The 47,800-nt window shown below is 59.9% G+C and carries 47 protein-coding genes and 1 pseudogene (1 of these 48 only partly in view); 28 read left to right on the forward strand and 20 right to left on the reverse strand.

All coding sequences use genetic code 11. The features are described from left to right. The 5 genes from kdpA to NHU87_RS16225 form a co-directional block, all read left to right on the forward strand. Nucleotides 1-1,437 carry the 3' portion of a potassium-transporting ATPase subunit KdpA gene (gene kdpA / locus NHU87_RS16205; RefSeq protein WP_253550546.1) on the forward strand. The gene continues 258 nt to the left of window position 1, outside the view, so only the last 1,437 of its 1,695 coding nucleotides appear in the window; its start codon lies beyond the left edge, outside the window; its stop codon occupies nt 1,435-1,437. 10 nt (nt 1,438-1,447) lie between these two features. Further along, nucleotides 1,448-3,505, forward strand: a complete 2,058-nt coding sequence (kdpB, locus tag NHU87_RS16210; RefSeq protein WP_253550549.1) for a potassium-transporting ATPase subunit KdpB — start codon at nt 1,448-1,450, stop codon at nt 3,503-3,505. A 153-nt stretch (nt 3,506-3,658) separates the two neighbouring features. After that, nucleotides 3,659-4,204 (forward strand): potassium-transporting ATPase subunit KdpC, encoded by a 546-nt coding sequence (kdpC, locus tag NHU87_RS16215; protein WP_253550552.1) that lies wholly within the window; start codon nt 3,659-3,661, stop codon nt 4,202-4,204. Nucleotides 4,205-4,360: 156 nt separating this feature from the next. Next, the gene (locus NHU87_RS16220; protein ID WP_253550555.1) at nt 4,361-7,012 is read left to right on the forward strand and encodes a sensor histidine kinase; all 2,652 of its coding nucleotides are present in this window, start codon (nt 4,361-4,363) and stop codon (nt 7,010-7,012) included. A 48-nt stretch (nt 7,013-7,060) separates the two neighbouring features. Next, complete coding sequence (locus NHU87_RS16225; RefSeq protein WP_253550558.1) at nt 7,061-7,750, forward strand: response regulator; 690 nt, start codon at nt 7,061-7,063, stop codon at nt 7,748-7,750. 119 nt (nt 7,751-7,869) lie between these two features. Here the strand turns inward: NHU87_RS16225 and NHU87_RS16230 are convergent, their stop codons facing one another. Further along, entirely contained in the window at nt 7,870-8,910 is a 1,041-nt protein-coding gene (locus tag NHU87_RS16230; RefSeq protein WP_095634722.1) for a patatin-like phospholipase family protein, read from the reverse strand. A gap of 219 nt (nt 8,911-9,129) precedes the next feature. On the opposite strand from NHU87_RS16230, the gene NHU87_RS16235 reads away from it, so the two are divergent. The 3 genes from NHU87_RS16235 to NHU87_RS16245 all read left to right on the forward strand — a co-directional run bounded on the left by NHU87_RS16235 (nt 9,130) and on the right by NHU87_RS16245 (nt 11,264). Further along, the gene (locus tag NHU87_RS16235; RefSeq protein ID WP_095055823.1) at nt 9,130-9,408 is read left to right on the forward strand and encodes a hypothetical protein; all 279 of its coding nucleotides are present in this window, start codon (nt 9,130-9,132) and stop codon (nt 9,406-9,408) included. A 46-nt stretch (nt 9,409-9,454) separates the two neighbouring features. Next, on the forward strand, nt 9,455-10,222 hold the full coding sequence (locus tag NHU87_RS16240; RefSeq protein WP_253550561.1) for a CHAD domain-containing protein: 768 nt from the start codon (nt 9,455-9,457) through the stop codon (nt 10,220-10,222). Nucleotides 10,223-10,466: 244 nt separating this feature from the next. After that, on the forward strand, nt 10,467-11,264 hold the full coding sequence (locus tag NHU87_RS16245) for an acyl-CoA thioesterase (protein ID WP_253550564.1): 798 nt from the start codon (nt 10,467-10,469) through the stop codon (nt 11,262-11,264). Between the two features lie 18 nt (nt 11,265-11,282). Here NHU87_RS16245 and NHU87_RS16250 read toward each other — a convergent pair. The 3 genes and pseudogenes from NHU87_RS16250 to NHU87_RS16260 all read right to left on the reverse strand — a co-directional run. Next, nucleotides 11,283-11,507, reverse strand: a pseudogene (locus NHU87_RS16250) (terminase); the annotation flags it as partial. 201 nt (nt 11,508-11,708) lie between these two features. Beyond that, on the reverse strand, nt 11,709-13,190 hold the full coding sequence (locus tag NHU87_RS16255; protein ID WP_253550566.1) for a methyl-accepting chemotaxis protein: 1,482 nt from the start codon (nt 13,188-13,190) through the stop codon (nt 11,709-11,711). 206 nt (nt 13,191-13,396) lie between these two features. After that, on the reverse strand, nt 13,397-14,206 hold the full coding sequence (locus tag NHU87_RS16260) for a TatD family hydrolase (RefSeq protein WP_253550569.1): 810 nt from the start codon (nt 14,204-14,206) through the stop codon (nt 13,397-13,399). Nucleotides 14,207-14,443: 237 nt separating this feature from the next. Between NHU87_RS16260 and NHU87_RS16265 the strand changes: the two genes are divergently transcribed. From NHU87_RS16265 to NHU87_RS16275, 3 genes are all read left to right on the forward strand, one after another. Next, the gene (locus NHU87_RS16265) at nt 14,444-15,865 is read left to right on the forward strand and encodes a transglycosylase SLT domain-containing protein (RefSeq protein WP_253550572.1); all 1,422 of its coding nucleotides are present in this window, start codon (nt 14,444-14,446) and stop codon (nt 15,863-15,865) included. Between the two features lie 103 nt (nt 15,866-15,968). Beyond that, nucleotides 15,969-16,403, forward strand: coding sequence for a DoxX family protein (locus NHU87_RS16270; protein ID WP_253550574.1), 435 nt, complete (start codon nt 15,969-15,971; stop codon nt 16,401-16,403). Between the two features lie 261 nt (nt 16,404-16,664). Next, on the forward strand, nt 16,665-16,973 hold the full coding sequence (locus NHU87_RS16275; RefSeq protein ID WP_253550576.1) for a class I SAM-dependent methyltransferase: 309 nt from the start codon (nt 16,665-16,667) through the stop codon (nt 16,971-16,973). A 33-nt stretch (nt 16,974-17,006) separates the two neighbouring features. Here NHU87_RS16275 and greB read toward each other — a convergent pair whose 3' ends face one another. Genes greB through NHU87_RS16290 form a run of 3 tightly spaced genes read right to left on the reverse strand, consistent with a single transcriptional unit; the run spans nt 17,007 to nt 20,734 of the window. Beyond that, the gene (gene greB / locus NHU87_RS16280) at nt 17,007-17,504 is read right to left on the reverse strand and encodes a transcription elongation factor GreB (protein ID WP_129436988.1); all 498 of its coding nucleotides are present in this window, start codon (nt 17,502-17,504) and stop codon (nt 17,007-17,009) included. Between the two features lie 42 nt (nt 17,505-17,546). Further along, entirely contained in the window at nt 17,547-20,051 is a 2,505-nt protein-coding gene (locus tag NHU87_RS16285) for an ABC transporter permease (RefSeq protein WP_253550578.1), read from the reverse strand. Continuing rightward, nucleotides 20,051-20,734: an ABC transporter ATP-binding protein gene (locus NHU87_RS16290; RefSeq protein WP_007899869.1), complete on the reverse strand. Its 684-nt coding sequence runs from the start codon at nt 20,732-20,734 to the stop codon at nt 20,051-20,053. The genes NHU87_RS16285 and NHU87_RS16290 overlap by 1 nt, the downstream gene beginning before the upstream one ends. A 10-nt stretch (nt 20,735-20,744) precedes the next feature. On the opposite strand from NHU87_RS16290, the gene NHU87_RS16295 reads away from it, so the two are divergent. From NHU87_RS16295 to NHU87_RS16305, 3 genes are all read left to right on the forward strand, one after another. Next, the gene (locus NHU87_RS16295; RefSeq protein ID WP_253550580.1) at nt 20,745-21,350 is read left to right on the forward strand and encodes an arylesterase; all 606 of its coding nucleotides are present in this window, start codon (nt 20,745-20,747) and stop codon (nt 21,348-21,350) included. A 56-nt stretch (nt 21,351-21,406) separates the two neighbouring features. Continuing rightward, nucleotides 21,407-21,700, forward strand: coding sequence for a hypothetical protein (locus tag NHU87_RS16300; RefSeq protein ID WP_008075246.1), 294 nt, complete (start codon nt 21,407-21,409; stop codon nt 21,698-21,700). A gap of 958 nt (nt 21,701-22,658) precedes the next feature. Next, nucleotides 22,659-23,630 carry a L,D-transpeptidase family protein gene (locus tag NHU87_RS16305; protein WP_253550582.1) on the forward strand — a complete coding sequence of 324 codons (972 nt, stop codon included), beginning with the start codon at nt 22,659-22,661 and terminating at the stop codon, nt 23,628-23,630. Nucleotides 23,631-23,753: 123 nt separating this feature from the next. Here the strand turns inward: NHU87_RS16305 and oprI are convergent, their stop codons facing one another. Continuing rightward, nucleotides 23,754-24,005, reverse strand: a complete 252-nt coding sequence (gene oprI, locus NHU87_RS16310) for an outer membrane lipoprotei OprI (protein ID WP_003172710.1) — start codon at nt 24,003-24,005, stop codon at nt 23,754-23,756. A 631-nt stretch (nt 24,006-24,636) separates the two neighbouring features. Between oprI and NHU87_RS16315 the strand changes: the two genes are divergently transcribed. Further along, on the forward strand, nt 24,637-24,918 hold the full coding sequence (locus NHU87_RS16315) for a GNAT family N-acetyltransferase (protein ID WP_030132333.1): 282 nt from the start codon (nt 24,637-24,639) through the stop codon (nt 24,916-24,918). Between the two features lie 69 nt (nt 24,919-24,987). Here NHU87_RS16315 and NHU87_RS16320 read toward each other — a convergent pair whose 3' ends face one another. Both NHU87_RS16320 and NHU87_RS16325 read right to left on the reverse strand, forming a co-directional pair. Continuing rightward, nucleotides 24,988-26,064: a 3-deoxy-7-phosphoheptulonate synthase gene (locus tag NHU87_RS16320; RefSeq protein ID WP_253550585.1), complete on the reverse strand. Its 1,077-nt coding sequence runs from the start codon at nt 26,062-26,064 to the stop codon at nt 24,988-24,990. A gap of 143 nt (nt 26,065-26,207) precedes the next feature. Next, complete coding sequence (locus tag NHU87_RS16325) at nt 26,208-26,636, reverse strand: PilZ domain-containing protein (RefSeq protein ID WP_253550599.1); 429 nt, start codon at nt 26,634-26,636, stop codon at nt 26,208-26,210. Between NHU87_RS16325 and NHU87_RS16330 the strand changes: the two genes are divergently transcribed. The 5 genes from NHU87_RS16330 to cysB all read left to right on the forward strand — a co-directional run bounded on the left by NHU87_RS16330 (nt 26,635) and on the right by cysB (nt 30,849). Continuing rightward, nucleotides 26,635-27,021, forward strand: coding sequence for a thioredoxin family protein (locus tag NHU87_RS16330; RefSeq protein ID WP_253550602.1), 387 nt, complete (start codon nt 26,635-26,637; stop codon nt 27,019-27,021). The two genes, NHU87_RS16325 and NHU87_RS16330, sit on opposite strands and share 2 nt — an antisense overlap. Next, entirely contained in the window at nt 27,018-27,974 is a 957-nt protein-coding gene (locus NHU87_RS16335) for a putative 2-dehydropantoate 2-reductase (RefSeq protein ID WP_253550605.1), read from the forward strand. Before NHU87_RS16330 ends, NHU87_RS16335 begins: the two co-directional genes overlap by 4 nt. Nucleotides 27,975-28,255: 281 nt before the next feature. After that, nucleotides 28,256-29,161: a 5'-nucleotidase gene (locus NHU87_RS16340; protein WP_253550608.1), complete on the forward strand. Its 906-nt coding sequence runs from the start codon at nt 28,256-28,258 to the stop codon at nt 29,159-29,161. A gap of 97 nt (nt 29,162-29,258) precedes the next feature. Continuing rightward, nucleotides 29,259-29,762 carry a universal stress protein gene (locus NHU87_RS16345; RefSeq protein WP_253550611.1) on the forward strand — a complete coding sequence of 168 codons (504 nt, stop codon included), beginning with the start codon at nt 29,259-29,261 and terminating at the stop codon, nt 29,760-29,762. Nucleotides 29,763-29,874: 112 nt separating this feature from the next. Next, nucleotides 29,875-30,849 (forward strand): HTH-type transcriptional regulator CysB, encoded by a 975-nt coding sequence (gene cysB, locus NHU87_RS16350; protein WP_007899921.1) that lies wholly within the window; start codon nt 29,875-29,877, stop codon nt 30,847-30,849. Between the two features lie 3 nt (nt 30,850-30,852). Here cysB and NHU87_RS16355 read toward each other — a convergent pair whose 3' ends face one another. Beyond that, nucleotides 30,853-31,335, reverse strand: a complete 483-nt coding sequence (locus tag NHU87_RS16355) for a GreA/GreB family elongation factor (protein WP_253550614.1) — start codon at nt 31,333-31,335, stop codon at nt 30,853-30,855. A gap of 14 nt (nt 31,336-31,349) precedes the next feature. Continuing rightward, nucleotides 31,350-31,757 carry a hypothetical protein gene (locus NHU87_RS16360; RefSeq protein WP_253550616.1) on the reverse strand — a complete coding sequence of 136 codons (408 nt, stop codon included), beginning with the start codon at nt 31,755-31,757 and terminating at the stop codon, nt 31,350-31,352. Nucleotides 31,758-31,881: 124 nt separating this feature from the next. Between NHU87_RS16360 and earP the strand changes: the two genes are divergently transcribed. Continuing rightward, complete coding sequence (gene earP / locus NHU87_RS16365) at nt 31,882-33,024, forward strand: elongation factor P maturation arginine rhamnosyltransferase EarP (protein ID WP_253550619.1); 1,143 nt, start codon at nt 31,882-31,884, stop codon at nt 33,022-33,024. 48 nt (nt 33,025-33,072) lie between these two features. Beyond that, the gene (locus NHU87_RS16370) at nt 33,073-33,642 is read left to right on the forward strand and encodes an elongation factor P (RefSeq protein WP_223483792.1); all 570 of its coding nucleotides are present in this window, start codon (nt 33,073-33,075) and stop codon (nt 33,640-33,642) included. Nucleotides 33,643-33,827: 185 nt separating this feature from the next. Here NHU87_RS16370 and NHU87_RS16375 read toward each other — a convergent pair whose 3' ends face one another. The 4 genes from NHU87_RS16375 to NHU87_RS16390 form a co-directional block, all read right to left on the reverse strand. After that, nucleotides 33,828-34,841, reverse strand: coding sequence for an alpha/beta hydrolase (locus tag NHU87_RS16375; protein ID WP_253550621.1), 1,014 nt, complete (start codon nt 34,839-34,841; stop codon nt 33,828-33,830). Nucleotides 34,842-34,873: 32 nt separating this feature from the next. Further along, nucleotides 34,874-35,293 (reverse strand): organic hydroperoxide resistance protein, encoded by a 420-nt coding sequence (locus NHU87_RS16380; protein ID WP_253550624.1) that lies wholly within the window; start codon nt 35,291-35,293, stop codon nt 34,874-34,876. Nucleotides 35,294-35,623: 330 nt separating this feature from the next. Beyond that, nucleotides 35,624-36,085: a MarR family winged helix-turn-helix transcriptional regulator gene (locus NHU87_RS16385; protein ID WP_253550627.1), complete on the reverse strand. Its 462-nt coding sequence runs from the start codon at nt 36,083-36,085 to the stop codon at nt 35,624-35,626. Nucleotides 36,086-36,154: 69 nt separating this feature from the next. Further along, nucleotides 36,155-37,111, reverse strand: a complete 957-nt coding sequence (locus NHU87_RS16390; RefSeq protein WP_253550630.1) for a LysR family transcriptional regulator — start codon at nt 37,109-37,111, stop codon at nt 36,155-36,157. Between the two features lie 109 nt (nt 37,112-37,220). On the opposite strand from NHU87_RS16390, the gene NHU87_RS16395 reads away from it, so the two are divergent. Beyond that, nucleotides 37,221-37,970 carry a sulfite exporter TauE/SafE family protein gene (locus NHU87_RS16395; RefSeq protein ID WP_253550633.1) on the forward strand — a complete coding sequence of 250 codons (750 nt, stop codon included), beginning with the start codon at nt 37,221-37,223 and terminating at the stop codon, nt 37,968-37,970. On the opposite strand, the gene NHU87_RS16400 is transcribed toward NHU87_RS16395, so the two are convergent. After that, the gene (locus NHU87_RS16400; RefSeq protein ID WP_253550636.1) at nt 37,960-38,814 is read right to left on the reverse strand and encodes a LysR substrate-binding domain-containing protein; all 855 of its coding nucleotides are present in this window, start codon (nt 38,812-38,814) and stop codon (nt 37,960-37,962) included. The two genes, NHU87_RS16395 and NHU87_RS16400, sit on opposite strands and share 11 nt — an antisense overlap. Before the next feature lie 96 nt (nt 38,815-38,910). On the opposite strand from NHU87_RS16400, the gene NHU87_RS16405 reads away from it, so the two are divergent. Beyond that, nucleotides 38,911-39,126 carry a DUF1127 domain-containing protein gene (locus tag NHU87_RS16405; RefSeq protein WP_032835366.1) on the forward strand — a complete coding sequence of 72 codons (216 nt, stop codon included), beginning with the start codon at nt 38,911-38,913 and terminating at the stop codon, nt 39,124-39,126. A gap of 64 nt (nt 39,127-39,190) precedes the next feature. Then, complete coding sequence (locus tag NHU87_RS16410) at nt 39,191-40,420, forward strand: winged helix-turn-helix domain-containing protein (protein ID WP_253550639.1); 1,230 nt, start codon at nt 39,191-39,193, stop codon at nt 40,418-40,420. A 131-nt stretch (nt 40,421-40,551) separates the two neighbouring features. Here NHU87_RS16410 and NHU87_RS16415 read toward each other — a convergent pair whose 3' ends face one another. After that, a complete protein-coding gene (locus NHU87_RS16415; RefSeq protein ID WP_253550642.1) occupies nt 40,552-41,898 on the reverse strand; it encodes a class II 3-deoxy-7-phosphoheptulonate synthase in 1,347 nt (448 codons plus the stop codon). 163 nt (nt 41,899-42,061) lie between these two features. On the opposite strand from NHU87_RS16415, the gene NHU87_RS16420 reads away from it, so the two are divergent. Further along, complete coding sequence (locus NHU87_RS16420; protein WP_253550646.1) at nt 42,062-42,817, forward strand: spermidine synthase; 756 nt, start codon at nt 42,062-42,064, stop codon at nt 42,815-42,817. Nucleotides 42,818-42,932: 115 nt separating this feature from the next. Here NHU87_RS16420 and NHU87_RS16425 read toward each other — a convergent pair whose 3' ends face one another. Next, nucleotides 42,933-43,724: a crotonase/enoyl-CoA hydratase family protein gene (locus NHU87_RS16425; protein ID WP_253550649.1), complete on the reverse strand. Its 792-nt coding sequence runs from the start codon at nt 43,722-43,724 to the stop codon at nt 42,933-42,935. A gap of 432 nt (nt 43,725-44,156) precedes the next feature. On the opposite strand from NHU87_RS16425, the gene NHU87_RS16430 reads away from it, so the two are divergent. Further along, nucleotides 44,157-45,830: a DEAD/DEAH box helicase gene (locus NHU87_RS16430; protein WP_007943712.1), complete on the forward strand. Its 1,674-nt coding sequence runs from the start codon at nt 44,157-44,159 to the stop codon at nt 45,828-45,830. Nucleotides 45,831-46,013: 183 nt separating this feature from the next. Here NHU87_RS16430 and NHU87_RS16435 read toward each other — a convergent pair whose 3' ends face one another. After that, nucleotides 46,014-46,781 carry a DODA-type extradiol aromatic ring-opening family dioxygenase gene (locus NHU87_RS16435; protein ID WP_253550651.1) on the reverse strand — a complete coding sequence of 256 codons (768 nt, stop codon included), beginning with the start codon at nt 46,779-46,781 and terminating at the stop codon, nt 46,014-46,016. A gap of 103 nt (nt 46,782-46,884) precedes the next feature. On the opposite strand from NHU87_RS16435, the gene NHU87_RS16440 reads away from it, so the two are divergent. Then, nucleotides 46,885-47,541 (forward strand): thiopurine S-methyltransferase, encoded by a 657-nt coding sequence (locus tag NHU87_RS16440; RefSeq protein WP_253550654.1) that lies wholly within the window; start codon nt 46,885-46,887, stop codon nt 47,539-47,541. The last annotated feature ends 259 nt before the right edge of the window (nt 47,542-47,800 follow it).

The following is a 47,800-nucleotide window of genomic DNA, read 5'->3' on the forward strand; positions in this document are numbered from 1 at the left end:
TTTCAGGACTACTTGCCGCTGAATCCGCAAAACCTTCCGGGTCAGGAGTGGACGCAAGCGTTCAACACCGCCGTCAGCTTCATGACCAATACCAACTGGCAGTCCTACAGCGGCGAAGCGACCCTCAGCTATCTCAGTCAAATGGTCGGCCTCACCGTGCAGAACTTCGTCAGCGCCGCCACCGGGCTTGCTGTGTTGGTCGCGCTGTGTCGCGGCATCGGTCGCAAGTCGACCAAGACCCTGGGCAACTTCTGGGTCGACATGACCCGCGCTACCCTCTATGGCCTGCTGCCGTTGTGCCTGCTGCTGGCGCTGTTTCTGGTCTGGCAGGGCGTGCCACAAACTTTCGCTCATTACGTGAACGCCGTGACCATGCAGGGCGTCGATCAGGTGATTCCGCTCGGCCCGGCCGCCAGCCAGATTGCGATCAAACAACTGGGTACCAACGGCGGTGGCTTCTTCGGCGTCAACTCGGCGCACCCGTTCGAGAACCCGACCGCGTGGAGCAACCTGTTCGAAGTCGCCTCAATCATTCTGATTCCGGTGGCGCTGGTGTTCACCTTCGGCCATTACGTGAAAGACCTGCGTCAGAGCCGCGCGATCATCGCCTGCATGCTGGCGCTGTTTTTGATCGGCGGCGCGACGTCGCTGTGGGCTGAATACCAACCCAACCCAACTCTGACCAATGTTGCCGTCGAACAGACCGCGCCGCTGGAAGGCAAGGAAGCACGATTCGGTACCACCGCCACGGTGCTGTGGTCGGTGACTACCACGGCGGCGTCGAACGGTTCGGTCAACGGCATGCACGACAGCCTCAACCCGCTGAGCGGCATGGTCGCGATGATCAACATGATGGTCGGCGAAGTGATCTTCGGCGGCGTCGGCGCCGGGCTCTATGGCATGTTGCTCAACGTGCTGATCGCAGTGTTCCTCGCCGGGCTGATGATCGGCCGCACCCCGGAATACCTCGGCAAGAAACTGCAAGCCCGGGAAGTCCAGCTGCTGGTGGTGACCTTGCTGGTGATGCCGGTCGGCGTGCTGGTGCTCGGCGCGATTGCCGCCAGCCTGCCAGGCCCGGTCGCGGCGGTGAGCAACCCCGGTGCTCACGGTTTCAGCCAGTTGCTGTATGCCTACACCTCGGCCAGTGCCAACAACGGTTCGGCGTTTGCTGGATTCGGGGCGAATACCGCGTTCCACAATCTGATGCTGGGGCTGGGCATGTTGATCGGGCGTTTCGGTTACATCCTCCCGGTTCTGGCCCTGGCCGGCAGCCTGGCGATGAAGAAAACCGCCCCGATTGGCCAGAACAGCTTCCCGACCCATGGCCCGCTGTTCGTGACCTTGCTGACCGTGACCATTTTGCTGGTGGGTGGCCTGACGTTCCTGCCGACGTTAGCGCTAGGTCCGATTGCTGAACACTTGAGCTTGGGCTTCTGAGGAATCAATGATGAATATGCCCGCAACTAAAGCCGCCGTCGTCAAGGCGCCGGAACAACCGAAAACCGCGATCTCGGCCCTCTGGCGCCCGGCGCTGGTGCAAGCTTTCGTCAAGCTCGACCCACGGCAATTGCAGCGTGCACCAGTGATGCTGGTGGTGGAACTGACCGCGATTCTGACCACTGTGCTGTGCTTCATTCCCGACAACGCCGTGCCGACTTTCGTCGCCGCGCAAATCGCGTTGTGGCTGTGGTTCACCGTGTTGTTCGCCAACTTCGCCGAAGCGCTGGCCGAAGGTCGCGGCAAGGCCCGTGCCGACAGCCTCAAGGCCGGCAGCGAAGGCTTGAGTGCCCGGCGCAAAACCGCCAATGGCAGCTTTCAAGTGGTGCCGGCTACCAGCCTGCGCAAAGGTGATGTGGTGCGCGTCGCAGCGGGGGAGATGATCCCCGGTGACGGCGAGGTGATCGAAGGTATCGCGGCGGTCAACGAAGCGGCGATTACCGGTGAATCAGCGCCGGTGATTCGCGAGTCTGGCGGCGATCGCTCGGCTGTCACCGGCAACACCCGACTGGTTTCTGATTGGCTGTTGGTGCGCATCACCGCCCACCCCGGCGAGTCGACCCTCGACCGCATGATCGCGCTGGTCGAAGGCGCCAAACGCCAGAAAACCCCGAACGAAGTGGCGCTGGATATTCTGCTGATCGGCTTGACCCTGATCTTCCTGCTGGTGGTGGTGACCCTGCAACCGTTCGCCCACTTCGCCAATGGCAGCCTGCCGCTGGTGTTTCTGGTGGCGTTATTGGTCACGCTGATTCCGACCACTATCGGCGGCTTGTTGTCGGCGATCGGTATCGCCGGGATGGATCGTCTGGTGCGCCTGAATGTGATTGCCAAATCCGGTCGCGCCGTGGAGGCGGCGGGGGACGTTCACGTCCTGCTGCTGGACAAAACCGGCACCATCACCTTCGGCAACCGTCGCTGCTCCGCGATCTATGCCGCACCTGGCGTCACCGCCAAAGAGCTGGCCGAAGGCGCGTTGTTCGCCTCCTTGGCCGATGACACCGCTGAAGGCAAATCCATCGTCGAGTACCTGCGCGGTCTTCACCCGCAACCCGAGCCGTCCGCCGAGGTGCTGACCGCTGTGCCGTTCAGCGCTGAAACCCGCTTGTCTGGTGTCGACTATCAAGGCCGGGTCTATCGCAAAGGGGCGGTGGATTCGCTACTGACCTTCGTCGGCCTGAAACGCGCTGATCTGGCCGCGCCTCTGTCCCGTGAAATCGACAAGATCGCTCAGAGTGGCGGCACGCCGTTGCTGGTCTGCGTTGACGGCAAATTGCTCGGTGTCATCCACCTCAAGGACGTAGTCAAACCTGGCATCCGCGAGCGTTTCGCCGAACTGCGCAAGCTGGGGATTCGCACGGTCATGGTGACCGGCGACAACCCGCTGACCGCTGCTGCGATTGCCGCTGAAGCGGGCGTGGATGACGTGCTGGCTGAAGCTACGCCGGAGAAGAAACTGGCGCGCATTCGTCATGAGCAGAACGACGGTCGGCTGGTCGCCATGTGCGGCGACGGTGCCAACGACGCCCCGGCCCTGGCCCAGGCGGACGTGGGCATGGCGATGAACGATGGTACGCAAGCGGCGCGTGAGGCGGCGAACATGGTCGATCTCGATAGCGACCCGACCAAGCTGTTGGACGTGGTGCAGATCGGCAAGGAATTACTGGTGACCCGCGGTGCGCTGACGACCTTTTCCATCGCCAACGACGTGGCCAAATACTTCGCGATCCTGCCGGCGCTGTTCGCCTCGATTTACCCGCAACTCGGCGTGCTGAACATCATGCATTTGAGCAGTCCGCAGAGCGCGATTCTGTCGGCGATTGTGTTCAACGCGTTGATCATCGTGGTGCTGATTCCGCTGGCGCTGCGTGGTGTGCGGGTGCAGGCGGTGAGTGCGGCGGCGTTGCTGCGGCGCAATCTGCTGATCTATGGACTGGGCGGGATTCTGGTGCCGTTCGTGGGCATCAAGGCGATCGACATGCTGCTGACGGCGTTGCATCTGGTTTGATCTGGCATGGCGGTGTGTCAGGCATGCCGCCATCGCGGGCAAGCCCGCTCCCACAAAGGCACCGCGTTCCCCTGTGGGAGCGGGCTTGCCCGCGATGAATACACCACGCTGCGTCTGAATGAATGCGGTATCTCTGAATCCGAGGATTGTGAAATGTCCACACTGATACGTCCGGCCCTGAGCCTGCTGTTGCTGATGACTCTGATTACCGGCGTTGCTTACCCCTTGGTGGTCACCGGCGTCGCCCAGGTCGCCTTCCCGAACCAGGCCAATGGCAGCCTGGTGCGCGACACCGATGGCAAGGTCCGCGGCTCGTCGCTGATTGCCCAGGATTTCGTCGGCGATGCCTGGTTCCACCCACGGCCATCGGCCGGTGCCTTTGCCACCGTGTCGAGCAGTGCCAGCAACTTCTCGCCCAGCAATCCGGCGCTGGCCACTCGGGTTATCGACGAGGCCAATAAATTGCAGGTACCCGGCCAGGGGCCGGTGCCACTGGCCATGCTGACCACTTCCGGCAGCGGCCTCGATCCGCACTTGCCACCGGCGGCGATTGCCTATCAACTGGCGCGTGTCGCGGCAGCGCGCAATCTGCCGGTGTCTACGCTTGAGCAACTGATGGACGCGCACATCGAGCAGCCGTTGGTGGGGCCGCCGGTAGTGAATGTGTTGGCGTTGAATAGGGCGCTGGAAAAACTGTAGATCGGTGGCGCGGCCAATCGCGGGCAAGCCCGCTCCCACAGGAGGCGATGGTGGACAGAATTTGTGACCACCACCGATCCCTGTGGGAGCGGGCTTGCCCGCGAAGAGGCCCTGACAGTCACTGCATCACCATCAGAATGAGAGAGAACTTCAAGCATGAGCAACTCCGGCCGCGCCGACGCGCTGTTAGCAGACCTGCCCCGCGATGGCCGTGGCCGGCTCAAGGTGTTCCTGGGCGCAGCACCGGGAGTGGGCAAGACCTACGCCATGCTGCAAGCCGCCCACACTCAGCTGCGCCAAGGCGTGAAAGTTATGGCCGGGGTGGTCGAAACCCACGGTCGTGCCGAAACCGAAGCGTTACTGGCTGGCTTGCCGCAGCAGCCGTTGGTGCGCTCGGAATACCGCGGGGTGATGCTCGAAGAAATGGACCTCGACGGTCTGTTGGCCGCCAAACCGAAATTGGTGCTGGTGGACGAACTGGCCCACAGCAATGCCCCCGGCAGTCGTCACGCCAAACGCTGGCAAGACATCCAGGAACTGCTGGCCGCCGGCATCGACGTGTTCACCACGGTCAACGTGCAGCATCTGGAAAGTCTCAACGATCAGGTGCGCGGCATCACCGGCGTACAGGTCCGCGAAACCCTGCCGGATTGGGTGCTGCAAGAAGCCTACGAATTGCTGCTGATCGACCTGCCGCCTCGCGAGTTGCTGGAGCGTCTGCGCGACGGCAAAGTCTATGTGCCCGAGCAGGCGCGGGCGGCCATCGATGCGTTCTTCACTCAGACCAACCTTACTGCCCTGCGCGAGCTGGCGATGCAAACCGCAGCCGCTCAGGTCGATAACGATCTGGCCCAGGGTTATCGCCAATTGGGGCACACCGCGCCAGCCGTGCGCGGTCGTTTGTTGGTGGGTGTCGATGGCGATGCTCAGGCCGAGCGTCTGGTGCGTCACGCCAGTCGCGTCGCCCAGCGCCGGCATCTGCCGTGGAGCCTGGTGCATGTGGACAACGGCCGTGTGCGCGACGAGCAGTCGCGTCTGCGCCTGCAAAGCGCTCAGCAACTGGCCGAACGCCTCGGGGGCGAAGTGGTGTTGCTGCGTGCCGGTGAGGTGGCGAAAACGTTGATCCAGCACGCCGCTGAACGACGCGCCAGCCTGGTGCTGGTGGGCCAGTCACGCCAGCGTTTACGTCGACGGTTGTTCGGAGGCGGTCTGGCGTCGCGTTTACTGCGCGATGCTCGCGGGCTGGAAATCAACGTGCTCGACAGCGATCAGGAACAGCATCAGCCGCGCCAACGCTCGGCGCAGTCGCTGGTCTGGTTCGACTACGCATTGGCGCTGGTGGCGACAGTGCTTGCCAGTGCCTTGGCCTGGGCAGTGTCGAGCCTCTTGCCGCTGCCCAACATTTCGCTGGTGTTCCTCGCGGCAGTGTTGCTGGTGGCGGTGCGCAGCAGCCTCGGCCCGGCGCTGGCCTGTGCGGCGCTGTCGTTTCTGACCTATGACTTTCTGTTCATTCCACCGACGTTCTCCTTCAGCATCCAGCGCGAAGAAGACGTGCTGACCTTGCTGTTCTTCCTGCTGATGGCGGCCCTCACCGGTAACCTTGCGGCCCGGCAACGACGGCAATTGCAGGCCTTGCGCGACACTCAGGAAGAGACCACTGAACTGCTCGATCTCTCGCGCAAACTTACCGCCGCCACCGACCGTCAGGCGGTGGTCAGCGCTGCGGCCCAGCACCTCAACGGCTGGACCGACCTGAAACTGTGTTTGCTTAATCGCGATGGCCAGAGCGGCTGGAAAGTTGAAACCGGTGGGCCGCTGGAATTCTCCGAGGCCGAGCGCGCTGCCGCCGATTGGGCCTGGCAACATGATCAACCGGCCGGTGCGGGCACCGGCACCTTGCCGTTCGGGCGCTGGTGGTGGTGGCCGTTGTCGGTGGACGATGGGCCGCTGGCGCTGCTCGGTGTGTGTGCCAAAGAAGGTCAGACCCTGAGCGGCCAGCGGCGACGCTTACTGACTGCGCTGAGCCAACCGCTGGCCCAGGCGCTGGCGCGCGCGCAACTGGCCGATGACCTTGAGGCGGCGCGCTTGCATGGCGAAACCGAGCAACTGCGCAGCGCGCTGCTGGCCTCGGTGTCCCACGATTTGCGCACGCCGCTGACGTCCATGCGCGGCAGCATCGACAGCCTGTTGGCGCTGGGAGAGGCGATCCCGTTGGAGGACCGCCGTGAACTGCTCGAAGGCACCCGCGATGAAGCCGAACGGCTGGATCGCTACATTCAAAACCTGCTGGACATGACTCGTCTCGGTCACGGCGCCCTGAAGCTGGCGCGGGACTGGGTGTCACCGGCAGACATCGTCGGCAGCTCGCTCAATCGTCTGCGCGCGGTGCTGGCGTCGCTGCAGGTCATTACCGAAGTGCCGGCCGAACTGCCGCTGCTCTATGTGCATGCCGCGTTGATCGAACAAGCACTGGTCAACGTGCTGGAAAACGCCGCGCGTTTTTCACCGCCTCGCGGGCGTCTTGAATTGCGTGCCGGGGCGACTGACAGCGAGCTGTTTTTTTCGGTGAGCGATGAGGGGCCGGGAATTCCGGAGGAGGAGCGGGCGAAGATTTTCGACATGTTCTACACCGCCGCTCGTGGCGATCGCGGCGGGCAGGGCACCGGGCTGGGGCTGGCGATCTGTCAGGGCATGGTCGGTGCCCATGGCGGGCGGATCAGCGTCGCCGACGGCATCGAAGGGCGCGGCACCTGCATCACCCTGCATTTGCCGTTGCAGACTCAGCCGGGTTTGGACAGTGAAGCCTGATCGCGCCTGCGTTACTCTCTTGCTACCTCTTTGTGTTGATGTGAATTCATGAGCCAGACCGCGACCATTTTGGTCATCGATGACGAACCGCAGATTCGAAAATTCCTGCGCATCAGCCTCGTTTCCCAAGGCTACAAAGTACTGGAGGCCGGCACCGGCACGGAAGGCCTGGCCCAGGCCGCGTTAAGCAAGCCCGACTTGCTGGTGCTCGACCTTGGCCTGCCGGACATGGACGGCCAGCAGGTGCTGCGCGAGTTCCGCGAGTGGTCGACGGTGCCGGTATTGGTGCTTTCGGTGCGCGCCAGCGAAGGGCAGAAAGTCCAAGCCCTGGATGGTGGCGCCAACGACTACGTGACCAAGCCGTTCGGCATTCAGGAGTTTCTGGCCCGAGTGCGCGCCTTGCTGCGTCAGGCGCCGACGGGTGAGGCCCAGGAAGCGGCGCTCAGCTTCGGTCCGCTCACTGTCGACCTGGCTTATCGCCGGGTGCTATTGGACGGCGCCGAAGTGGCGCTGACGCGCAAGGAATATGCGGTGCTGGCGCAACTGGCACGGCATCCGGGGCGGGTCATCACCCAGCAGCAATTGCTCAAGGACATCTGGGGGCCGACCCACACCGAGGACAGCCACTATCTGCGGATAGTGGTCGGGCATTTGCGGCAGAAACTGGCGGATGATCCGACTCAGCCACGGTTCATCGTCACCGAAGCGGGGGTGGGGTATCGGTTGCTTGATGCCTGATCGTTCCCACGCTCTGCGTGGGAATGCCGCCATGGACGCTCTGCGTCCGCTTTTAAAGTCGTGACCCGGAGCGTCACAGGATGCATTCCCACGCAGAGCGTGGGAACGATCGTCAGGCCTCAAGACTCCCGCTCATTCTCATACCGATCCAGCGTATCCCGCGCAATCTCACGCCCCAGCGCGATCAATTCCGGTGCCTTGTAAAACTCGAAAAACCGACACACTCGCTTGGGCACGTTGATCAGGATATCCGGCGGATACCCGGCAATCTTGTACTGCGCCAATGACGTCTGCATCACCTCGAAACTCTGGTTGATCAGGTCCAGCAAGGACGCTGGCCCGACGTTGTCGATGATGAACGACCCGGTGGCGGATTTCGGTGCGCCGTTGCTTTCCGGGGCCGCCGCTGGTTGCTGGCCTTCGGGCTCGGCGGATTCGATCCACGGATTGATGTCGGCCGCTTCGGCCATCAACGCTTCCTTCTCCAGCAGCAGCAATTGTTCGGCCTGTTTGCGGCGGAAGGGCAATTTCGAACCCAGCGAGTTGATCAGGCTGTCAAAGCGGGTCTTGAACGCGGCCGGGCGCTGGATCACCGGCAGTTGATAGTGACGCTGGTTGGTGGAGTTGAGGTTGACCGCGATGATCAGGTCGCAATGGCTCGACACCACCGGCACGATCGGCAGCGGGTTGAGGATGCCACCGTCCACCAGCATTCGATTGCCCTGCATCACCGGCGTGAACAGGCTGGGGATCGCCGCCGAGGCACGCATGGCCTGGTGCAGGCAGCCTTCCTGGAACCAGATTTCCTGCTGGTTGGTCAGGTCCGTGGCCACGGCCGTGTAGGGGATTCGCAGGTCTTCGATGTTGATTTCGCCGACGATCTTGCGGATCTGCCCGAAGACCTTTTCCCCGCGAATCGCGCCCAGGCGAAAACTGACGTCCACCAGACGCAACACGTCGAGGTAATCCAGGCTCTCGATCCAGTCGCGATAATCCTTGAGTTTACCGGCGGCATAGATCCCGCCGACCACCGCGCCCATGGAGCAACCGGCGATGCAGGCGATGTCGTAGCCGCGCCGTTCGATCTCTTCAATGACGCCGATATGGGCGTAGCCCCGGGCGCCACCCGAGCCCAACACCAGTGCGACACGCTTTTTCATGAAACGACCTCTCTGACAAGGTTCAACAATGCACCTATCGAGGGGCAGGCTTCAATCGCTATGGTCGTTCGACGGGGCGATAGCGTCGTTTTTTGACACTCAATAAAGGCGAATGGGTATTCTCGCGAGCGCTATAGTTTCCACTGCGGGTCCAAGGCACTTTTCACGCGCCAGGCCGTCTTAGCTGCACGACTGTTTATTATCTTTGAGGTGTGAGTGATGAAAGCCTGGATCTGTGTGCCGTTGATTGCCCTGGCACTCGCCGGTTGTGCTGGTAAAACCGCTTACCGTGACAGCTGCGGGAGCCAGCTCGACGCCGCTTGGCGTGAACTGGATCTGGCCAAGGTCGAGGGCTTTGCCGGGACCGTCAGCTACTCCAAGGCGCTGTCGTTGCTGACCGGTGCCAAAACCCAGCAACAATTCGAAGCGTATGAGGGTTGTACCAAGAAGGCCGAGAAGGCGCGCTTCTACATTCGTGAATCCCGCGCCGGCCGTTGAATCATGATGGCGCTCACTTGGGGCAATTCGATTCAGGGAGCAAGCGATGTCTGCCTTGGTTGATCGGTTGGTGGCTCATGTTCTGAGCGTGGACGTTCGCCTGCTCGCCTGTCAGGCACGCTTGAGTGCGCGCACCGACTCTGAAGCGCTGCACGATCTACGCACGACCGTGCGGCGTTTGCGCAGCCTGCTGCGACCCTTGCGCGGTTTGCCTGGGGTCGAGCAACTGGAAGCGGCGGCATCCCGGGTCGGTGACCTGACCACACCGTTGCGCGATCGCGAAGTGCTGGCGGCGTACCTGCTTAAACACGATCAACCCGAGGCCGCGCACCGGCGCATGGCGCGGATGGCCGAGGCTTATCCCATCGTGGCGGCGAGCCCGGAGGTCGCGCAAATGCTGATGATCCTCGACGCCTTTCCGCGTTTCCTGCGGGCTTCCCAGCGTCAGGGCTTGCTCAAGGGCTTGCGCAAACGCATCGAAAAACGCCTGGGCAAACAATGGAAGAAACTCGACCAGGCCCTGCATGACCCCGCCCATGACCGCCATCGCCTGCGCCTGCTGATCAAGCGTGTGCGCTACGGCATCGAAGCCTATCCCGAACTGGATCGTTTGCCGGAAGCGGCCTTGCCCAATCTGAAATCGGCGCAGTCTGCTTTGGGCGACTGGCACGACAGCTGGCAGTGGCTGGACCGCGCCAAAGAAGAGCCCGATTTGCAGCCCTGTGTCGCGGTCTGGAAAACCACCTTGGCCAAGGCTGAAGAGAACGCCGACCGCGTCCTCGACAAACTCAGCGCCGCCTGTTTCAAATCCTGAACACACCACGGATCAAATGTGGGAGCGAGCCTGCTCGCGATGAGGCCGTAACATTCAACATTCATGTTGGCTGTCAGGCCGCCATTGCGAGCAAGCTCGCTCCCACAGGGGACGTGTTGAACAAGAAACGAGTGTTCAGCCAGACGCGGCTCATCTGCCAGTGATTTTGGCCGGAATAAGCGCTGTATCGGTTTTGCGGGCTGGTTAAGATCATTCCATCCATTTTTCCGTCTCTGGGGTTCCCATGCACTTTTCCGATCTGCTCGACGCTGTCCGCAGCCACCCGCAAGAGTTGTCTATTCCGGCCGAATGGGGTCAGGGGCGAGCCAGTTTTGGTGGGCTGATAGCCGCCTTGCAATACGAAGCCATGCGCGCAAAAGTTCCGGCGGATCGTCCGGTGCGTTCGCTGGCCATCACCTTTGTCGGCCCGGTCGAGCCCGATGTGCCGGTCAGTTTTGAAGTCGATGTGCTGCGCGAAGGCAAAGCCGTCAGCCAAGTGCTCGGCCGGGCAATGCAAAAGGGCCAAGTGGTGACGTTGGTCCAGGGCAGCTTCGGCGCCTCGCGACCTTCCGAGGTGGCAGTCACGGCTAACGTTGCGCCCGAGATGAAGCACTGGGACGACTGCCAGGAAATGCCCTATATCAAAGGGGCGACCCCGGAATTCATGCGTCATTTGGCAATGCGCTGGAGCATCGGTGGCCTGCCATTCACCGGCAACACCTCTCGCGATATGGGTGGTTGGGTGCGCTTGCGTGGAGAAGGGAAGGACGAGGTGGTCAGCGAGGCGCATATTCTGGCGCTGGTCGACGCCTGGCCACCGTCCTTGTTGTCGCATCTGAAGAAACCGGCGGCAGGCAGCACGCTGACCTGGACCATCGAATTCGTCCAGCCGTTGCTCGCGTTGAGCACGCTGGACTGGTGCAAGTACCTGGTGGAAATCGAGTATGCCGCTGACGGTTACGGGCACGCCGCCGCAAAATTGTGGAGCGAAGACGGTCAGTTGATCGCCATGAGCCGGCAGACAGTCACGATTTTTGCGTGACGGCAATGGCGTTCACGCCAATCGGTGACCGTGATGCTGCAGGCCCAGGGCGGCAATCAGGCTGATGACACCGATCGCGATGCTCGCCAGATCCAGGCTGAACACCCCCGAGATCATCAGTAAAGACCCCACGATGAACAGCGGCACGGCAATCTGGTGCGGCACCAGATTGGTCGGGTGCTGCTGTTTATGCGGGTACGTTCGCCATTGCCAGGCGGGCAGGTTGGGATGACGTTTGCCCATGATGTTTATCCTTTATTCGTGAGGCGCTTGAATAAAGAATAGGCTTGGCAAAAGCCGTCGGCGAATCAAGGCTGGCTATCGGTGCAATAGGTGTGATGGTCGGGATTGATGTTGCTCGGTCTGACGCCTTCGCGGGCAAGCCTCGCTCCTACAGGTACAGCGGGGCCCTTGTAGGAGCGAGGCTTGCCCGCGAAGAGGCCCTCAAAGCTTGAGCTGCCCAATGGCCTTGCTCAATTCCCCTGCCAACATCGCCAGCTCATTGCTGGTAATCGCCGAATTCACGGTCTGCTGCACGGTGTTTTCGGTCACGTCGCGAATGCTCACCACCGCCCGATTCATCTCTTCCGCCACATGGCTTTGCTGCTCGGCTGCCACTGCGATCTGCGTATTGCTTTCACGCATCTGCGCCACCGCACCGGTGATTTCGGCCAGGGCCACGCTGGCTTCCTGGGCCTGCTGCATGCAGTCGTCGGCCTTGTACGAGCTTTCCTGCATGAAATCCACGGCGTCCCGAGTGACGGCCAGCAGCGCTGAAACCATGGTGGTGATCTCGTCGGTGGATGCCTGGACGCGCTTGGCCAGGTTACGCACCTCATCAGCGACCACCGCAAACCCACGGCCCATTTCACCGGCCCGGGCCGCTTCAATGGCGGCGTTAAGGGCCAGCAGGTTGGTCTGTTCGGCGATGCTGTGGATCACGCTGACCACGCCGTTGATCTTCTGGCTGTCCTCGGCCAGATGCTGAATCATCTCGGCCGTTTGCTGCACGCCGGTGGACAACCCGCCAATCGATTTCTGCACCCGAGTGACCACTTCCTGGCCACTGCCGGCCAAGGTGTCGGCAGTTTGCGAGAGGTCGCGGGTGGCGCCGGCGTGTTGGGCAATGTGATGGACCGTGGCGGTCATTTCGTTAATCGCCGTGGCGGCCTGATCGGTTTCGCTTTGCTGACCGAGCATGCCGTGACGCACCTCGTTCATGCTCGAGGCCAGCCGCGCGGCACCGACATCCAGCTGCCGGGCGGTATTGGCGACGGTGTTGACCACCCGCTGGTAACCGGCCTGCATGGCATTGAAGGCATTGGCCATCTGCCCGACTTCATCCTTGCAAGCCAGAGGTACGCGGGCCGACAGGTCGCCGGTTTTCTCGACGTGGAGCATCACATCTTTCAAGGTGTTGAGCTGGCTGAGCAGGAAGCGGATCAACAGTTGCGACGCGCCGAGCATCGCCAGCATCAGAATGAACACTGCTACTGCATAGTGGGTGAAGCGTTCGCCGAACACTTGGCTCAGGCTCTGGCCATAGGCAATCACCGCGATCTGTTGACCGTCAGGGCGAGTGAATACCTCGGCGCCCATCAACGGGTTTTCACCGAACAGTGGCAGGGTGTTGATGTCGACCCAACCGTTGGTATCGGTCAGCTCCAGCAATGGTTGTCCGTTCAGTAACGGTGCCTGCCCGCGATTGAAGGTCAGCAGGTGATCGGCCTTGGGCAGCGGCTGCCCGGCAGGCCAGGCATTGAGTAACCGCGCCTGGACCTGGGCCGACGCTTGAGCGGCGAGGCTTCGGGCCTGTTGTTCAAGCTGCACGGCGTACAGCACCAGCAACAGGGTAGTGCCAAAGGCGACGGCATTGACCGCCCAGAATTTGTATTTCAGTGAGATGTTGCTAAGCCAGGCACCCATGGAGGTCTTCTCTGATAGCGGAAACAGTTTTGGCAAGGTGCCAGCATTGTGCCGCTATGCAGGGATTCAGATGTTGATGCAGGTCAACGGGCATCACCGCCAACCTGTGGGAGCGGGCTTGCCCGCGATGAGGTCGGCACATTCAATGTTGATGTTGACTGACACGCCACTATCGCGGGCAAGCCCGCTCCCACAGGGGATTGAGGTTATTGGGGGATTGAGGGCAGACCGAAAAATGCTCGCGCACAGGCCGTGCTGTGTGCAGCCAAATCTTCCACCGTCTCCCCACGATGCAACGCCACTTCCCGCAACACTTCAGTCAGATACGCCGGCTCGTTGCGACCGTTCTTCGGTTTGGGGCGCAGACTGCGCGGCAATAGATACGGCGCATCGCTCTCCAGCATCAGGCGTCCGCGTTTAATCTCTTTGACCAATGGATGCAGGTGCGTGCCACGGCGTTCATCACAAATCCAGCCAGTGATGCCGATGTGCAAATCCAGATCGAGGTAGCTGAACAGCGCCTTTTTTTCACCGGTGAAGCAGTGCACCACGGCAGCCGGCAACTGGTCGCGGTAATCACGCAGGATCTCCAGCAACCGTTGGCTGGCATCGCGCTCATGCAGGAACACCGGCAATTGCAGCTCGACCGCCATCGCCAGATGCTCTTCGAGGACTTTTTCCTGCTGCGGGCGGGGTGAGAAATCGCGGTTGAAATCGAGGCCGCATTCGCCCACGGCCACCACGTTCGGCTCCTTGAGCAAACTGCGCAGACGCTGAGCGCTGTCGGCATTCCAGTCGCTGGCCGAGTGCGGGTGAATGCCGGCCGTGGCGAACAGTCGTTGAGCGCTTTCGTCCAGTTGCTGGCACAGTTCCAGAGCCTGTTCGCTGCCCTCGACGCTGGTCCCGGTGAGCACCAGTTGGCAGACCCCGGCAGCATAGGCACGGTCGAGTACAGCCTGGTGTTTGTCGGCGAAACTGGGGTTGGTCAGGTTGACGCCGATATCGATGAGTTGCATGGTGCTACCTCGGACCAAAGGCCGGAAAGCATATCAGAGCTGTAGATTTATAAGAAAAGCGAAGAACTACAACGAGTTAAAGCTGTCTGTTGAGGCCGCGAGACAGGTCGGGGTTGGTAGGATTGCCATCACTGTGCCACTCTCTCGCACTTTACCAGCGCTTCAAGCGCTCTGTTTCTGTCGTTCGACGTCATGAAATCACCCATGAGGTCGGCCAGTATTCTTTCCGGAGAGTGGATGATTCGTCCCTCGGTTTTGTTACTGCTGTGTTGTTCGTTGCTGCTGCCCATGCCGGCGGTTGCGCGCCTGGCCGGGCCGTTGCAAGCCGTGCCCGCAGCCAAGGTCCGCGACCTGGCGGAGATTCGCAGCAGTCGCGTGTTGCGAGTGTTGGTCAACCAGAGCCGCAACAGTTCCGGTGAAGTCCAGGGCCAGGCCATCGGCGTCGAATATCATCGCCTGCGCGCTTTCGAACAATACCTCAATGGCCATGCCCGCGATGGCCAGGAAATCACCCTCAAGATCATTCCCAAAGCCAAGGATCAATTGCTCGGCGCGTTGCAGCGCGGGGAGGGTGATCTGGTCGCGCCGGGGGAGTTACTCGACCCGCAACCGGGCCTCGCCGTCAGCACCAGTCAACCGATTGCCAGCAATGTGCCGTTGCTGCTGGTGGGGATCAAAGGCGAACGACGTTACACCCGTCTCGAGCAACTCTCGGGCAAAACCCTCGCGCTGCCCACCGGCAGTGCCGCCGGGGATGCGGTCAGTCAGATCAATCAGAAACTCGCGCTGCACAAACTGCCGCCGGTGAAGATCGAGTGGGTCGATCCAAGTCTGGCGGTCGAGGATGTGCTGGAAATGGTCCAGGGCGGGATCTTTCATCTGACGATTGTCGAGCAACCGATTGCCGAACGCTGGGGCAAGATCCTGACCAAATTGCGTTTCGATCGACAGGTCCTTATCAGCGAGCCGGGCGAGGAATACTGGTTCGTGCGCCGCGACGCCTCGATGCTGCGTTCGAGCATCGATCGTTTCCTGACCACCTACAAGAAACCATCGGACCAGGATGCTACGTTCCTGCGGATCTATCGGCGCCTGTATCAAGTGCATTATCCCTTGGCCAAGGCTGATCGGCAGCGCTTGGAAAAACTTCGACCAGTACTGCAAAAGCACGCTGAAGCCCAAGGCATGGACTGGCTGAACCTGGCGGCGCTGGCCTTCAAGGAGTCGGCGCTGCAACCCAACGCCAGAAGCGGCAGCGGCCCCACCGGCCTGATGCAAATCACCCCCTCCGCGGCGCAACGGGTAGGCGTGAGTAATATTCAGAACCTCGACGCCAATGTGCAGGCCGGGGCCAAGTATCTGGCGATGATCCGCCGCAAGTTTTTTGCCAGCCCCAAACTCAACGAGCGCGAGCGCATGGCGTTCGTGCTGGCGGCCTACAACATGGGGCCGGAGCGGGTTCAAGGCATGCGCGCCGAAGCTCGGCGGCGCGGCTTGAACCCTAATCAATGGTTTTTCCAGGTCGAGCGCATTGCCATGGAGCAGGTGGGGATGGGCGCCGTCAGCTATGTTAATAGCGTGAACAAGTATTACTTGGCGTTCGATCGGGAACGGGAGTCGTTGGAGCCCCAGGGGCAAAAAGTGGTCTCACGGAAATGATCGACTAAGCTGATTGTTATGGTGCGTTTTTTGCGCTTTTAACATGAGTTTTACTGATTAATATAGCGGCCAACCAACACATACTCACAATGGATGACACAGCATGAGCACATTGATCAACAAGGTACTGTCCACCCACGCCGGTTACGGTCTGACGATTCTACGGATTGTCGTCGGCATCATTTTCGCGGCCCACGGCTCGCAGAAACTCTTCGGGGCATTCGGCGGCTACGGCATTGCCGGCACCGCGCAGTGGATGGAAAGCATCGGCCTGGCACCGGGTCACCTGATGGCGATTCTGGCCGGTGGTACCGAGTTCTTCGGTGGTCTGGCGTTGATCATTGGTCTGCTCGCCCGTCCGGCAGCGCTGGGGCTGGCCTTCGTTTCGCTGGTCGCTATTTTCTCGGTGCATATCAGCAATGGTCTGTTCATGTCCAACAACGGTTATGAATTCGCCCTGGCCTTGCTCGGCGGCAGCCTCGCGGTGCTGATCGAAGGTGCAGGCAAGCTGTCGGCCGACCGCGCCATCACCAACTGACCTCCCTGATTCAACGAAAAGGCCTGCATTGTGCGACGCACTGTGCAGGCCTTTTTTGTTGCGCGTGATTCTTGACACTGTCCGGTCAGCTTCTCTAGGATGCTGCCCATGCGCCGATTTAAACAGCTACTTGCGGGGCGCCAGGTGACTTGATCCAGTTGCCGATAGAAGCTTGAAACAGGCTTCGAAATACCGCTAAAGCGCTGGTTCGGTGTTGCCTCTCACCTGCCATGCAGACTTTTGAGGCAGAGACACGACACAATGAATGCATTGAACCCCGTTATACGCCCCGCGCCGATCACGGCACACCTCACCCAACGCAATCCAAAAATCCTGCTTGGCGGTAAACATCAGCCGACGCTTCTGCGTTACCTCGATGGCTGGCCGCGCCGCACCGGTGGGCCTGCTGCCTTCCTGATTCAGTTTGTCGACGACGGCGAGTCACTGGCTCGGTTTGCCAACGACAGTTTCGATCTGGCGGTGATTCTGGCGCCCAGCATAGAGGATGCGCCGGAAGTGATCAGGCAGCTGACTCGCGTGGCTCGCCAAGGGCTGATTACCCGTCGCTGAGTTTCAGAGCGCTGCGGCTCAGAGCGCAGCAGCTCACAGATAGTCGATCGCCACGATATACACGCACTGCTCACCGGTTGGCGTCTGGACCCGCACTTCGGCGTCCAGCGCCTTGCCGATCAGGGCGCGCGCCAACGGTGAGTCGATGCTGATCAGGCCTAGTTTCAGATCCAGCTCATCCGGCCCGACGATGCGATAGCGCGACTCCTTGCCGTCTTCATCTTCAATCGTGACCCAGGCGCCAAAGTAGACCTTGTTCGGATCACTGGGTTTTTCGCTGACCACCTTGAGCGCTTCCAGGCGTTTGGTGAGAAAGCGCACGCGACTGTCGATCTCGCGCAGCATCTTTTTGCCGTAGGTGTACTCGGCGTTTTCCGAGCGATCGCCCTGTGCCGCCGCCTCGCTGACCGATTGCGTCACTTGCGGTCGGCGCACATGCCAGAGTTCATGAAACTCGGCCCGCATCCGCGCTTCACCTTCGGGGGTGATCAGCGCGGTGCCAGCGGTGCGGGGAGGGCGATAACGGCTCATGGCGACTTCTTGTGGTTGTATGGATCAGAGCGCTTGAGTTTATCAACCCTCGCGCAGAACTGTCAGGGGGCTGGCGTTCAAGGCGCGGCGCGTACCGAACACACCGGCACCGCCGATCAGCACCGCGCCGATCAGTGGCAAGACCAATAGCCACGGATGCGGATGCCAGGGCAGGTCGAAGGCGTAGCGGTAAAGCACCATACTCACCAGCTCCGAACCCAGTGCCGCCAGCAACCCGCTGACCGCGCCGAGCAGGCCGAACTCGATACGCCGGGCCCTGACCAGCAACTGTCGCTCGGCACCCAGCGCTCGCAGCAACGCACCTTGGCGAATGCGTTCATCCAGCGTTGCCTGCAACCCGGAGAACAACACCGCCATCCCCGCCGCCAGCACAAACAACAGTACGTATTCCACCGCCAGGGTGACCTGGCCGAGAATGCTGCGCAGCTGCGCCAGCAAGGCTTCGACTTGCAGAATGGTCACTGCCGGAAAGCTGCGGGACAGGTCGACGATCTGCTGATCGTGACCGGCCGCCAGATAGAAACTGGTCAGGTAGGTCGCCGGCAAGTCCTTCAGGGTGCCGGGCTGGAAGATCATGAAAAAGTTCGGCTGGAAGTTGTCCCAGTTAATCTCCCGCAGGCTGGTGACTTTCGCCTCCCGATTGGCCCCGCCGACGGTAAACACCATGTGATCGCCGAGCTTGAGTTTAAGGCTTTCGGCGACTTTACCTTCCACCGAAACACCGGGTATTTCATCCGCGGGTTGCTGGTCCCACCAGTTGCCGGCGGTGAGTTTGTTGCCCTCTGGCAGGTCGGCCGCCCAGGTCAGGCTCAGGTCGCGTTGAATGGCTCGATCACCGGCCGAGTCCTTGCTGACGATATCCTGTACCGGCTGGCCATTGATGCTGATCAGCCGTCCCGGCACCACCGGGTACAGCGGCGCCGATTGTGCCGACAACTCCATCAGTCGATCGGTAAAGGCCTGTTTGTCCGCTGGCAGAATGTTCAGGGCGAAATAATTGGGGGCGTTTTTCGGCAACTGGTTTTGCCAGGTGTCGAGCAACTCGCCACGCAGCAAAGCGATCAGCGCCATGGACAGTAGAATCAAACCGAAGGCCAGGGCTTGACCCGCCGCCGCCAGTGGATGGCGCAGCAGTTGGCCCAACCCGAGGCGCCATGGCAATGCGGCGCGGGCCAGCATCCTTCGCAGGCTCTTGAGCAGCAGCAATAACAACCCACCCAGCACCAGTGCTGCGATCACGCCGCCACCGAGCAGGGCGAAGGTCAGCAACAGGTCCAGGCTCAAGCGCCACATGATCAGGCCGAGGGCGCCCAATGCCGCCCCATAAACTATCCAGGTGCTGGATGGAATCGGCAGCATGTCGCGACGCAACACGCGCAGCGGGGGCACTCGACCCAAAGCGGCCAGTGGCGGCAGCGCGAAGCCGGCCAGTGCGACCAGCCCGGTGCCGATCCCGGCGATGGCCGGCAGCAGGCCACCCGGTGGAACATCGGTCGGCAGTAAATCATGCAGCAGTGCAAACAGCCCGAGTTGCGCCAGCCAGCCGAGCAGGGCGCCGCTGACGCTTGCGAGCAGTCCGAGTACGGTCAGTTGCAGACTGAACAGCACCATGGTTTCTCGACGGGACAGACCCAGGCAGCGCAGCAATGCGCTGGCATCGAATCGGCGAGTGGCGAAGCGTGTCGCCGACAACGCCACCGCCACGCCCGACAGCAGCACCGCCACCAGACTGGCCATGTTCAAGTAGCGTTCAGCCTTGCCCAGGGCGCCGCCGATCTGCCGGTTGCCATCGCGAGCATCCTGGATCTGTTGATTGGCCGCCAGGCCTGGCTTGATCAGCTGCCGATAGGTTTCCAGCGCCGAGGCGTTGCCGCGCCAGAGTTCGCGGTAACTGACCCGGCTGCCGGGTTGCACCACGCCGGTTGCCTCAATGTCGCTGAGGTTGATCAGCACCCGTGGCGTCAGGCTGTAGAAATTGCCGGCGCGATCCGGTTCGTAGGTCAGCACTCGCGCCAGCTTTAGGGTTTTCATACCGACGTCGATACTGTCGCCGATCTTCAAGTCCAATGCGGTCAGCAGTCGCGCTTCGACCCAGGCTTCGCCGGGTTTCGGACCGCCACCGGGTTCTTCCGGCGCGAAAGGCGCGGGGGCGCTTTTCAGTTCGCCACGCAACGGGTAGACGTCATCGGCGGCTTTGATGCTGGACAGCTGAATGCCGTTGTCGGTGGCGATGACGCTGGAAAACTCCACCACTTGAGCGTGCTCAAGTCCCAGCTCAGTGCCGCTTCTTACCTGTTCCGTTCGTGCCGGTGAACTGCCTTCGAGCACCAGGTCGGCACCGAGAAACTCGGTGGCGCGCAGCATCATGGCGCCGTTCAGGCGAGCGCCGAAGTAACCGATAGCGGTACTCGCCGCCACGGCCACCAGCAAGGCAAAGAACAACACGCGCAACTCACCGGCGCGGGCATCACGCAGCAATTGGCGGATGGCGAGACTGAACAGGCGCAACAGCGGCAAGCTTGCCATCAAGGCTCCAGAGGGGCGACCAGCAGGCCGGCTTCAAGGCGGATCAGGCGCCGGCAGCGATGTGCCAGGCGTTCGTCGTGGGTCACCAGTACCAGGGTCGTGCCGCTTTCCTGGTTGAGTTCGAACAGTAGATCGCTGATGCGCTCTCCGGTATGGCTGTCGAGGTTGCCGGTGGGTTCATCGGCAAACAGTACGTCGGGCTCGGCGGCGAACGCCCGGGCAATCGCCACGCGCTGCTGCTCGCCACCGGACAGCTGACGCGGCGAGTGCGTCAGGCGTTGGCCCAGACCGACCCGTTGCAGCAGTTCGGTGGCGCGCTCGCGAGCGTCTTTGCGGCCATCGAGTTCCAGCGGCAGCATGACGTTTTCCAGGGCATTGAGACTGTCGAGCAGCTGGAATGATTGAAAGACAAACCCTACGTGCTCGGCGCGGATGCGCGCGCGTTGGTCTTCATCGAGATTGCTCAGGCCTTGTCCGGCGAGGGTGACTTCACCGCTGCTTGGCAGGTCGAGGCCGGCGAGCAGGCCCAAGAGGGTGGATTTGCCGGAACCGGAGGCGCCGACGATGGCCAGGCTATCGCCCTTGTTCAGTTCCAGGCTGAGTTCGTGCAGGATAGTCAGTTCACCTTCCGCGCTCGGAACCACTTTGCTGAGGTTCTTCGCGGTGAGAATGCTTGCGCCCATGGAGAATCCGATGCGTGTGTGGTTTTTGAGTGCTGGCCTGGCCTTGATGTGCATGGCCCAGAGCGCAGCGGCGGGTACAGTCCTGATCGTTGGCGATAGTATCAGCGCCGGTTTCGGCCTGGATACCCGCTTGGGGTGGGTGTCTTTGCTTGAGCAACGGCTCAAGCGCGAAGGTTTCGACGATAAAGTGGTCAATGCGTCCATCAGCGGCGACACCAGCGCCGGAGGCCGGGCGCGCCTGCCGGCGCTGCTTGCAGAGCATAAACCTGCGCTGGTTATCCTCGAGTTAGGGGGCAACGATGGGTTGCGCGGAATGCTGCCAACACAATTGCAACAAAATCTTGCGTCGATGATCGACAGCTCCCGCGCCAGTGGTGCCAAGGTATTGCTGCTGGGCATGCAACTGCCACCCAATTACGGTGTGCGTTACACCCAGGCCTTTGCCGAGGTTTTCACCAAGGTGGCCGATGAGAAAAAGATCCCGCTGGTGCCGTTTTTTCTCGACGGTGTGGGCGGTCATCCGGACCTGATGCAAGGCGACGGCCTGCACCCGGCTGCGGCGGCTCAGGACAAGTTGTTGGAAAATGTCTGGCCGACACTGAAACCGCTGCTTTGACGCTTTTCTAGCGGCGGTGTTTCGGCTAAGGTGGCGCCCCCGATTTGGAGCCCCCGATGCCGCGTCCTGCCTGGTCCCTTTTTGCCTATCAACTGATCGAGCCTGACGAACAGCTGGATCTGTTCGCCTGCCAGGAAGTGCGGGTGCATCTGGTGACTCGTCAGCTGGAGTTGGGCGGCTCGGTAGACCGAACCTTGTGCGGCAGCCTGTTGCCGGCACAACCGCGTTGGTCGAGTGTCGACCGTACGGTGTTTCAGGACCAGCGCCTGTGCTCGCTGTGCCGGGCCATCCTGGAATCGCAAAAACGCGGCACCTCGCCGATCTGGCCTGAGTTGCGGTTCGAGCTTTAGATTCCTGTGGTGAGGGTGCTCCTGTGGCAAGCTCTCCTCCACAGCCTCGGTATCTACACATCCCTTGAGCTACACAGATTCACGGTCGGGGCTTGGTGTTTTGGAGTACATATCCGTTTCTGCGGTCACGGCCGCTGGCGGTTTCGCTTTTACAGCGAGTCACTTTCGAAAAGCGCGAAAGTAACCAAAGCGCTTCTGCCCCGCCATTCGGTGCCTCGCTTAGGCTCGGCATGCCATAACGAAGGCATTGCTTCGGGGGCCCGCCGCCATCGGCCATTCATGGCCGGGGGCGGCTACCGCGGCATCCTTGCCGCGGTGCCCCCTACGCAACGCCTGCGTTCGGCCTCTGGGAAAGGGGCAACAGATCAAGATCAAAAGCCAAAGCAACGGCAACGGCAAGATCAACAGCTTCGCGAGCAAGCCAGCTCCCACAGTTGGAGTGGGTACATCCGGGGAAGATTAGTCGGCTGACAGGCCGTCATCGCAGCGATGCGGCGAAAAGCACATCCGCCCTGCTTTTCACCACTCAACAGGCCGAGCGTTAGCTCGCCTGCAGCTTTTGATGTTGATGCACCGCCCCTCGAGAGGCCGAGTGGAGGTTCTGCGCAGTGGGCAACCCGGCATGGATGCCGGGTTAGCCGCGCACGGCCATGGATGGCCGATCGCGGCGGGCCCACGGAGCAGGACCGGAGCGAGGGCATGGCGAGCCTGGGCGAGCCACCGAACGAAAGGGGCAAAAGCGCTTTGGTTACTTTCGCGCTTTTCGAAAGTGACTCGCTGTAAAAGCGAAACCAATAGAAGCCGTGGCCGCAGAAACGGATATGTACCCCATCAAGATCGGAAGTTGTACTCCACAGGCCGGCCCGCAACCACAGGTCTTTACGTCTCCCCGAAATAACGGAAGGCGGTGTACAATTCCATTTTTATACCCTTGTCGATCATGCGAAGGATTTTCCGGATGTTGCCGCGCTTTCCCGCCGTCACCCGCTGCCTGTCTCTTGCCGCCCTCTGTGTCGCGGGCCCGGTAGCAGCATTGGAGCTACCCCTGCCACCACCCGGTGAAGACATCATCGGCCAGGTGCAAGTGATCAAGGCCAAGTACGAAGATACCTTCGCCGACCTTGGCACCACCTACGATCTGGGCTATTCGGAAATGGTCGCCGCCAACCCTGGCGTTGATCCATGGCTACCGGGCGCAGGTACCGAAGTGGTACTGCCGACGCGCTTCATCCTGCCGCCGGGTCCTCGTGAAGGCATCGTCATCAACCTGGCTGAATACCGTCTCTACTATTTCCCGAAAGGCCGGGACGTGGTGTACACCTTCCCGCTGGGTATCGGCCGTGAAGGCTGGGGCTCGCCGATTGCCCACACCAGCATCATCGCCAAGACACCGAACCCGACCTGGACGCCTCCAGCGTCGATCAAGGCCGAGCACGCCGCTGATGGCGATCCACTGCCGAATGTGGTGCCAGCCGGCCCGGACAACCCGCTGGGGCCGTTCAAGTTCACACTGGGCACTCCGGGCTACCTGATCCACGGTTCGAACAAGAAATTCGGTATCGGCATGCGCACCAGCCACGGTTGCTTCCGCATGTTCAACAACAACGTGCTGGAAATGGCCAGCATGGTGCCGGTCGGGACGTCGGTGCGGATCATCAACGACCCGTACAAGTTCGGCCTCAGTGCGGGCAAGGTTTATCTGGAAGCGCACACGCCGCTGGACGATCTGGGCAACCCTTCGGTGGTCGACAAGCACACCGCGGTGATCAATGCGATGCTCAAGCGTGAAGACATCACCAGCAACTTGCGCATGAACTGGGATGTAGTGCGTGACGTGGTTGCCGCTGAAGATGGCCTGCCGGTGGAAATCGCCGTGCCGAGTGCTTCGGAGCCGATGGTATCGAGTGCACCGATCGATCTGCAGCAATAACGCGTTAAAGCAACCCGCCGATGCAGGCCGCATCGGCGGGTTTTTTATGACCTGCAGAAAATGCGGGCGATAAAAAAGCCGACCCAAAAAATGGGTCGGCTTGATAACAATCCCGAAGGACTATTACTTGCGGCTAGCTTTTTCCAGCATGCGCAGAGCACGCTCGTTAGCTTCGTCAGCAGTCTGTTGTGCTTTTTGAGCAGCAGCCAGAGCTTCATCAGCTTTACGGTAAGCTTCGTCTGCACGAGCCTGGGAGCGAGCTGCTGCGTCTTCAGTAGCAGTCAGACGTGCTTCGGTTTCTTTCGATACGCTGCTGCAACCGGTAGCCAGAACTGCGGCCAGAGCCAGAGCAGAGAATTTCAGAACGTTGTTCATCGTGTTCCCCTTCAAGGACTTTCTATTAAGTAGCTGTCTCCTCAGAGTGAGGAAATAGCCGGCGTACATACTACCCATTACTTGTAGTAAGTAAACTGACGTTGAGCAAGAAGCAAAAAAAATTGTAGGCGTTGATTCTTTTTCGAGCAACTTTTAACTGCATTGTATAAAAAATATCCAGCTGCGAGGCCCGAACTGAGCGAGCCGCCAAAGAAAAGTTCCCCACCTCGGCAGCTGTTTTTCAGTCTCGACTAAAGTCTGCCTAGATGGAATCGTCCACACTTTTGTTCGGATTTTGCGCAGCGGCTCTCATATCTTTATCCATGTTGAGGTGACTTAAACAAAGGGCGCTCGTCTTAAGTCTCAATATCCGGCAATGTTCAGGCTCGGACTCGGGAAGATCCCGGTCGAGCCGCCCCTGCATTACCCAAGCAACTCCCGCCTGCCAGCATGACGAGCGTCCCTTGAGCATTTTCTGCCAATGGTGCCTACTATTTGTTACGTGCTCGGTTGCGCGAGATTGGTGTTGCTCTCTCGGTGTCCATTCAGGCACGGGGTGGCGTAGATGTTCCTTCGCCGGAAAAACATCGGTAAGGTAGGGGTCAGAATTAAAGACCCGCGAGGAGTAGTGATGAGCGAGGCGTTGTCCATCCACCATGACCAGGCTGGTCATCAGTTCGAGACCACCGTGGACGGTTATCGTGCCTACCTGACCTATATGGATCTGGGAAAACAGACCCTGGATATTTATCGTACCTTTGTGCCCAATGCGCTGCGTGGTCGCGGCATCGCGGCGGCGTTGACCGAGCAGGCACTGCAATACGCTGAGGAAATGGGCTACACGGTCATTCCATCGTGTTCCTACGTGGAGCGCTACATGGAACGCCACCAGCGGCATGCCGCCAAGCTGTGAACAAAGCGAACGCAAAAAAAAACGCCAGGTTTGAACCTGGCGTTTTTTTTTGCGTGAACGAAACGACGATCAGCTGCGATTGCGTTTCGGCAGCACGTCCTTGAGTTTGGCGTGCATGCTGCGCAAGGTATTTTCGGTGGAAGTCCAGTCGATGCAGGCATCGGTGATCGACACGCCGTATTGCAGGTCGGCGAGGTCTTTCGGGATCGCCTGGCAGCCCCAGTTCAGGTGACTTTCGACCATCAGGCCAATGATCGACTGGTTGCCTTCGAGGATCTGGTTGGCGACGTTTTCCATCACCAGCGGTTGCAGGGCCGGGTCTTTGTTGGAGTTGGCGTGGCTGCAATCGACCATGATGTTCGGCTTGATCTTCGCTTTGTTCAGCGCTTGCTCGCAGAGCGCGACGCTGACCGAATCGTAGTTCGGTTTGCCGTTACCGCCGCGCAACACCACGTGACCGTAGGCGTTGCCCTTGGTGGTGACGATCGACACGCCACCTTCCTGGTTGATGCCCAGGAAACGGTGCGGGCTGGAGACCGATTGCAAGGCGTTGATGGCCACCGTCAGGCCGCCATCGGTGCCGTTTTTGAAGCCGACAGCCGAGGACAGGCCGGAAGCCATTTCACGGTGAGTCTGGGATTCGGTGGTGCGTGCGCCGATCGCCGACCAGCTGATCAGGTCCTGCAAGTATTGCGGGGAGATCGGGTCGAGGGCTTCGGTCGCGGTCGGCAGGCCCATCTCGGCCAGGTCCAGCAGCAACTGACGACCGATGTGCAAACCATCCTGAATCTTGAACGAGTCGTCCAGGTACGGGTCGTTGATCAAGCCTTTCCAGCCGACGGTGGTGCGTGGCTTCTCGAAATACACGCGCATGACCAGATACAGAGTATCGGACACTTCCGCCGCGAGCACTTTCAGACGCTCGGCGTATTCGTGGGCAGCCTTGATGTCATGGATCGAGCACGGCCCGATCACGACGAACAGGCGGTGGTCGGTGCCATCAAGAATGTTGCGAATGACTTCGCGGCCCTTGGTGACGGTGCGCAGGGCAGCGTCGCTCAGAGGAATATCACGCTTGAGCTGATCGGGAGTGATCAGTGTCTCGTTGGAAGCGACGTTAAGGTCGTTGATCGGTAAATCAGCCATCGTTTACTCGTCAGGTCACAGGTGCCGGCCGCCAGCGAACCCGCGCGGCGGAGCACAGCAAATTAAGCGCGTCGGGGAGCCGAACCTTAGCGCGTTACACCGTGGCTCGACAATGGGCAGGCACCGGTTTAATCCAGCATTAGCTATGCAAATGCCTTGCGAACCGTGTCGTGGGAGAACTCGTTGGCGTGCAGCTGGACCCATTCGAGGGCCAGGGTCTGATTGCTCAGCTGCTCGCTTTGAGGTTCATGCTGACGACAGTAACGTTCGATCTGGCAAACCTGCTCACCCATTCGCGCGCTGAACAGGGTCTGTTCGTCGATGAAGGCGATGCCCACCAGATAGCTGCGTTTTCGTCGCAGACACCAGGCAACATAGCCCAGGTAGCAGATCGTGGTGCTCAGGGTGGGCATGCGTACTTGAAGTGCGGTGCCCCTTCGCCATCCGCGGTGGTAATTGCAAGCCATGCCGCCGAGGCTGATAGTGTGCAGCTGTTGCCGCGAGATGCACTCATGTTTGAGCAACGTTAATTCGACGGGTACATCGTCAGGATGAGGAAGATAACGTCCCATGAACACGGACTCCCTGTGTCGGCCATCTGACATCGTTTCTCCCAGTATAGTGGGCGAATCGGAACTGACCGATTTCGACGCCGACCAACGGCTGCTGGCGATGGACGGCATTTCCCTGGTGATTTTTACCAGCGTCGGCTGCGCCAGTTGCCGTTTTGCCCGTGAGCAATTGCCCACGTTCGATCTGGCGGTTGATCGACTGTGCTGGATCGATGCCGGGAACAATGGTGGCGTGGTCGAGCGTTATCGGGTCTTTCATTTGCCGGCGCTGTTTGTGGTGCGCGACGGTGAGTTCTTCGGGGCACTACAGTCGCGTCTGACCCGCACAGCGCTCAACGAAGCCGTGAGTCAGGCGTTGAGTCGACAAGCAGAGGAGTTGCCATGACAGACACTATGGCCAAACCGACAATCGGCATTATCGGAACCGGCGCGATCGGTGGTTTCTACGGGCTGATGCTGGCGCGTGCCGGCTTCGATGTGCACTTTTTGTTGCGCAGTGAGTTTTCAGCGGTCGCCGAACGTGGCTTGCATCTTGACCATGCGTCGTTGGGCCCGCTGGTCCTGAACCCGGTCCAGGCCTATTCATCGGCTGCAGATATGCCGCCGTGTGACTGGCTACTGGTGGGCGCCAAGACCACCAGTAACGCGGACCTGGCACCGGCCATCATTCAAGCGGCGGCACCTGATGCCAAAGTACTGTTGCTGCAAAATGGCCTGGACGTTGAAGACAGTCTGCGCGAGTTGCTCCCCGATTCACTGCACCTGCTCGGCGGGCTCTGTCTGATCTGCGTCTATCGCGCCGGCCCAGGGGTCATTACCCATCAGGCGCTCGGGGCCGTGAACGTCGGCTATCACAGCGGTCCCGCCGCCGATGAACAGGCGCGCATGAATATCGTCGAGGAAGGCGCCGGGCTGTTTCGCACCGCCGGCATCGACTCCCAGGCCATGCCGAACCTGCATCAGGCGCGCTGGCAGAAACTGGTCTGGAATATCCCCTACAACGGCCTGTCGGTTCTGCTCGGGGCCAGCACCACACCCTTGATGACGGATGCCGATAGCCGCGCGCTGATTCAGGCCTTGATGGCCGAAGTGGTTCAGGGGGCCAAGGCCTGTGGTCATGACATGCCGCCGGGTTACGCCGATTATCTGTTCATGATGACCGAGAAAATGCCCGACTATTGGCCGAGCATGTACCACGACTTCCTGCACAAGCGACCGCTGGAACTGGATGCCATCTACACTCGACCACTGGCAGCGGCGAAGGCGGCGGGATGTGAATTACCGCGCATCGAAGCCTTGTATCGCAGCTTGAGTTTTATCGACCGACGTAATCACTGAGTCGGTCAAAAAGAAGGGGAAGGGCAATAATGCCGGCAGTTCAGCAATTTCAGCCGCGATGCACTTCCTTGTAGCAGCTGCCGAAGGCTGCGTTCGGCTGCGAAGCAGTCGTCAAACCAGAACTTGCGGTGCATCAGGTACACCGCGTCTACTGGATTCACGACTGCTCCGCAGCCGAACGCAGCCTCGCAGGCTCGACAGCTGCTACAGCCGAACGCAGGATTCGGCAGCTGCTACAGATAGCATTGCGGCTTAACTGACTTGGGCATTAGGGGAAGGGCATGGCCAATGGCATAGACGACAAACTGGTGTTGGCGATTTCTTCGCGAGCACTGTTCGATTTGAGCGAGAGCCACAAGGTTTATCTGTCGAGCGGCGTCGAGGCGTATCGGCAATACCAGATCGAACACGAAGACGAAATTCTCGAGCCCGGCGATGCGTTCCCGTTGGTCGAAAAACTCCTGAACCTGAATGCCAGTCTCGGCCGAGCCCGGGTCGAGGTGATTCTGGTGTCGCGCAACAGCGCCGACACCGGTCTGCGGGTGTTCAACTCGATTCATCACTATGGCCTGGCGATCTCGCGTGCGGCATTTGTCGGCGGGCGCAGTCCTTATCCGTACCTCAAGGCCTTTGGCTGCGACCTGTTTCTTTCGACTCATTCCGACGACGTGCGCAGTGCGCTGGATGCCGGTTTCGCTGCAGCGACTATTCTGTCGGGCGGTGCCAGTCGCGCCGCCAGCGATGAATTGCGCATTGCGTTCGACGGTGACGCGGTGCTGTTTTCCGATGAGTCGGAGCGGGTCTATCAATCGGGAGGCCTTGCAGCGTTTCAGGCCAGCGAACGCGAGTCAGCCCGCGAGCCTTTGCGCGGCGGGCCGTTCAAAGGTTTCCTCGCGGCGCTCAACCTTTTGCAGCGCGAGTTCCCCGATGATGCCTGTCCGATCCGCACCGCGCTGGTGACCGCGCGATCGGCGCCGGCCCATGAACGGGTGATCCGCACCTTGCGCGAATGGGACATCCGTCTGGACGAGTCGTTGTTCCTCGGCGGTTTGACCAAATCGGCTTTTCTCGAAGCGTTTGCCGCCGATGTATTTTTCGATGACCAGGCCGGCCATTGCGAGCTGGCCCGCGAAGTGGTCGCCACCGGTCACGTGCCGCATGGCATCAGTAACGAGCCGTCGATTTAAAGCGCCCCGGTTCAATGCATTGCGCCAGACGCCGCACTCGCCACCGCACTGCTAAGCTGAATCAATCTCCGCCATGTTGGCATCCAAGGAGGTCCCTATGATTCATTCGATGCTGTATGCCACCGACCTCGGTCTGTATGCACCTTTCGTGATGCAGCATGCGTTGGCACTGGCTCGAACATTCAATGCCGATCTATATGTGGTGCACGCGGTGGAGCCGATGGGGTTGTTCGCCGAATCGGTGCTTCAGAGTTACCTCGATGAGCAGGCCTTGAACGAGTTTCACAGCCAGGGCCTGAATACGGTGATTGCCAATATCGAGCAGCGGGTGCTCGACAGCTTTCGCGAAGAGCTGGGGGATGAGGGGGCGCTGGACCTGGAACGGATTCGGGCAGTGCGGGTGCTGCAGGGCGATCCGTCGCAGGTGATTCTCGACCAGGCGCAGAAACTCTCCGTCGATTTGCTGATCGTAGGAAGTCACAGCCATGGCGCTGGCGCGGAAACGCCATTGGGCCGAACCGCTGCGCGCGTGTTGCAACTGTCCAGAGTGCCGGTCTATCTGGTGCCGCTGATGGAACGTCGCCGCAAAGGGGATCGCTAGGACACGAATAATGGTGTTTTGATAAAAAGTTCTAGATTTATTAATCAAACCATTAATATAGTTATATATCGTCGCTGATGCCCGTGGCGTCTACCTGCTTTGAGGGATTCATATGAAGCTCCAACAATTGCGCTACATCTGGGAAGTGGCGCACCACGACCTCAACGTTTCAGCTACAGCCCAAAGCCTCTACACCTCGCAACCGGGCATCAGCAAACAGATCCGTCTGCTGGAAGACGAATTGGGGGTCGAGGTTTTCGCCCGCAGCGGCAAGCACCTGACCCGCGTTACTCCAGCCGGCGAGCGCATCATCACCACCGCCGGCGAAATCCTGCGCAAAGTTGAGAGCATCAAGCAGATCGCCCAGGAATTCTCCAACGAGAAAAAAGGCACCCTGTCGATCGCTACCACGCACACCCAGGCGCGTTATGCATTGCCACCGGTGATCAGCAATTTCATCAAGCAATACCCGGACGTTGCCCTGCATATGCACCAGGGTTCGCCGATGCAGATCGCCGAAATGGCCGCTGACGGCACCGTCGATTTCGCCATCGCCACCGAAGCGCTGGAGTTGTTCGGCGACCTGGTGATGATGCCCTGCTACCGCTGGAACCGCTGCGTGGTCGTGCCTCAGGGCCACCCGTTGACCAAGCTGTCGAAGCTGACCCTCGAAGCCTTGGCCGAATACCCGATCGTGACCTACGTGTTCGGTTTCACCGGCCGTTCGAAACTCGACGAAGCCTTCAGCCATCGTGGCCTGACACCCAAAGTGGTGTTCACCGCGGCCGACGCCGACGTGATCAAGACTTACGTTCGTCTAGGCCTGGGCGTGGGCATCGTGGCGAAAATGGCGGTCGACACCAAGCTCGATAGCGACCTGGTAGTACTCGATGCCAGCGAGTTGTTCGAATCCAGCATTACCAAAATCGGTTTCCGTCGCGGTACGTTCCTGCGTGGTTTCATGTGCGACTTCATCGAGAAATTCGCCCCGCACCTGACCCGCGAAGTGATGGCCAAGGCCATTCAGTGCCACAACAAACAGGAACTGGAAGAGCTGTTCGACGGCGTCGAACTGCCGGTCCATTAATCGCTAGATTACCTCGGTGACAGAAAACTGTTGCCGAGCGCCCGCCACCAGAATCTCCACTTCATCCCCTTCGAACTTGCCCAGCAGGCTTTTGCCCAGCGGCGAGCGAGGGGTAATGACGGTAATCAGTTGCCCCACCAGATCGATCTTCAACCCGGCCGCGTCGGGGGCCAGGAACAGCCATTGTTCGCGACCCTTTTCGTCTTTCAGGCCGAGCAGGGCACCGACTTCGATACCGCGCTGATCGTCATAAGGCCGCAGTGTCAGGTTCTGGCAAAGGGTCAATGACTGCCTGATTTCTTCCACTCGTTTGGCCTGTCCGGCCGCCAGATAAGACGCCTCCAGCCCCAGCGTGTCGTACTTGTTTTCGGCTATGTTTTCTTCGTGGGTCGCGGTTTCGTAGGCGGTTTGCGCGGCCCGCTCGGCGATGTCGAGATCGATCCGCAGCTTGTCGATAATCAGTTGGTGGACGGTCGGCTTGTGCATAGAGAGCTTCATGATCAATCGCAGAATTGCAGGATGTTGGCGCGGCTTTTTTCGCTCGGCGCAGTTTGATTCTGCTGCAGCCAGAACTGGCATTTTGGATTGGAATGATTGTGTTTGCTGCTTCTGGCCTGTTCCACCATTTGCTGCTGTTCATTCCTGCGCAGGTGGTCCTCGTACTGTTCGAACATCGGGTCCTGCGGGGCAGGTTGGGCAGGTTGCTCAATCACCGGAGGCTTGGTCAGTTGCTCCACCGCCTGGGCCAAGGGCGCCAATTGCTCGTTGAACAACAGGCGCCAGGCGAGCCAGCAAGTCAGCGCGATCGCGATGAATCCCAGCCACAAACCGAGGGCAATGCTGCCGGTCAGTTGCAGCGCATTAAACTGGATCGGCAAGGGACGGCGCGGGTTGGGACGGTAGGGCATTACTGCCTCCTGGCGGGTGGTCGCGGGCAAGTGGCGATTGTCGCATGAAGATTAATCGCCGTCGGCTCTTCTGCACGGGGTAATTTATGCGGACAATCGGCGCCTTTGCCAACGGGAGCCTGGAATGCCTGAAATGAAAACCCGCTGGGATATTTTTTGCACCGTGGTCGACAACTTCGGCGACATCGGCGTGACCTGGCGCCTGGCCCGACAACTGGTGGCCGAACATTCAGTGGCGGTGCGCCTGTGGGTCGACGACCTGCGGGCCTTCGAGCGTTTGTGTCCGGACATCGACATCAATGCTGCGCAGCAGTGGCAGCAGGGCGTCGAAGTGCGACAGTGGCCGGCCGACTGGCAGCCCACCGAAGCCGCTGATGTCGTCATCGCAGCATTCGCTTGTCAGTTGCCGAGCGCCTACATGGAAGCCATGGCCGAACGGGAAAAGCCGCCGCTGTGGATGAACCTCGATTACCTGAGTGCCGAAGACTGGGTCGTCGGCTGCCACGGCTTGCCATCGGTGAAGTACAAGAACGTGCAGAAGTTCTTTTTCTTCCCGGGCTTTCGCAAGGGCACCGGTGGCCTGCTGCGTGAGAGAGGATTGCTCGAGCGGCGTCGGCAGTTTCAGCAAAGTCCGCAAGCTCAGCGAGAATTCCTGCAAGGGTTGGGAATTGATCGCGCGCCGAATGCACAGCTGATCTCGCTGTTTGCCTACGAAAATACCGGGCTGGCCAGTTGGCTCGACACGATGGCGGCCGACTCGACGCCGACTCATCTGCTGGTACCCGAAGGGCGGATTCTCGGCGACGTCGAACGCTGGCTCGGCGTGGATGGGCTGACGGCCGGGGCGCTGCATGTGCGCGATGCCTTGACCGTGCAAGTGCTGCCATTCGTCCGGCAGGATCAATATGACCTACTGCTGTGGAGCTGCGATTTCAACGCCGTGCGCGGCGAAGACTCCTTTGTCCGCGCCCAATGGGCTGGCCGGCCGCTGCTCTGGCACATCTATCGGCAGGACGAAGACATCCATCTGGACAAGCTCGATGCTTTCCTGACTCTGTACACCCAAGGCTTGTCCGAGCCTGCCGGCGAGGCGATCAGCGGTCTATGGCGGGCATGGAACGCAGGTGAGACAATGACGGGTCATTGGAAATCAACCCGCAAACATTGGCCTGAACTGGAAAAACATGCCGAGACATGGTGTCTGGAACAAGCCTTGCAGGCAGATCTTGCCGCAGCGCTGGTACAGTTTTACCTAAATTGGATATGATACGCGGCCTAGATTTTTGTAAATCCCATCCAAATTCGGATATTCGCAATGAAAACTGGTAAAGAACTGAAACCCGGGATGGTGATCCGTCTCGAAAACGATCCTTGGCTGGTTCAGAAAGCTGAATTCACCAAGTCGGGTCGTAACAGCGCGATCATGAAGACCAAGCTGAAAAACCTGCTGACCGGTTACAAGACCGAGATCGTTTACAGCGCCGACGACAAACTGGACGACGTAATCCTCGACCGTAAAGAAGCGACCCTGTCCTTCATCAGCGGCGACTCTTACACGTTCATGGACACCACTGACTACACCATGTACGAGCTGAACGCTGAAGACATCGAAGCCGTTCTGCCTTTCGTTGAAGAAGGCATGACCGATGTTTGCGAAGCGATCTTCTTCGAAGAGCGTCTGGTTTCCGTAGAGTTGCCGACCACCATCGTGCGTGTAGTTGACTACACCGAAGGTTCCGCTCGCGGCGACACTTCCGGCAAGGTGATGAAGCCTGCCAAACTGAGCAACGGTACTGAGCTGCAAGTTGCTGACTTCATCGAAATCGGTGACAAAATCGAGATCGATACCCGCGAAGGCGGTTCCTACAAAGGCCGTGCTAAATAAGCACAGCTTCAGGAATGAAAAAGCCCGACCATTGAGTCGGGCTTTTTTGTGACCGATCAAGATCAAAGGATCGCAGCCCCCAATCCTGTAGGAGCGAGGCTTGCCCGCGAAAGCGTCCTGTCAGCCGACAACAATGTCGGATGATAAACCGTCTTCGCGGGCAAGCCTCGCTCCTACAAAAGCTGTTATTTCAGGTGTTGCTTTAGTTCTTCAGATGCCTGCAACATCGCCGAGCGCACGGCGGGAACCTGGCTCACTACGTTGAGCAAACCATAGTCGTGGATCATGCCGTTGTAGCGAACTGCCGTGACCGGCACGCCAGCCTCGTCGAGTTTGCGGGCATAGGCTTCGCCTTCATCGCGCAATACGTCGGCACCGGCAGTCTGCACCAGCGCGGGTGGCAGGCCTTTCAACTGCGCGGTAGTGGCCCGCAACGGTGAGGCGTAAATCTCGTTCCGTTGCTTGGCATCGGTGGTGTAGTTGTCCCAGAACCACTTCATCATGTTTTTGCTGAGGAAGTGCCCCTCGGCGAACTGGTTGTAAGACGCCGTCTCGAAGCTGGCGTCAGTCACCGGCCACAACAACACCTGGAACCTGATCGCCGGTGTGCCTTTGTCTTTGGCCATCAACGCAACCACGGCCGCCATGTTGCCACCGACGCTATTACCCGCCACAGCCAGACGTTTGCCGTCGACGTTGATCTCTTTACCGTGCTCGGCCACCCACTTGGTCGCGGCGTACGCCTGATTGATCGCCACCGGGTAATGCGCTTCCGGCGACGGCGTGTAATTGACGAACACCGCCGCCGCGCCCGAACCCGTTACCAAATCCCGAACCAGCCGTTCGTGGGTCGGGAAATCCCCCAACACCCAGCCACCGCCGTGGAAGAACATGAACACCGGAAGCTCGCCTTTGACCCCGGCCGGCCGAACGATGGTCAGGCTGATCGGTTGGCCGTCGACCTGAATAGTCTTCTCGCTGACGTCGGCTTTGGGCAGCGTCAGTTTCACCCCGGCCTGCGCACCCACCAACACCGCGCGGGCCTCGGCAGGGGTGAGCTGTTCGATCGGTTTGCCGGTGCCGGCATTCAGTACATCGAGGAACGCCTGGGTGTTGTGTTCAACCCCATTGCCTGCGAATGCACTGTTGATGGACAGGGCGAGAAGGGTACCGGTCAAGACTTTGCTGAAAGTGTTCATATTCATTTCCTGTTCGACCTTGGAGTCAGCGGTTAGACGGTTACGTGCAGGCGCACATCGACGTTGCCACGGGTGGCGTTGGAGTATGGGCAGACGTGGTGGGCGGCTTCGACCAGGCTTTGTGCATCGGCTTGCTCAAGACCCGGCAGGCTGATGTGCAGGTCGATGTCCAGACCGAAACCGCCAGGGATCTGGCCGATGCCGACATGGGCGGTGATCGAAGCGTCGTCCGGGATTTTGCGTTTGGTCTGGCTGGCGACGAATTTCAGCGCGCCGATGAAGCAGGCGGAGTAGCCGGCTGCGAACAGTTGTTCAGGGTTGGTTGCGGCACCGCCAGCACCACCGAGTTCTTTGGGCGTGGCGAGTTTAACGTCGAGGATGTTGTCGCTGGAGATCGCACGACCGTCACGGCCGCCGGTGGAGGTTGCGATTGCGGTGTAAAGAGTTTGCATGGTGTGAGCCTCGTTCGAGTTTGGATGTTTTGCGCTAAATGTTTGCGCGCTAAGTAAGTGCGAGATGAATGTAGCCCGCAAGTATTTAGTGCGCAAGATAAATTTTCGAAAAAATTTGTTTTGCATCGCAGTGCAGCAATTCGATTGGGTCGGAGAAGCTTGAGATAGAGGCTTTCGTGCGGGATTTTTTCGAGGTGAAATTTTTTTGCGACGGGGAGGGCGCCTTCGCGGGCAAGCCTCGCTCCTACAGGTTTTCGGTCGATAACATAATTTGTAAACGACATAAAACCTGTAGGAGCGAGGCTTGCCCGCGAAGAACGATAACGCGGTCTAAAGGCTGTCTTGCAGATGGCTACGCAGCGCTTGAAGATCCGCTTGCAGCTTCTTCAGCTGTTCCAGCGTTTGTCCGCTGGCGCCGAGGATGCACTGAGGAATATCGCGTGCCTTGTCTCGCAACGCACGGCCTTGCTCAGTCAGATCGACAATCACCACCCGTTCATCTTCACGACTGCGGGTGCGGCTCAGCAGGCCTTCGGCTTCCAGGCGTTTGAGCAGCGGGGTAAGGGAGCCGGGATCGGTCAGCAGTCGTGTGCTGATTTCGCCGACCGTCAACCCATCCTTTTCCCACAACACCATCATCGCCAGGTACTGCGGATAGGTCAGGCCCAGCGCTTGCAGCAGCGGTTTGTAGACCTTGGTCATCAGCAGCGAAGTGGAATGCAGGGCGAAGCAGACCTGATTGTCCAGCAGCAGGTCGTCGCAGTTGTCCGGGGTGTTGCGTTCGGTGTTCATTTCAAAACCTTGATCAGTGATCGTCATGAATCTAGCGGGCGAATCTTTAATGCGCCAGATAATTCTGGACTAGTGGCGGTCCAGGTTGTTTTGCAGCGCCAGATCCCACGGCGGAATGGGGCTGAAACGGGTCTTCAGGTATTCCAGCAACAAGCGGCTGCGCGAACTGGGTTGCTGCTCCAGACGCAACGCATAAATGCCGGTGCTTTCCGGTTTTGGCAGACCGTTTTCGCAGAACAGCGGCAGTAGTTCGCCGCGTAATAAATATTCGCTCGCCAGCCAGGTCGGCAAATGCGCGATGCCCAACCCCGCCAGCGCGCCGCACACCAGTGCCTCGGCATTATTGGCGCTCATGCGGATTCGCGCTGGCCGGTGCAAGTGCATCTGCCCATCCCGCTCGAAGCGCCAGGCGAACGGCGGAGCCAAGCCTTCCCAGTCGAGGCCATCATGGTCGATCAACTGCGCCGGATCGGTCGGCACGCCACGGCGTTGCAGATATTCGGGGCTGGCGCAGGCGATGCGCACCATGCTCGCCAGCGGTGTCGCCACCAGCCGAGTGTCGGCTATCTGCCCGGCACGCAACACCAGATCGACCTTGCCCAGGTTCGAGCCCTGCATGTCGACAAAGCTGTCGATCAGGTGCAATTGCACGTCGAGGCCGGAATAAAGCATGAGGAAATCGGCAATCACCGGCGCCAGGTGTCGGCGTCCGAATGCTGCCGGCGCATCCACCCGAATCAAGCCTTCCGGCGCACTGCTCAAGGACACCGCTTCCGCCCGGGCCAGGCGCAGTTCAGCGACGATCCGCCGTGCGCGCTCGGCAAAAGCCAGGCCGGCCGGGGTAGCGCGTACGGCATGGGTGCTGCGAATGAACAGTTGGCTGCCGACGGCGCCTTCGAGGCTATCGATGCGTCGCGCCACGGCTGAAGGCGTCAATGGATGGCGACGGGAGGCGGCGGAAAAACTGCCGCTTTCCAACACATCGAGAAACAGGCCAAGTTGTTCAGTCAATTGATTGGGGTTCATGGTTCGTCGGCGCTTGTGCGAAATTGGCACAGCCATTGTGCGTTGCTGTGCGTTTCCCCGCCAGAGCCGACTGCGTAGGATAAACAGCCTCACAAAAGGAAAATCGCCTGTGATTGAATTCATGTTGTATCTGGTCTTTGGTGCTGCCTTGGGAACCCTCGGCGGATTGTTCGGCATCGGTGGGGGATTAGTCGCGATCCCGCTGCTGGGCGTGTGGTTCGGTCTTGATCAGCAGATTGCCCAAGGCACGGCGCTGGTGATGGTGGTGCCGAACGTGATGCTGGCGCTGTGGCGCTATCACCAGCGCAATCGCATCGAATTGCGGCATGCGTTGCCATTGGCATTGATGGGTTTCTGCTTTGCCTGGATCGGTTCGATCTGGGCGGTGGGTATCGACGCGCAAACCATGCGCTTGGGTTTCGTTGCTTTCCTGATCGCGCTGTCGGCCTACAACCTGATGCGAATGTTCACCACCAACGCACCGGCCTCTTCGCAGATGCGCTATTCCTGGCCGTGGCTGGGTGTGCTCGGCGCGGCTTCCGGGACGATGGGCGGACTATTTGGAGTGGGCGGGGCGGTGGTGGCAACGCCGGTGTTGACCAGCCTGTTTGGTACCACTCAAGTGGTTGCCCAAGGATTGGCGCTGGCGCTGGCGTTGCCGAGCACGGGCGTCACCCTGGCGACTTATGCGGTGCATGATCAGGTGCATTGGGCGATCGGTGTGCCGTTGGCGGTCGGTGGATTGATGAGCATCAGTTGGGGCGTGAGAATTGCCCACGCATTGCCGGAGCGGCTGCTGCGCGGGCTGTTCTGTGGTTTTCTGGTGGTCTGTGCGGTGATGCTCGCGTTTAAAGTTTGAAACCTTCGACGATGTGCTCGGCAAGGCATTCGGTGATCGGCGAAGGGTTGTTCAGGTTGCGGATCAGCATGATGCTGGCTTCCGGCAACAGCGGCAGGTCTTCGTTGGCGCCAAGGATGCGCATGTCCGGGGTGATCAGGCTTTCCAGCTGCGCGGTGATCGCCAGACCCGCGCTGACCACGGCCATCAATGCCGACAGGCTGGAGCTGTTGTAGGCAATCCGGTAGTCGCGGCCCATGGCGTCCAGGGCATTGCATGCCCAGAGGCGACAGAAGCAATCACTGTTGAACATCGCCAGCGGCAGCGGCGTCTGCTCGTGGGCGCTGAAGTTTTGCGCCTCGGCCCAGACGAAACGCTCCTTGCGCAATAGTTGGCCGATCTCGTTACCCGGCTCGCGGGTGACGATGGACAGGTCCAGATCGGTGCGTTGCAGCAACTGTTTCGTGGATTCGCAATGAACCTCTATCTGGATCAGCGGATAAAACTGCGCAAAGCGCGAAAGAATGCCTGGCAGAAAGCGCATGACGTAATCATCGGGCGTGCCGATGCGTACCGTGCCGACCATGTGCGGCTCGCGCAGGGTATTGAACACTTCGCTGTGGAGTTTGAGGATGCGCCGCGCATAGCCCAGCAACACCTGGCCTTCGGCGGTCAGCTTGACCTGACGCCCGTCGCGTTCGAACAGTTGGCGCTGCAGCACGTCTTCTTCCAGGCGTTTCATCTGCATGCTCACCGCCGACTGAGTGCGGTTGACCATTTCACCGGCACGGGTAAAACCACCCTGATCGGCAATCGCGACGAAGGTGCGCAGTACATCGGTGTCGATACTGGGGTAGGCGGACATTCATCAATCTCCGAGATGTATGCCATCAGAAACATTCGTTGGATTGATCTTATCGCTGGCGCGAGACTTGAGCCATCCCTAAAGGAGGGCAATACGATGAAAGGTCACAACGAGCATGTAACGGAACAAAAATTCTCAATCCACGCGGTATCCGATCTGCTGCACAAGTTTAGTCGCTGGTACGAACTTCACCGTGAACGTGAAATGCTGGCGAGCTTGAGCGACGAAGCACTGAAGGATATCGGCGTGAGCCGTGCGGATGTGGAGCATGAGACGGTAAGACCGTTCTGGGATGATCCGATGCATAAATGATGATGCCATCGCTACACAAAGCACTTGCGGGTGAGGTAGGTTGCGAGCAGACAAGGAGATGCTCATGCCCGCCACACTGTCCTTTTCCCTCAAACAGGCTCGGCGTCTGGCGCTGGCTGCCCAAGGGTTCAACGGGCGCCAGCCGCCAGCGGCGATCAAAGCGGTTCAGCTCAACCGGCTGATCGAACGCCTGGGCATTCTGCAGATCGATTCGGTCAATGCGTTAGTGCGTTCGCACTACCTTCCCTTGTTTTCCCGTCTTGGCAATTACTCATCCGACTTGCTTGATCAGGCTGCCTGGAGTCAGGGCCGTCGACGCACGTTGTTCGAATACTGGGGCCATGAAGCGTCTCTGTTGCCCTTATCGATGTACCCCTTGATGCGCTGGCGCATGCAGCGCGCGACTTGCGGCGAAGACATCTATCAGCAACTGGCGCGCTTCGGTCGTGAGCAGCAAGCCACGATTCGCCGCGTTCTGGCGTCGGTTCAGGAACTCGGTGCGCTGGGTGCGGGCAGCTTGTCGACCCGGCAGGAGCGGGCAGGGCCGTGGTGGGACTGGAGTGCGGAAAAGCATGCTTTGGAATGGCTGTTCGCTGCCGGTGAAGTGACCGTGGCCGGTCGGCGCGGGTTCGAACGGCTTTATGATTTGCCGGAACGGGTGATTCCTTCGGCGATACTTCAGCAACCCTTGCTCAGCGAGGCCGAGGCTCAGCGCGGTCTCTTGCTGCACGCCGCCAATGCGTTGGGCGTGGCGACGGAAAAGGACCTGCGGGATTACTTTCGCTTGAACCCGGCAGACAGCCGACCGCGTCTGGCGGAGCTGGTCGAGGAGGGTGATTTGCTGGTGTGTGAGGTTGAAGGCTGGCGGCAACCGGCCTATTGCATGGCAGAGCCGAAAGTACCGCGCAAGGTCGAGGCCAGTGCGCTGCTTTCACCGTTCGATTCGCTGATCTGGGAACGCAGCCGTACCGAGCGACTATTCGATTTCCGTTATCGGCTGGAGATTTATACGCCACAGCACAAGCGCGTCTATGGCTATTACGTATTGCCGTTTTTGCACCATGAGCGAATTGCCGCGCGGGTCGACTTGCGCGCCGAACGGGGGTTGGGCCGGTTGGCGGTGCATGCCGTGCATGAGGAAGAGCCGGGGCTGGATGAGGCGGGGATGCTGGCGTTGGCGGTGAATCTGCGGCAGATGGCGGATTGGTTGGGGCTGGAGCAGATTCAATTGAATTGCCCGCGGGCGAGTGCGGCTCGGTTGCGAGTGGCATTGGTACAGATTGGTGGTGATTGAGCCGACGCCATCGCGGGCAAGCCCGCTCCCACAATGATCACGTCGTTCACAAATTATGTGTCTGGCGCTAACCCTGTGGGAGCGGGCTTGCCCGCGATGGCGTCGTGTCAGGCAACCAAAGACTTACTGACTCACCGCCGAACCTGCTTCAGGGTTTCAGCAATCAAAAACGCCAATTCCAGCGACTGATCGGCATTCATCCGCGGGTCGCAGTGGGTGTGGTAACGATCCGACAAGCCATCCTCGGTAATCGGCCGCGCGCCGCCGATGCATTCGGTGACGTTCTGCCCGGTCATTTCGATGTGGATGCCGCCGGCATAACTGCCTTCCGCCTCGTGAACCTGGAAGAACTGTTTCACCTCGCCAAGAATCTGCGCGAAGTCGCGGGTCTTATAGCCGCTGCTGGCCTTGATGGTGTTGCCGTGCATCGGGTCGGAACTCCAAAGCACCTGCTTGCCTTCGCGCTGCACCGCGCGGATCAGCTGTGGCAGGTGATCGCCGACCTTGTTCGCGCCCATCCGCGCAATCAGGTTCAGGCGACCCGGGTCGTTGTCCGGGTTGAGCACATCGATCAGGCGAATCAGGTCTTCGGGGTTCATGCTCGGGCCGACCTTCACGCCGATCGGGTTGTGCACCCCGCGCAGGAACTCGACATGCGCGCCGTTCAGTTGACGAGTACGGTCGCCGATCCACAGCATGTGGGCCGAGCAATCGTAGTAATCATTGGTCAGGCTGTCGCGACGCACGAAGGCTTCTTCGTAGTTAAGCAGCAGCGCTTCATGGGCGGTGAAAAAACTGGTTTCGCGCAGTTGTGGTGAACTGTCCATGCCGCAGGCGCGCATGAAGGCCAGGGTCTCATCGATGCGATCGGCCAGATGGCTGTACTTCTCGGCCAGCGCCGAGTTGGCGATGAAATCCAGGTTCCACTTGTGCACCTGATGCAGGTCGGCAAAGCCGCCTTGGGCGAAGGCACGCAACAGGTTCAGGGTTGCCGTGGACTGGTGATAAGACTGCAGCAGACGTTCCGGGTCCGGCACGCGGCTTTTTTCGTCGAAACCGATGCCGTTGACGATGTCGCCACGGTAGGCCGGCAGCGTCACGCCATTGATGGTTTCATCGTTGGCCGAACGGGGTTTGGCGAACTGGCCGGCCATGCGTCCGACTTTGACCACCGGGCAACCGGCGGCGAAGGTCATGACGATCGCCATCTGCAGCAACACTTTAAACGTGTCACGAATTTTCGCGGCGGAGAATTCGGCGAAGCTTTCGGCGCAGTCGCCGCCTTGCAACAGAAACGCCCGGCCCTGGGTCACTTCGGCAAACTGACGACGCAACTCCCGGGCTTCACCGGCAAACACCAGCGGCGGATAGCTCGCCAGGGTTTGCTCGACATGCAGCAAATGCGCCGCGTCGGGGTATTGGGGTTGTTGCTGGATCGGCAGGGCGCGCCAGCTGTCAGGGCTCCAGGGTTGGCTCATTGCAGTCTCTAGTGTTTTACGCTCGGACGGTTATGTTATCAGCAATTAGTGCGTGACCTGTTCCCGTCGCTTCGCGGACAATCGGGCCTTTGCCGCGCTACCCACGCGGTCTTATTGCACTGCTATTTATTACATTGCAGGCCCGGTGACATCAGGAGACGAAATGACTGAGGAGCGCGTCGAGCATCTGCTCGCCGAGGTACAGGATGAATTCGGCGTGATTCGCGTGCTGGAAGTGGCCGATTACCGTTTTCTGGAGTTCGGTGATGCCATCGAACAGAGCTGCGTATTCACCGCCGATCCGAGCTGGCTCGAATACGATTACACCCGGGCGATGCTGATTGGCGCGCTGTGCCACGAACAGCCGGAAAGCGCGCTGTTCCTCGGGCTCGGCGCCGGTACTCTGACTCAAGCCTGTCTTAAGTTCCTGCCGCTGGAAGATGTCGAAGCCATCGAATTGCGCCCGGATGTACCGCGCCTGGCCATCGAATACCTCGGGCTGGATGACGATCCACGGCTGTACATCCGCGTCGGCGATGCCCTGGAGTTGCTCGATACGGCTGAATCGGCCGATCTGATTTTCGTCGACCTCTATACCGATGTCGGGCCGGGTGTCGGGCATCTGGCCTGGGGTTTTTTGGAAAACTGTCAGAAACGGTTGAATCCGGGTGGCTGGCTGGTGATCAACCAGTGGGCCACCGACGATGGTCGACCGTTGGGGGCGGCGTTGTTGCGCGGTCTTTATCACCGGCATTACTGGGAACTGCCAGTGAAGGAGGGCAACGTGATTCTGATCGTGCCATCGGAGCTGGATCAGGAACTGAATATGGATGGGCTGATCGCGCGGGCTGAAGGCTTGGCGCCGCAATTGGGGTATTCGTTGCAGTCGTTGATCAAGGCGATTCGGCCGGCGACATAGAGGGTGGTTGGTCTTTAGGGCCTCTTCGCGGGCAAGCCTCGCTCCTACAGGATGTGCGTAGCCATTGTAGGAGCGAGGCTTGCCCGCGAAGGCTTCCTTCCCGTCAACACATCCCTCAAAGCCCTTTGAAAACCCCCGGCCGCTTCTCGATCATCGACCGTACACCCTCCTTGGCATCTTCGCTGTTCAGCAATTTCTTCACCTGCGCCGGCAAGGCCTGCGCTGCCGCCATTTCCCCTTCATAGCGCGCCTGCCGGGCCGACATCAGCGTTGCCTGAACCCCCAGCGGCGCCTGCCGGGCAATCCGTTCAGCCAGTTCAATGGCCCGCGGCAATAAATCCTCGCTGGCCATGACCTCCTGCACCAACCCCAGATGCAAGGCGTCATGAGCGTCGAATTCATCGCCAGTAAGCAGCCAGCGCATCGCATTGCCCCAGCCGGCGACCTGATGCAGGCGCAAAGTGGCGCCGCCGAACGGGAAGATCCCGCGCTGCACTTCCTTCTGGGCAAAACGGGTATTGCTGGCGCACAGGTTGATATCGGCAGCCAGCATCAATTCGATGCCAACGGTCAGGCAGTAGCCTTGCGCCGCGACAATCACTGGTTTGCTGACCCTGGGGCCTGCGAGCACGCCCCATGGGTCGCAGCCACCGGGCGGTGCCTGCCAGCCTTCGGCCAGGGCCGCGCCGGCGCTGATCAGATCGAGCCCGGCAGTGAAATGCTCACCATGACCGAACACCACCGCGACCCGCGCCTCGCTGTCGGCCTCGAACTCGCCATAGGCCAGGCTGAGTGCGTTGAGCAGGTCGAGGTCGAAGGCATTGCGTTTGGCCACCCGATCCAGGCCGATCATCAGGACATGGCCGTGTCGTTCACGGGTTACACGACTGGGGCTGGGCTGATTCATGGGGCATTTCCTCGGGCGGGAAGGGGCGGGAAGGGATATGTGAGACCGCAGGTCTGCGTCACAAGAGTGAACCGTTTTAGCGCCATCGTCAGCAGGGCCGGGCCTTTGCAAAATAGACCGTCGCGCGATTATCCGCAAAGCCCGTGACACAACGCTGTACGTCGGTTTTTTCCGATAAAAAAAGCTCCCTTTTTGGGCGAATTCCGGTATAGTGCGCGCCGGCCTTTAACCTGGCCGCGTTTAGGTAGCGCAATTCCCCGAAGTCAGCTTCGGCTGCACGTCCGCACAGCGGACTCTTCCTTGACGAATCTTTTTCATTCATTCGTTTTCGCAAATCCCCGCCGACAAAGCAGCCAGGGCGACTCTTGAGTCTTACACGGCATGCGCAGCTTTGGAGCATGGGTCTTTGCGGATGCACTTAGAGGCAGACCCATGACCCAGGAAACCGGCGGCTTCGCCGCTTTTAATCTTAATCCGAATATTCTTGCAGCCGTCATTGCGACCGGCTACGAAGAACCTTCGGCTATTCAGCAGCAATCGATCCCGATCATCATGGCCGGCCACGACATGATTGGCCAAGCGCAAACCGGTACGGGTAAAACCGCCGCGTTCGCCCTGCCGATCCTGCACCGCATCGATCCTGCCAAGCGCGAGCCGCAAGCCCTGATCCTGGCGCCAACCCGTGAGTTGGCGCTGCAAGTAGCAACCGCTTTCGAAACCTACGCCAAGCAAATGCCTGGTGTTACCGTTGTGGCCGTTTACGGCGGCGCGCCTATGGGCCCACAACTGAAAGCAATCCGTAATGGCGCACAGATCGTTGTCGCCACGCCGGGCCGTCTGTGCGACCACCTGCGTCGCGACGAAAAAGTTCTGGCTACCGTGAACCACCTGGTTCTCGACGAAGCCGATGAAATGCTCAAACTGGGTTTCATGGACGACCTCGAAGTCATCTTCAAGGCCCTGCCAGCAACCCGTCAGACCGTATTGTTCTCGGCCACCCTGCCGCAGTCGATCCGTGCCATTGCCGAACGCCATCTGCGCGATCCGCAACACGTGAAGATCCAGACCAAGACTCAGACCGTTACCGCGATCGAACAGGCTCACCTGTTGGTTCACGCTGACCAGAAGACCTCGGCTGTATTGAGCCTGCTGGAAGTGGAAGATTTCGACGCCCTGATCATGTTCGTGCGCACCAAGCAAGCGACCCTGGACCTGGCCAGCGCCCTGGAAGCCAAAGGCTACAAAGCCGCTGCGCTGAACGGTGACATTGCTCAGAACCAGCGTGAGCGCGTGATCGAATCCCTCAAGGATGGCCGTCTGGACATCGTTGTGGCGACCGACGTTGCCGCTCGTGGTCTGGACGTTCCGCGCATCACTCACGTGTTCAACGTTGACATGCCGTACGATCCTGAGTCCTACGTTCACCGTATCGGCCGTACCGGCCGTGCCGGTCGCGAAGGTCGCGCACTGCTGCTGGTGACTCCGCGTGAGCGCCGCATGCTGCAAGTGATCGAGCGTGTAACCGGTCAGAAGGTTGCCGAAGTTCGTCTGCCGGACGCCCAAGCCGTTCTCGATGCCCGCATCAAGAAACTGACCAACAGCCTGTCGCCGCTGGTCGCTGATGCCGAATCGACTCACGGTGATCTGCTGGATCGCCTGACCGCCGACATCGGTTGCACCCCGCGTGCACTGGCCGCTGCTCTGCTGCGCAAGGCAACCAACGCTCAGGCGCTGACCCTGGCCGCAATCGAGAAAGAACGTCCATTGGTGCCGAACAATGCACCGCGTGGCGATCGTCCAGAGCGTACCGGTGATCGTCCGGACCGTGGTGATCGCGAGCGTCGTGCTCCGGTTCCATTGGCCGAAGGTCGTGCTCGTTGCCGTACCGCGCTGGGTGCGCGTGATGGTATCGCTGCCAAGAACCTGCTGGGCGCCATCCTGAATGAAGGCGGTTTGGCGCGTGAAGCCATCGGTCGCATCCAGGTGCGTGACAGCTTCAGCCTTGTCGAGCTGCCGGAAGATGGTCTGGAGAAACTTCTGACCAAGCTGAAGGACACTCGCGTTGCCGGTAAGCAGTTGAAGCTGCGTCGCTATCGCGAAGATTGATCCGCTCTTGGGCTGATTGATCGAACATAAAAAATCCCCGACTGGTTCGGGGATTTTTTTTGCCTGAAAAAAGATCGCAGCCTCGTTTCACTCGACAGCTCCTACAGGAATGTCGTCGAGCGCGGTCAATGTAGGAGCTGCCGAAGGCTCGGGCCGCGTTCGGACGATCTTTTGATCTTGACGTTATCCGAACCGATAAATGTCCATTCCCAGCGCCCCCATGGTGAACCCCTGGTGCGCAATGCTGAACTCACCCCCAGCCCCACGGGCAAAATACAGCGGCAGCAGATGCTCGTCACTCGGATGGTTGCGCACGGCATTCGGAGCTTGCCGGCGATAGTCGTGCAACGCGGCTTCGTCGTTCGCTTCGAGTTTCTCGATCATCCAGTCGCGAAACGCCTTGGCCCAGGGTTCGACGCTTTCCGGGCCGGCGTGCCAGTCCAGTTCGCGCAGGTTGTGGGTGATGCTGCCGGAGCCGATCAACAGCACACCGTGTTCGCGCAGGCTGGCCAAGGCATGGCCGACGCGGGTTTGCAGGGCAGGGCCGCCACGGGTGGGCAGCGAAACCTGCACCACCGGGATGTCAGCCTGCGGATACATCAACGACAAGGGTACCCAAACGCCATGGTCGAACGGTCGCTGGGTGTCGATGCGTGCCGGCAGGCCATCGGCCTTCAGCAGCTCGACCACCTCCACCGCCAGTTGCGGATTGCCGGGGGCCGGGTATTGCACTTCGAACAAGGCCTGCGGGAATCCGCCGAAGTCATGCCAGGTTTCAGGCTGAAGGTTGCCGCTGACCAGCAGTTCGCTGCTTTCCCAGTGTGCGGAAACCATCACGATGGCTTTGGGTTTCGGTAATGCTGCGGCCAGACGCGTGAGGGCCGGTCCGCTGGCGCCGGGTTCCAGGGCTAGCATCGGGGAGCCATGAGAGATATACAGGCTGGGGAACATGAATGAGCTCCTGAGAGTAAGATGGCACCATCTTCAGTCAGATCATTGATCTAAATCTAATATAAGTTTTAGGGTCTTTTGATCGAATTTTTCGGGGTTAATTATGCAGCCGGAGTTTTGGCACAAACGATGGGCGTCGAATCAGATCGGCTTTCATCTGCCGGAAGTGAATCCTTATCTGCAACGGTTCTGGCCCGCGTTAGGCCTGGAAGAGGGCGCTCGCGTGCTGGTGCCTTTGTGTGGGAAAAGTCTGGATCTGTTGTGGCTGGCGCACCAAGGTCATGAGGTCTTGGGGGTTGAGCTGTCGGAAAAGGCCGTGGAGGATTTTTTCAGTGAGCATCAATTTGACCCGGACGTCAGTGAGCAGGGACCGTTCAAGGTCTACCGCGCCGGTTCAATCGAGTTGTGGTGTGGCGATTTCTTTGAGCTGACGGCAGGCGATGTCGCCGACTGCAGCGGGTTGTACGACCGCGCGGCATTGATCGCCTTGCCGCCGGCGATGCGAGAGCAATACGCGGCTCATCTGATTCGGATTCTGCCGAAGGATGCTTCAGGGCTTTTGATTACGCTGGATTACGACCAGGCGCAAATGGCCGGGCCGCCGTTTGCTGTGCTTGATGATGAAGTGCAGCGGTTGTTCGGCAATGTGTGGGCGCTGAAGATTCTGGAAGACCAAGACGTTCTGGGTGAGAGCTGGAAGTTTCTTGAGGCCGGTGTGACACGGCTTGAAGAGCGGGTTTATCGGGTTTCCAGCCATTAAGGTGTGTTGAGTTTGCTGGCCTCTTCGCGGGCAAGCCTCGCTCCTACAGGGTTGGTGTCGATCTTGAAATCAGCGTGGACCTGTAGGAGCGAGGCTTGCCCGCGAAGAGGCCCTGAAGAGCACCGCACGAATCAAACAGACAAAAAAAGGCCCGCATCGCTGCGGGCCTTTTTTTAGTGCAGTGTCTCGTCCTGAATAAGGTTTACACCTTCTGACTTCTTATCAGGAAGGTGCAATGGATACGGGCGCAAAACGCAGT

The sequence above is a fragment of the Pseudomonas mandelii genome, from assembly GCF_024138395.1.
In the GTDB taxonomy this organism is placed as follows: Bacteria; Pseudomonadota; Gammaproteobacteria; order Pseudomonadales; family Pseudomonadaceae; genus Aquipseudomonas; species Aquipseudomonas mandelii_E.

Excerpts from the sequence above, each read along its gene's own strand:
- kdpB (WP_253550549.1), top strand. The coding sequence starts at position 1,448 with ATGAATATGCCCGCAACTAAAGCCGCCGTCGTCAAGGCGCCGGAACAA.
- kdpC (WP_253550552.1), top strand. The coding sequence starts at position 3,659 with ATGTCCACACTGATACGTCCGGCCCTGAGCCTGCTGTTGCTGATGACT.
- NHU87_RS16220 (WP_253550555.1), top strand. The coding sequence starts at position 4,361 with ATGAGCAACTCCGGCCGCGCCGACGCGCTGTTAGCAGACCTGCCCCGC.
- NHU87_RS16225 (WP_253550558.1), top strand. The coding sequence starts at position 7,061 with ATGAGCCAGACCGCGACCATTTTGGTCATCGATGACGAACCGCAGATT.
- NHU87_RS16230 (WP_095634722.1), bottom strand. The coding sequence starts at position 8,910 with ATGAAAAAGCGTGTCGCACTGGTGTTGGGCTCGGGTGGCGCCCGGGGC.
- NHU87_RS16235 (WP_095055823.1), top strand. The coding sequence starts at position 9,130 with ATGAAAGCCTGGATCTGTGTGCCGTTGATTGCCCTGGCACTCGCCGGT.
- NHU87_RS16240 (WP_253550561.1), top strand. The coding sequence starts at position 9,455 with ATGTCTGCCTTGGTTGATCGGTTGGTGGCTCATGTTCTGAGCGTGGAC.
- NHU87_RS16245 (WP_253550564.1), top strand. The coding sequence starts at position 10,467 with ATGCACTTTTCCGATCTGCTCGACGCTGTCCGCAGCCACCCGCAAGAG.
- NHU87_RS16255 (WP_253550566.1), bottom strand. The coding sequence starts at position 13,190 with ATGGGTGCCTGGCTTAGCAACATCTCACTGAAATACAAATTCTGGGCG.
- NHU87_RS16260 (WP_253550569.1), bottom strand. The coding sequence starts at position 14,206 with ATGCAACTCATCGATATCGGCGTCAACCTGACCAACCCCAGTTTCGCC.
- NHU87_RS16265 (WP_253550572.1), top strand. The coding sequence starts at position 14,444 with ATGATTCGTCCCTCGGTTTTGTTACTGCTGTGTTGTTCGTTGCTGCTG.
- NHU87_RS16270 (WP_253550574.1), top strand. The coding sequence starts at position 15,969 with ATGAGCACATTGATCAACAAGGTACTGTCCACCCACGCCGGTTACGGT.
- NHU87_RS16275 (WP_253550576.1), top strand. The coding sequence starts at position 16,665 with ATGAATGCATTGAACCCCGTTATACGCCCCGCGCCGATCACGGCACAC.
- greB (WP_129436988.1), bottom strand. The coding sequence starts at position 17,504 with ATGAGCCGTTATCGCCCTCCCCGCACCGCTGGCACCGCGCTGATCACC.
- NHU87_RS16285 (WP_253550578.1), bottom strand. The coding sequence starts at position 20,051 with ATGGCAAGCTTGCCGCTGTTGCGCCTGTTCAGTCTCGCCATCCGCCAA.
- NHU87_RS16290 (WP_007899869.1), bottom strand. The coding sequence starts at position 20,734 with ATGGGCGCAAGCATTCTCACCGCGAAGAACCTCAGCAAAGTGGTTCCG.
- NHU87_RS16295 (WP_253550580.1), top strand. The coding sequence starts at position 20,745 with ATGCGTGTGTGGTTTTTGAGTGCTGGCCTGGCCTTGATGTGCATGGCC.
- NHU87_RS16300 (WP_008075246.1), top strand. The coding sequence starts at position 21,407 with ATGCCGCGTCCTGCCTGGTCCCTTTTTGCCTATCAACTGATCGAGCCT.
- NHU87_RS16305 (WP_253550582.1), top strand. The coding sequence starts at position 22,659 with ATGTTGCCGCGCTTTCCCGCCGTCACCCGCTGCCTGTCTCTTGCCGCC.
- oprI (WP_003172710.1), bottom strand. The coding sequence starts at position 24,005 with ATGAACAACGTTCTGAAATTCTCTGCTCTGGCTCTGGCCGCAGTTCTG.
- NHU87_RS16315 (WP_030132333.1), top strand. The coding sequence starts at position 24,637 with ATGAGCGAGGCGTTGTCCATCCACCATGACCAGGCTGGTCATCAGTTC.
- NHU87_RS16320 (WP_253550585.1), bottom strand. The coding sequence starts at position 26,064 with ATGGCTGATTTACCGATCAACGACCTTAACGTCGCTTCCAACGAGACA.
- NHU87_RS16330 (WP_253550602.1), top strand. The coding sequence starts at position 26,635 with ATGAACACGGACTCCCTGTGTCGGCCATCTGACATCGTTTCTCCCAGT.
- NHU87_RS16325 (WP_253550599.1), bottom strand. The coding sequence starts at position 26,636 with ATGGGACGTTATCTTCCTCATCCTGACGATGTACCCGTCGAATTAACG.
- NHU87_RS16335 (WP_253550605.1), top strand. The coding sequence starts at position 27,018 with ATGACAGACACTATGGCCAAACCGACAATCGGCATTATCGGAACCGGC.
- NHU87_RS16340 (WP_253550608.1), top strand. The coding sequence starts at position 28,256 with ATGGCCAATGGCATAGACGACAAACTGGTGTTGGCGATTTCTTCGCGA.
- NHU87_RS16345 (WP_253550611.1), top strand. The coding sequence starts at position 29,259 with ATGATTCATTCGATGCTGTATGCCACCGACCTCGGTCTGTATGCACCT.
- cysB (WP_007899921.1), top strand. The coding sequence starts at position 29,875 with ATGAAGCTCCAACAATTGCGCTACATCTGGGAAGTGGCGCACCACGAC.
- NHU87_RS16355 (WP_253550614.1), bottom strand. The coding sequence starts at position 31,335 with ATGCACAAGCCGACCGTCCACCAACTGATTATCGACAAGCTGCGGATC.
- NHU87_RS16360 (WP_253550616.1), bottom strand. The coding sequence starts at position 31,757 with ATGCCCTACCGTCCCAACCCGCGCCGTCCCTTGCCGATCCAGTTTAAT.
- earP (WP_253550619.1), top strand. The coding sequence starts at position 31,882 with ATGCCTGAAATGAAAACCCGCTGGGATATTTTTTGCACCGTGGTCGAC.
- NHU87_RS16370 (WP_223483792.1), top strand. The coding sequence starts at position 33,073 with ATGAAAACTGGTAAAGAACTGAAACCCGGGATGGTGATCCGTCTCGAA.
- NHU87_RS16375 (WP_253550621.1), bottom strand. The coding sequence starts at position 34,841 with ATGAACACTTTCAGCAAAGTCTTGACCGGTACCCTTCTCGCCCTGTCC.
- NHU87_RS16380 (WP_253550624.1), bottom strand. The coding sequence starts at position 35,293 with ATGCAAACTCTTTACACCGCAATCGCAACCTCCACCGGCGGCCGTGAC.
- NHU87_RS16385 (WP_253550627.1), bottom strand. The coding sequence starts at position 36,085 with ATGAACACCGAACGCAACACCCCGGACAACTGCGACGACCTGCTGCTG.
- NHU87_RS16390 (WP_253550630.1), bottom strand. The coding sequence starts at position 37,111 with ATGAACCCCAATCAATTGACTGAACAACTTGGCCTGTTTCTCGATGTG.
- NHU87_RS16400 (WP_253550636.1), bottom strand. The coding sequence starts at position 38,814 with ATGTCCGCCTACCCCAGTATCGACACCGATGTACTGCGCACCTTCGTC.
- NHU87_RS16405 (WP_032835366.1), top strand. The coding sequence starts at position 38,911 with ATGAAAGGTCACAACGAGCATGTAACGGAACAAAAATTCTCAATCCAC.
- NHU87_RS16410 (WP_253550639.1), top strand. The coding sequence starts at position 39,191 with ATGCCCGCCACACTGTCCTTTTCCCTCAAACAGGCTCGGCGTCTGGCG.
- NHU87_RS16415 (WP_253550642.1), bottom strand. The coding sequence starts at position 41,898 with ATGAGCCAACCCTGGAGCCCTGACAGCTGGCGCGCCCTGCCGATCCAG.
- NHU87_RS16420 (WP_253550646.1), top strand. The coding sequence starts at position 42,062 with ATGACTGAGGAGCGCGTCGAGCATCTGCTCGCCGAGGTACAGGATGAA.
- NHU87_RS16425 (WP_253550649.1), bottom strand. The coding sequence starts at position 43,724 with ATGAATCAGCCCAGCCCCAGTCGTGTAACCCGTGAACGACACGGCCAT.
- NHU87_RS16430 (WP_007943712.1), top strand. The coding sequence starts at position 44,157 with ATGACCCAGGAAACCGGCGGCTTCGCCGCTTTTAATCTTAATCCGAAT.
- NHU87_RS16435 (WP_253550651.1), bottom strand. The coding sequence starts at position 46,781 with ATGTTCCCCAGCCTGTATATCTCTCATGGCTCCCCGATGCTAGCCCTG.
- NHU87_RS16440 (WP_253550654.1), top strand. The coding sequence starts at position 46,885 with ATGCAGCCGGAGTTTTGGCACAAACGATGGGCGTCGAATCAGATCGGC.